Consider the following 57671-nt stretch of genomic DNA (forward strand, 5'->3'; position numbering starts at 1 on the left):
TGATGGAACAGATCAGCCCAAGTCTGTCATACAAAGTCGACAATAAACTGGCCAATGACAATAGCCAGTTTGAAGTGAACCTGAAGTTCAAATCCATGAAGGATTTCCACCCTGAGCACCTGGTTGAAAATATCGACCCGCTAAAACAGTTGGTTGATACTCGTAACCAGCTGAAAGTGCTGCTGAGCAAAGCCGATCGCTCTCGCGATCTAGAGCGACTGCTAAAAGAGCTGCTGCAAAGTGCAGATGCAATTCAGCATCTTGCCGGCGAACTGGGTGTCGAAAAAGGGGAGACAGAATAATGTCGACTGAACAACAAGCTGTAGCTCAGCAAACTGAAGCGGCCGGCGTTGAAGCCGGTTTCCTGGATCGTGCGATTTCGGCTACGACACAAACCCCGGTTGATACCACCAAAGAATTGCTGTCTGTACTGACCTCGCAGGCGCTGGAAGGCACGGTAACCTGGGATAAGAACCTGACACTGACCATTGAGAAAGCGATTGCGGCGCTGGATGTGAAAATTTCAGATCAGCTTTCTACAGTGATGAAAAATGAAGCTTTCCAGAAGCTGGAAGGTACATGGTTGGGTCTGCAGAAACTGGTAAAAAACAGTGAGCTGGGCCCAGACCTTAAAATCAAGCTGGCTGACTACACCAAAGACGAGCTGCTTGAGCAGTTTGAAGATGCGCCTGCCATTGACCGCAGCCGCTTGTTCACCATGATTTACCAAGAAGAATTCGGCACTGCCGGTGGCCAGCCTTACGGTGTGCTACTTGGTGATTACGAATTTGGCTACGGTGACGAAGACGTGGCCCTGCTTCGCTATATGGGTGAAGTAGCTGCCGCTTCGCATGCACCGTTTATTGCTGCTGCCAATGCGACGATGTTTGATTTTGAGTCGTTTGAAACTTTTAACGAAGGCAAACCAGTAGCTGCAGGCTTTGACTCGCCAGCCTATGCTAGCTGGAATGCGTTCCGTGAAAGCGATGATTCACGTTATGTTTCATTGACGCTGCCTAAAACTATCGCTCGCCTGCCTTACGGGCAGGGTACGGTACCGGTGAGCTCTTTCCAGTATGAAGAATTTGCTACCGATGCAAATGGCAAGGCTGTACCTCAGTCTCAGGATGATTTCGTCTGGAGCAATGCCGCGTATGAATTCGGTCTGCTGCTGACCCAAGCTTATACTCAGTACGGTTGGTGTACGGCAATCCGTGGTACGGATAACGGCGGTAAGGTCGAGAATCTACCTAACTTCACCTATTTCTCACCAGCTGGCGACTTGCTCCAGCAGTGCCCGTCAGAAGTGAACCTGACCGATGAGCGTGAGAAAGAGCTAAGTGATTTGGGCTTCCTGCCTTTGGTGCATTACAAGAACACCAACTACGCGGTCTTTATGGGTGCGCAAACTGCCCATAAACCAAAAACGTATGTTGATCCTGATGCAACTGCGAATGCAGCAATTTCTGCACGTCTGCCGTATACAATGGCCAGTAGCCGTATTGCCCAGTACCTGAAAGTGATGGGCCGTGACCGTATCGGTTCGAACATTGATGCGGGTGAGATTGAGAAAGAACTGACCAACTGGATCCAGCAGTACGTTAACCCGAATGCAATTGGTAACGAAGCGAAAGCCAAGTACCCACTTGTCGAAGCTCGGGTTGTTGTCGAGGAGCAGACGGGTCGTCCGGGTAGCTACTCAGCGATTGCCCACCTTCGCCCATGGTTACAAATGGAAGAACTCACGACCTCGCTACGCATGGTCGCGAACATTCCTGGCTAATCAAAATTCTCGGGAGCTTCGGCTCCCGAGCGGAGCATCTATGACAGTAACCAATCCGACATCATCCGCCAATGTCTTACATGACCTAGGGTTGTGGCGAATGTTGTTTGAGCATGCCCGCCAGCACGATGCAAGCCAATTTAAGGCCCTGCTGAGCAGGGTGATCACTCAGCTGGACCAGTTGTTAAGCGAGCAACTTTCTGCCGTTATTCAAGCTGAAGAATTCAAGCGGCTTGAAGCCTCATGGTCAGGGTTGCACAGTTTAGTTCAGCTTCCTGTGTCGAGCCGCCGGATTAAAGTGAAGCTGCTTGATTTTAGCTGGAACATGTTATCGACGGACTTGAACCAGTCGTTTGAAATCAGCCGCAGCGCACTGTTTAAAAAAATCTACGCCAAGGAACTCGATACCGCAGGGGGCCAGCCTTTTGGCTTGCTGGTGGTTGATCATCATGTTCATTCCGATTTGGACGAGAGCTGTGATTTCGATGATCTGTATACGCTGCAATTGCTGGCAGAGCTCGGTGAGCGCTCGCTGTGCCCGGTGGTACTGGGCGTTGACAACTATTTCTTTGGCGATGACCCTGCCAGATTGGCACACGACCACGCCAGAATAAACCGTATTCTGACCAGTCAGGATTTACAGAGCTGGCAGCTGTTACGACAGCACCACTCAAGTCGTTTTTTGCATCTGGTCTTGCCCCAATACCGGATCCGCACCCCGAGACAGCATTACCCGGCAGGCTTTGTGTTTAATGAAGCCAATACCAACAGCAGTGTGTTGTGGGGGAATGCCGCTTATTTATTGGCAGCGAATGTGATCCGTGAGTTTGATCGTATTAGCTGGTTTGGTTTTTTAAGGGCGCATGATGCGACTGGCAACCATGGGGTGCTGATTGATTTAAACGACAGCGTCTGCACGCCACTGAAAGCTCGTATTGATATTTTCAGCGAAAGTGATGGTTTCTGGGCCGATCAGGGATTCGTTCCGGTTTCGAGTATTTATCTTAGTGGACAGCTGGGGCTGTTTAGCAACCAATCGGTATGGAAGCCGGCCAACGAAGCCAGCAAAACCAGCGGGATGCTGCAGACCAATCTGATGGCCTGTCGTTTTGGTCATTACATCAAAGCCCAGATGCGTGATCGTGTCGGTAGCTTTGATAGCGCGGCAACGTGCCAGCGTGACCTGGACAAGTGGTTACAGACTTATATCAGCAATGTGGACTATGGTGACGAGTCGATTATGGCACGTTACCCCCTCAAGCATGCAGAAGTCCGTTTTGTTGCTGATCGCCACGATTCCACTCGCTATCGCTGCGAAATCAAGTTGCAGCCGCAATATCAGTACGAAATGCTCGACACCCATATCACGCTGATGACTGATGTTTCGTCTGACAAGCTGGGAGAAACACCATGAGTTTGATGGCCAAACTGAAAGGTCAATGGCGTGGGGATGTCGATGATATTCGCGATGCCATTATTGAAAACCTGTCGGCTGTGCTGTCGGCACGGGCTCCGATGTGGCAGAACACGGAACTGAGCCCGCAGGTGCGTGACTCGATTGCTGCATTCGGCATGGTGAGCTCGTTGCGTAGCCAGGGTAAAAGCAGCAGTGATGTGATCCTCCATGATGTTAAGCAGCTGATTGTTCAATTTGAGCCGAGGCTGAAAGAGGTTGTTGTCGAGCTGGACGAAAATTCAGTGGCAACCAACAAGCTCAAGTTCCGGATTGAAGGCCTGATCAGCAGCAAGTTTAGTGAAGAAGTGGTGGTGTTCGACTCTAGCCTTGATTTTACCACCAGCAGTTTAGATGTAAGGAAGACGAACCTTGTCTGAGTCATTACTAAGTTATTTCGAGCAAGAGCTGGCATTTATCCGTCAGGAAGCGGGTGAATTTGCCCGTCGTCACCCGGGATCGGCTAAATCCCTGGGGATCAGTGATGACAGTGTCGATGATCCGCAAATCTCTCGTTTGATTGACAGTGTGGCGTTACTCAATGCTCGCCTGCAGCAGCGCCTGGATGACTCGTTTCCACAACTGACAGATAGTTTGTTGCGGTTGTTATTTCCACACTACCTGCGTCCGATCCCGTCATACAGTATCCTCAAGATGCAACCGTCTGAAGAGGTCAGTGCCCGGCATTTTATTCCGCAAGGTACCCATTTGGGGATCACGGATGCTGATATTGAGCCCACGGTGTTCCGTACCTGTCAGGATGTGACCTTGTACCCGATCAAACTTGGTTCGGCCCATGTGGCGATGGCACCGTTTGATGTGGAGAAACCGCCCGGTGCCGAGCATGCCAAGGCGATGCTGGAAATTCAGCTTCGGACCACGGATCCGAGTATTTTGTTTTCCGATCTCGATCTGACATCGCTGGAATTATTCCTGCGAGGTGAGACGCAGTCAGTACTGCGGTTATACGATTATTTGTTAGCCGGGGTTAAGCAGGTGTGCGTCCAGTATGGCGAACAGCGGGTATCGCTGGCTAGTGATGCGTTGCAACCTGTGGGGTTTGAAAGTCAGCATCAGGTGCTGCCTTACAGCTCGCGCAGTTTTGGCGGGTTTAAGTTGCTGACCGAATTCTTCACCTTCCCCGAACGGTTTCATGTGGTTGCGTTGGATCTTGCTCAATCGTTGCGTTACGCCCATACCAATGAGATCAAGATCCAGCTGTTTCTTGATGATATGGCGATTGACTTGTCGCGCAGCCTCGGCGCGGATAATTTCCATCTGTTCTGTACCCCGATAGTGAACTTGCAGTCGTTGACTGCAGAACCGCTCAGTGTTGATTTTGGACATAGTCAGTACCCGATTGTGCTGGATGCCGGGGGGCAGCAACAGCTTCAGCTATTCGCTATTGATCAGGTGCTTGATGTGACCGATCAACAGAGTTGCGCCGTGCCACCGTTATATGGTGAAAAATACAAAGGTGCAGAGACCGGCCTTAGGTGGCAGCTGGTTCAGGATTGGCATAGCGAGACCGCGCTGTACAGTAGTTTGCGGGTGGCTGATATTGAACATCTGAGTGCTAACAGTGAAGCTCGAACCTGGCTGGTTTCGGCAACGTGCTCTGACGGTGCGGTTGCCGGTCAGTTATCGATTTCCAGCGAGGTAAGCTGCCGCGATTCCATTTCGTTGCCTGCTCGGCTGCAATTGTTGCGTCGTCCGACCAAGCAAGTTCGGATCAAAGCAGCGGAGCAAAATGCCTGGCCGTTGCTGGCTCATCTTCATTTTAACTACCACACCCTGCTGGGAGCAGACGATCCTGTTGCGGCTCTCAAGGCGATGCTGAATCTGTATAACCATACCGAAAGTTCGCAAAACATGGCTTATATCGCAGCTATCCAAGGGATTGAGCAGGAGCAGGTGGTCGCCCCGATCCGCATTTCTGGCAAGAGCTGCTTTGCTTACGGTACCCGTATCAGTGTCACCCTTAGCACCAAGGCTCTGGGCGGCGGCGGGATCGAATTGTTATCCCAGTTGCTCGATCGCTTTTTTGCATTTTTTGCCGGCTTTAACAGTTTTACCCAGGTCGTGATCGTGCTCGAAGGCACGGAAGGGGAACACAAGGTCTTTCCGAGGAGGTCTGGATGCAAGAACATGCTCTGATCCGGCTCCTCCAGCAGCCTTATACATTCGATCTTCACCGTGCGATGCAGCTGGTCAAGCATGAAGCCGCTGTTTTGGGCAAAAGGCCGACAGTATCATTTTCGGCTAGTCTGCTACCGGCTTATCAACAGGCAGATATTGTTGAAGTCAGTAACCCGGTAGCTGGTCAGTGGGCGTTTACCTGTGATCTACCCGCATTGTCGGGCAGTCAGGGTGTCATGCCCCGCCATAGCTACAGTGAATCACTCAAAGAATTATTCGAGCAGGGCAACGATGCCCTGATTGATTTCCTGAACGGTTTTAATAACCGCTATTACCGCTTGCACTGTCAGGCGGAGCTAAAGAATGACTTAGTTGCTCAGGCTGAGGAAGAGCATTTTAGCTGGAATCGTCACAGTCTTTCGCTGACAACGATGCTGGCTAATCTCAATGGTGATCTCGGAAACAACAGAACGTTATCTTCGGATCATCTGATCCAGTATTCGGGATTGCTAGGCATGAAACTGTCCTGTCCGCAGACCTTAAAAGATTTGCTGGCCGACTATTTTGAGTATGAATTTGATGTTGAATACGGCGATGTTGATTATGTCCCTTTGTTGCCATGTAGCGTGACTAAGCTGGGGAAAAAAGGACAGAACAATCAATTGGGTTTTGGTGCACTGGTTGGTAAGAGTGCCGTCACCGCATTCCAGCGTCTGGAAATCATGATCAAACCGAATAACAACCGCCAGTTTAACCAAATCCGGAATGACCGCCAGTTGGTCAGTGCGATAGATGCGTTCGTTCGACATTACATGGGGGTCGATCTAAAGCTGAAACTGATGATTAAAGTTGATGGAAAGTTCCTGCCCGGCCTTCGCCTGAGTACGGAAAGCAGCACCGATATCCGTCTGGCGCAATCGACCTGGCTTGCCCCAAAGCAGATAACCCGAGAACACGTGGTAATGCCACTTAAATAACAGCAAGGACACAGCATGATCAATGTTGAATTACAGAGTCTGGTAAAACGGCTCGCCTTACCATTAAAAAGTGCACTTGAAGCCGCCGCAGGCGATTGTATGGCACGTACTCACTTTAGCATTGAACAAGAGCATTGGTTTAATCAGCTATTGAACGAGCCTAAAAGTGGCTGGGTTGAATTATTGCAGCAGGGCAATATTGGTCGCGACCAGATCGTGGATTTGCTCGCTCGCCATTTAAACGGCCTGTCTCGGGGGAATGATAGTTCTCCGGCTTTGTCTCCGACGTTGGTGGAGCTATTGAAAGACGCGTGGCTGCTGGCATCAGTTAACCACAGCCACGGAGAAGTCAACGGCTATCATATCTTGCTGGTCCTGAAACAGCGGACTGCACAGGGCGGTTATAATGGTGATCTTAGCCCTTGGCTCAATACCCTTTCGACGGAATCTCTCAAAGCGAATGCTGCCAGGCAATTGCCAAGCCAGCATGCCGAACCCAGTATCGGCTCGGCCGAAGTACTGGCAGGGGGCGAGGCCAGCACCGTTGCGTTGGACAAGTACACCCACAACCTGACGGCAGCTGCGCGAAACGGGGAACTGGATCCTATTTCTGGTCGGAATACCGAGATCCGCAAATCTATCGATATTCTTTGCCGTCGTCGGCAGAACAGCCCGATCCTGGTTGGTGATCCCGGTGTAGGTAAAACGGCGATTGTAGAAGGTTTGGCCCAGCAGATTGTTGATGGCAATGTTCCGCCGTCGTTAGCCAATGTTGAATTGCGAACTTTGGATCTGGCTTTGCTACAAGCTGGTGCGAGTATAAAAGGTGAGTTTGAGAACCGCCTGAAAGATGTGCTGGCCGAGGTCAAACAGTCTCCTCACCCGATCATTGTCTTTATCGATGAAGCACACACCCTGATCGGTGCGGGTGGTACTGCTGGTCAGAACGATGCGGCCAACCTGTTGAAGCCGGCATTGGCTCGTGGTGAATTCCGCACCATTGCCGCTACGACATGGGCGGAATATAAACAGTACTTTGAAACCGATGCAGCCCTGACCCGCCGCTTCCAGCTGGTCGCTGTTGGCGAGCCGAGTGAAGATGATGCGATCCAGATGCTGCGAGGCGTGACCCGAGGGCTGGAAAAACACCACCGGGTTAAGGTACTAGAAGAAGCAATTGAATCAGCGGTTAAGTTGTCAGTACGCTTTCTTCCCGAGCGCCAATTGCCGGACAAGGCGATCAGCTTACTCGATACCGCCTGCTCACGTATTGGACTTAGCCAGAGTGCGCTGCCTCAACGTCTTGATGGTTTGGGTGAGCAAATTCGTTATGCCAAAAATGAGATTTCGGCAGTAGAACGCGAACATGCCATGTTGGCTAACGGTACAGACAAGTTAGCAGCTGCGGAGAAAAAGCTTGCTTCGCTGGAGGCTGAATATGAAAAGCTGGAACAGCGCTGGGAAGCGGAGAAGGCTCTGGTTACTGAGATCACTGAGCTACAGGGCATCATAGATGAGAGATATTTTGCTGGTGATGATGTAAGCGAGAGTACAGAGCAGCAGCAGCTTTCTGTAAAGCTTGATGCATTGTATGAGCTGCAAGGTGAATCCCCCCTGGTAATGCCGCAGGTGGATACCCAGACCATCGCCCAGGTAATTTCTCTGTGGACCGGGATCCCTGTCGGCAATATGGTCAAGGACGAGGTCGAACGTCTGTTGCAGCTAGAACAACGAATCGGAGAGCGGGTGATCGGACAGATTGCACCGATACAGGAGATCTCTCAAGCGATCCGTATGTCTCGTGCCGGTCTGACGGATCCGCGCAAACCTATTGGCGTGTTCCTGATGTGTGGGCCTAGTGGCGTCGGTAAAACTGAAACAGCTTTGGCCCTTACTGATCTGCTGTATGGTGGCGAGAAAAACATCACCACCATCAACATGACGGAGTTCAAAGAAGAGCACAAGATCTCAATGCTGCTGGGATCGCCTGCCGGTTATGTTGGCTACGGTAAAGGTGGGGTATTGACTGAGGCAGTGCGAAAAAATCCTTATTCAGTGTTATTGCTTGATGAAATGGAAAAGGCCCACCCTGGTGTTCATGATCTTTTCTATCAAATATTCGATAAAGGCTCGATTTCTGATAGTGAAGGTCGCGATATCGATTTTAGAAATACCATTATCATTATGACCTCTAACGCCGCGGATAGTGCGGTGGTTGACGCCTGTGCGCAGGAAAGACCGTGTATACCGACGTTGACCCAGACGATATTCCCGGCATTGCAGCAGTATTTTAAACCGGCCTTTATCGGCCGCTCGACGGTAGTGCCTTATTTCCCGCTCAATGATGACGAAATGGCGAAAATTGCCCGCTTGTCGCTTCGTCGTATCGAAAAACGTGTGCGTAGTCATTATGGGGCAAGTTTCTCGTATGGTGAGGAATTGATCGAGCACTTGATAGCACAGAACCATTCTCCGGAGACCGGAGCGCGTGCCATCGAGCAGATCATTAACCGAACCCTGATGCCAGAGCTTGCGACGCAGTGCATTGTTCGATTGAGTGCCGGCCAGCCAATCAATGCTGTAAGCATCTATTGTCATGCTGGTGAAGTTAGCTTTGATATCGAATAGTTCAGTACTTGTGATAGGCCTTTAATGGCTAATTGAAAATTGTGCTCAAGTAAAGATGTAGGGGGTAACGATATGTTTGGTAGAAAAAAAAGTTACGACTTGGAAAAAGCACGAGACAGAGACAGCATACTGGCTAATGCGGGTATTGCCGGTGTCGGTACTCAAGGAATATACACACCGAAAGGCAAAGCCAGCGGTGCAAAATTAAAACCTCGCCAGAAGAAGCTTCCAAAGCAGGCTGGTTATACGAAACAGCAAGCTTTAGACGATGCAAAGTTACTGGGTCAGGTAACTATGGATATGCGTAGCGATATCGTCGGTTATGTCGGAGATGTGGTTGATGCAACCAAGGACCTAGGTAGCTTAGCTTCCGGCAGCGGCGGAATTTATACGGCTGGCGGTGGACTTGAATTTACTAATGGCAACATTATCGGTGCGGTGAAGCTCGGTCATGATGTTATCTGTAATATCGTTGAGTGGGCGGGCAAAAGAAAACCTAAAGAGCTACCGGCAAACCCGTTACTTACACCGATAGATGCTGCGTTATATGAAAATACTAAAACAGCGGCATATTTTAAGAAAAGAATGGTCAAGAAGATTGCCGGCGATGCGGTTTCGTTTACCGGCGGTGTGCTGAGTAGTGCAACGCATGTGAATGCTCTGGGTGCTGCTCGCCATGCTCGCTCTGATGCCAAGACTATTGCACACCTGGTTCGGTTTAAGGAGCAGCTCAAGCAATATAAAAGCAAAGGGCTGGCGATTGAATATAAGCTCTGCAAATTAATCATTGATTGCAAAAAGCTCAAAATAGAGTCGCAGTCAGCGGCGCTGGCGGCTGATTGTATTCCGGGCAATGTCATTACCAGTAGTGCAACTGCTGCGGCAGGTTTTATTCATGGACAAACCCTGGCTTATCGTTTGTCGAATATGGAAGCTGATATCGAGAAGGCTGCCAAAATACTGCATTACCGTGCTTTTTATGAGATGGATGATGATTACGGTATTGCTGGTTTATTTGGCGAGCAGGCAACGAACGAATATGCAGCCGAAACGCCTGCTCTGGATATGGTTCGGGAGCTTTTTGCCCAGATAGCTCAGATAGAAAAAGAAAGAGTTCTGGTTAATGTCAAAGGGCATAAGTTGAAAGTCGGTGGTGAACATTTCCGTGCAGATAAGCTGATGCGTGAACCTGCTGGCTGGTTAGTTATTGTCGACAAGTTAAATCTTATTTGATTCTGACTTTATAACTGTTTTTAACATGAGTTGAAAACAGTTATTGCTGTATTTTTTTTATTTGAGGATGTTTATTTTATGCATGAGAATTTCGGTAAAGCTTTCGATCTAGGTAAAGGGATCGGCGATTTTGCAGGGAAAGATCCAAGTAAACGCGAGTTGAAAGATGGTGTTGATCTAGCGGGTAATGTAATTGATTTAACGACGAATATTGTCGATTCTACGCCGCTGGGCGAGATCATTAAAAAGCCGATGGCGTTACTTGATGAACACGGTATGGCTAGGCTTGAGCGAACCAAGATTGCTCAGAATGTTAAAGAGAAGTTTTCCAGTAAGATCAGCCGCGTTGTTGCTCAGAAGATGCACGCATCGAGCATGGTAAAAGCATCAACGGCTGATAGTGTGGGCTATTTATTGAATGTCCATTCTGACCAAGAGTTTATGGATCAGAGTAAAGCGGATTTTGACAGGCATCAGGCAAATCGAGGTCATAAAATCAGACGAAAGCTGCATGATAAATTCCGTGTGGCCAAGAAAAACCCAGTTAAAATCCTAATGATCCCACTGGGGCTTATTCCTGATGGTGGTATTACCAAGAAAGTTGTCAGTGGCCTTCAGTATCTCGGAAATAAAGGCCTTGAAACGCGTAAAGCCCGAAAGAAAAAAGGTTATGCAGCAGGCAATATGGCGGTTCTTGAGCAGCAGATGGGCACGCGGGAGGCACAGCGCAAAATTGCAAAATGGAAAGCAAAAGATATTGCCGAGCTTGGACCAAAACTGCAGAGAAATCTGTATAAATTGAAGCAGTCTGTTGCACTGTTGGAAAGCCGTGAAGCGCAAATGAACGCACAGTATGCTCGTGCGCAGGCTGTCCCTGGTGGTCCAGAAGCGGCTGCGGCGTTAGCGCAACTAAGTCGATGTAATATGGATTTAGCAATGAGCTTTCATGAGAGTAAACACTATATTGAGAAAATTACCTCTATGTGCGAAGTCATGGAAGAGACCGCTTTTGAGACCCGTGCGCACATGGTATTTCTTGATGAGTTGTTAGTACAAACAGAATTGGCTATTAGAGCTAATGCCGATGCTCTTTATAAATAATAGTTATCGGCAATACGAAAGTAGATGAAAGGTGGCTGATAAGACAGCCATAGTTAGATTGTTGTAGAAAAAACAACATATCTAATTTCGATATAAAAGTGCATTAAAAAAATAAATGTCGAAATAATTATTAGGATACGGCAGTGAAGAATAGTCCATTTACAACAGAGCAGCTTCAATGGATACGAAGTTCACTAAAAATTGCGGTTGTGCACGGAGGGGAAAAGGCACAATCGGATAGTTATATCTATGAGAATTTGAGCCCGCGTTCGACCAAAACGTATCAGCCGGTTGCTTGCGATATGGCTGATGCACTGAGGGAGTCTGGTTTCCGGCATGTAGAAGTACTGGCTGAAAATCTAGCGCTGCCTCAGGCGCTGAAAACTCTTGGTATAGATCTGGTGATTACTAATAGCGGAGGTCTGCAAGGCTTTGATTCTATGTGCCACCTACCGTCAATGTTGGAAATGCTGGGGGTGCCGTATGTCGGGCACTCACCAATGACCGCAGGGGTATTGGACAATAAGCACCTGTTTAAGCATGAGATCCATGCCGCCGGGATCCCGACAGCGCCGTTCGTTACTGTTGGTCATGGTGAAAGCGTTAATGATGATGCCAAGCGAGTCATGCTTGATCTTATCGAACAGGAGTTTGGTGAGGCATTTATTGTCAAGCCGGTTTCTGGTCGTGCCTCGATTCATGTTCATCCGGTATTCAAGCGTGGCGAATTGGCCGAGATGGTTGAACTGGTGCAAAAAGCGACCAGTAACACTGTGATGATAGAACCATTTTTGTCTGGGCGTGAATTTGTGGTCGCCGTTGCCGGGCCGACTGTCTTCAAGGATGGTGTATTGGTTGAGCGCGATCAGCCGTTCTCATTTTCGATCACTGAGCGGGTACTTGCGGATGACGAAGCCATCTTCACGTCAATGGATGTTAAACCGATCACCAGTGATCGGTTGTTGAAAGTAGAAGATCCTGAGTTACGTAGCGCGCTGGCTGATATCGGCTCTAGGATATTCAATCAGATGGGCTTGCACACCCTTGTGCGGGTGGACTTGAGAATGGACTCGCGCGGTAAGCTCTTTGTGCTTGAGGCGAATCCGAAACCGGACCTCAAGCGCCCTGAAGGCAGTAAGCTAAGCATCGTTTGCCACGATTTGGCGGGCGAAGGCATGGGCTACCACGATCTGATCCAGTCACTGGTGTTCAACCGTCTGGCTTATCTGCATAAGCATCGCTCTACCACACTGGCGCATTGCTTTACTGAAGAGTTCTTCAGTTTGGCAATGGCCTAGGAGTCGCTGTGAGACCGGTAAAAGATCGAATCAGGCTCATGCTCGGACTGACAGTAGTGACCTTGTCGCTGTTGTTGGTTTTCGTCGTAGGTTATGGCCAGGCACTGAAAAGCTATCGTCAGTTGACAACCGATACGGTGATGGCGCAGACCGAAGCTGCGCGCCTTGGCGTTGAGCAGGTGCTTAACTCCGGGGTGTCGCTGGAAGATATTGCTGGGTTAGGTCAGGTCTTGCAGCCGATTGTTGAGGCTGATGTCTCGGTGACTGGCTTGCGCCTGTTATCAGGACAGAAGCAGCTCTACCTGTATGGTGATGTGCCGGAGAACGGCAACCGGATTTCCATTCCGCTCAGCAACAAGTTTACCCAGGTGGGGACACTTGAAGTCGTTCTGAGCGATCAGATGGTTGAAGCCACGGTGGCTGAAAACTTTCAGCCGTTTATCTGGTTGATTGCGGTGCTCCTGGCGGTGTTTATCGGTAGCGTCTTAAATAGCAGCAAGCGGGCGGTTTATCTGACCAGTTTTACGATGGTGTTTCTGGCAATGTCTGTCAGCGTCATGTTTCTGGTCGGTAGCCTGTATCGCGATGGCTTGCAAAGCAAGGCGGTGTCGCTGGCTGATGTGGTCAGTCAGCGCCTGTCACCGATCTTGGTTCATGATGTGGATCGTGATCTGGTGGTCGGTATCGAATTGATGCTTGATAACTTCCGTCAGACCAACCCGGAGCTGTCGAAGATCGCGGTGTTTAAAGAGAACCGTCCGGTGGCGGCTAGCTGGCAGGGAGAGGGGATGGCAGAGGTTATCTCCGATACAGGCATGCTCGATTACGTCATTGGCGGCTCTTCATCAGGACAAGTTCGCCTGACCTATAAGGCCGAAATTGTCCTTGCCCAGCTGGCCCGGACTTTAAAAAACTTTGCGGTACTCTTCTTCGCATGTGGTCTGGTGTGTTTTGCCTTTATCCGCCTGTTGAGCGGTGAAGCCAACCAAAAACGCAGTGATGTGATATTGGAGCGGATCAAGCCCCTGTTTCTCGGGGCGGTGTTAATGGAGGCGTTGATGGCGCCGATCATGCCACAGTATATGACCTCGGTCGCGGAGTCGGCCGGACTAGGGGCTGGGGCATCATCACTCTTCTTTACTCTTTATTTCCTTGGTTTTGCCCTGACCCTCCTGCCTGCGGCGAGACTGGTTGAGATGTACGATATCCGGCGTGTGTTGGTGTTCGGTATATTGCTGTCCAGTCTTGGATGCGGGTTGCTGGCGATGGACATGGGACTGGAAGCTATCTTGTTGGCTCGTTTGGCTTCCGGGGTTGGTCAGGCGTTGATTTTTATTTCTGTTCAGGGTTATATCCTGCGGTTCAGTAATAAAGACAATAAAACTCAGGCTGCCGGGATCATCGTTTTCTGTTTTAACGCAGGCTTTATAGCCGGGGCTGCAATTGGTGCGCTGTTGGCTGATTATCTGGGTGACAAAGGTACCTTTACCCTTGCCGCAAGCATTGGGGTGATCATGAGCCTGTTTAGCTTGATTTTGCCGTCAATGCGGGCAAGGCAGAAGCGACAGGGCTCGGTTGCAGATATGGTATCGGCAATGATGGCGGATTCATGGCGATTGATTAAAATCCCTGCTTTTGTCCGCACTATGCTGCTGGTGGGGATCCCAACTAAAGCGGCACTAACCGGAATTGTGTCATTTGCGGTGCCGTTGCTGCTGGCTGAGCGGGGCGTCAGCAAAGAAAGTATAGGTCAGGTGCTGATGTCATATGCAGCTATCGTACTGCTGGTCAGCCATAAAGTCGGCCCTTGGGTTGACCGACTGGGTAACAGTAAAACAGTATTGAGCCTGGGTAATTTTATTGCCGGGCTTGCTTTGATTTTGCTGGCTATCGGGTTGGCTATGCCGCAAAACTGGCAGACCGTCGTTGTGATGACGCTGGCGATGATGATGATGGGCTTTTCTCATGGTCTGATCAATGCGCCTGTGGTTACCCACGTGGTAGTTAGCATGGCTGAGAGCCAAGAACCGGACTCTGTCATTGCGGCAACCTACCGTTTTCTTGAGCGGTTTGGCCATGTGTCGGGATCGGTTCTTGTTGGCCAGTTGTTGATCTGGTTCGGTGCGGAGCATGCCATGCTGGCGCTGGCTGGTTTTTTTGTTGCTGCTTGCGTGCTGTTTACGATTTGCGGCCAAGGTGCAGCTAAGGCGGTGTCATCATGATGCGGCTTCTATTACTGATGACTTTGACGTGGAGCTCGTTCTTATGGGCTGATACTCAGTGGCCGACCTGGTTGGGGGATGAGCTGAAGCCTGTATCCGGCAGCCACTGGCAGACTAAGAGCAGCCAGGATAGCGTCGAGTTTCTGCCGGTGAAATCCGAGCCGAAAATTTTGGTGATAGTGTCTCGTCAGGCTAAATCCTATGATATTGCACTTGAGACCTTGCTTGGTATCTATAGCCGTGAACTACCATTGGCCCGTATAGTGGTGCGCAAACTGCCTGCTACACAAACCGGTAGCGATGGGCAACAGTTATTATTGCAAATGCTCAAGGAGGCGGAGGGTAACACTCACCTGATTTACACCGTTGGATCGAAAGCGACGGTGGCTGTTCGCAATGTCTACAAAGGTGGGAAGGTTGCTGTTGTTTCTGTTAATGCAAAAGACCCGGTGCTGTTAGGCCTTATCGATAGCGATCAGGGATCGGGCGATAATTTTGCGTTTACATCACTGAATCTGCCTGCCGAGGTGACGCTGGTATTTATGAGGCGTTTTAACCCATCGTTAAAGCAAATTGGTGTGCTCTACGCGAGGAAGAATAAAAGTGCCTACACCACACAATATTTGCCGCTGAAAAAACTCGCCGAGAAGAGTGGGGTGAAGATTGTGCCAATCGTGGTTGATGAAGAGCAGCCGTTGTTTGAGCTAGAGGTTGCGATGACCAAGGCAGTACGCACCATGCGCCTGACCGATCCTACCTTAGATAATAGCTTATTGTGGCTGACTGGCAGTTCAAGCCTGCTGTCCCGAATGACTGAAATTAACCGCTATTCCGGTGGTTTGGCAGTGATTTCTGCCGTGCCCGATGTGGTAAAAAGTGGCCCGGACAGTGCTCTGATGTCGTTTGGGGTGAGTTTTGTCAATAATGCCCACCAGGCTGGCTTATACGGGTTGAAGATTTTGCGTGGCGAAGTTAAGCCTGGCGACTTGCCGGTGGGGCATATTTCTCCACCGGATATCGCGATTAGTTTTGAGCAGGCTCGGCGGATCGAACAACAAATTCCGTTTGTACTTATGGAGATGGCGAGTGATGTATACGGCATGAATGGCAACGTTATTCGTTCGAAAGGTAAATCGATGCAGGAGCAACAATGAGTTTAGCGATGTTTTTTAAAACTCGACGGTTTCAGTTTGCTTTGGCTGTTTTGTGGGCATCTTGCGTCAGCTTTAGTGTCCACAGTGAAGTGCGCCCCGAGCGGTTACTACTTGTTACCCAGGAGTGGCGTCCTTATCAATATCAGCAAGATGGCCAGATGAAAGGACCGGGTATTGAAAAGCTCAAGTGCATTATGAAAGTGATGCAGCAACCGTATCAGATCACGATGACTGATTGGGACCGGGCACAGATCCTGGTTGAAGTGGGTGAGCACCATGGTTTTTTCCTGGCGTCCCAAAATGCGATTCGTGATAAATATGCCGATTATTCACTGCCGGTGCTCAGCCAGGTATGGAGTTGGTTTAGTTTGTCCGATTCGATTGATACAGAAAGCGTAATGTTTAAAGAAGAAGTTGCTGTTACAGCAATCTTCGGTTCGAACAAGTGGTTTTGGCTGCACAAGTCGGGTTACCGGGTGGAGAAAAAACCGCGCCAACCCACCACGCTGATTGAGCTGTTGCTTGCTGGGGAAGTCGGGGCAGTACTCGCCAATGATTTTGTAATGAAAGACGCGATTGAAAGTATGGGGATTAGCCATCGGGCGATCACCCGTAATGTCGTCAAGGAAAAGCCTCTCGGGGTGTATTTTTCAAAGAAATTTACCAAGCAATACCCGTTGTTTGTCGGTGAATTTAATCAAGCAATTGGTCAGTGTAAGGAGAGGTAATATGCCGTTGTCATTAAGAATAATAAGCTCTCCTGATGGAGAACCAATTTCTGAATGGAACAAGAATTTCCCTGAAGAGGGCGGCAGTCTCGGGCGCTCTTACGGTACCACGATGCAATTGTCTGATGCGTCGCGAGCTATCTCGGGCACCCATGCGATTATCAATCGTGGCAGTCGTGGTTACCAGGTAATGGATGTCAGTACCAACGGACTCTTTATCAATGGTAATACTCAGCCGTTGGGCAAAAATAATACGTCAAGCCTCAATGATGGGGATGTACTGGATCTTGGTCAGTACCGCTTGATGGTGTCTTGTTTTGTACCGGAACGGGCTGCGGTCAAACCCTCTTTTGCAACGGAGTCGCCGTCATTGGGGGATTGGGCGGATGATCCTTTCGGCAGTGAACTCCCGGTGCAGGAACTGTCTGTACAACCAGAAGCGGATCGTCGGGAGCCGGAGTTGTCATTCACCGCGTTTGCTGACTCGTCGATGTCGGCGAATGTTGAGCTTGACCCTTTTGCCGATCAGGAGCCGGACGTGTTGCCGACGGTAGCACCGGTTCATATCGATAGATTCAATGATGACAGCTTCGACGATGATCCATTTTCTGGCGAGCAATCTGAGCTGCTGGCTTCTGTGCCGCTTGCTAGTGGGATCCCGCAGGCCCAGAGCCATTCACTGATCCACCGTCCTGCCCATGGCGAACGCACGGCCTTACCGTCAGTCGGGCTGGATCCCCAGCAGATCCTAGTCATGCAGGCCAGACAACAAGAAATTATGACCCAGGCTGCCGAAATGGCACTTGGCAGGCTAATGGAAGAAATGGCTCCAACGCACCTCGAAGCGATGTTTACTGATTTGGTACAGCCAGGTTTGTTCAGTCGCAAGCCGGATTACTGGGAAATGTACAAACGTTATTTCCTACGTCAGCAGGATAACCAAGAGTGGCAGTTAAAATTCAAAGCGTATTTCAGCGAGAGCTTACGCATCAAACAATCTCTAGGAGAAAAGTGATATGGCAAAAAAGCTTTTTACACTCCTTAGCGTTTTCTTGCTCAGCGGATGCAGCTACTTAACGTTTTGGAAAGACGCCTCACCACTACAGGTGATCGTCAATATCGAGGCTGCCAACAATATCAACCCCAATATTGATGGACTGGCTTCACCGCTGGAAGTCCGTATTTATCAGCTTCAGGACAGTGAAGCTTTTAACCAGGCGAGCTTTATTGATCTCTATAGCGATGATCAAGGGGTGCTGAAAGCTGGTTTGTTATCAAAGCGAAATCTCGACAGCGTGCTACCCAGCGAAGAGCGCCAAGTGGCCATTCCATTGATTGCCGAGACGGAATACATCGCTATTGTGGCGGCATTTGCGGATTTTCGCGAAGCCAAGAATAAAGTGATTTTGCAGATTCAGCCTGGGTTGCCAGCCATGGTTGAGGTCAAGGTTGATGGCGTCAATATAAGTATTACCGGTCAAGAGGACTAACCAAAAATGGATAAGAAAAAAGTTGTTTGGTCTGAAGGTATGTTCCTTAGTCCGCAGCACTTCCAGCAGCAGGAGCGCTACCTAGAAGGGTTCGTAAAAAACTACCGTGATCTGATGATTCCCAACCGTTTTGGTCTGGCGGAACTAGAGCTCGACGTGGCGTTGAACAATATCGGGAAAGTGGGAATTAAGCGGGCAAAAGGGCTATTCCCCGACGGAACGCCATTTGATGTACAAAATGGCCTGGCGCTGGAGGTGCCGTCTGGCACCAATGACAAACTGGTCTATCTGGCATTGCCTATTTACCGTACGGGTGTGGTTGATATCGGTAGTCCGCAAGATAAGCACCGCCGTTATCACCGCCTTGATCATAATGTGTTTGATACCAGCCGGGATCATAGCGAAGCCCTCCAGCTTGAACTGGCCGAGCTGAACATTGAGCTAAAGCTGGAAGGGGATGATCTGCAGGATTATACCGTGATCCCTATTGCCCATGTGACTGAGCATAAGGCTGATGGTGAGGTCGTACTGAACAAAGCGTTCATTCCTGTGTGTCTGCATTTTACGGTATCTGATTACCTGCAGGATAACGTCAATGATATTTATGCCCAGATGCAATACCGAGCGCGCAGTATTTCTCAACGCCTGCAGGTTGAATCAGCCAGCAAAAGCCACCAGGCCCTGATCCGCGATTACTTGTGGCTGCAAGCTCTGGGACGCTGGCTGCCAACGGTTAAGACCTGGCTCGACACCGGCACGATTGCCCCGCAGGACATTTACTATGAATGCCTGAAAATTGTTGGTGAAATGCAGGGACTGGAAGGGAAGATGCCGCAGGAGTACGGGCGCTGGGACCATAGCCGCCTTTACTCATTGTTTGCCGGTTTGTTTTCGGATATCCGGATCTTGCTTCGTGAGGTACAGCTCGACAGCCTGACCACACTGGTGTGGGATTCAAGCCTGTTTGAGAAACGCCGCCTGCTGCGTACCCTGGTTCAGGATCGTGCCCTGTTTAATGGTGGACGCTTTGTGTTGGTAGTGTCCTCAGCCCTGGGTTCAGTCAAACTTAGCGAGCAGTTCCCGTTGGCCAGTAAATTGGCTGGCAACAGTACCATTGCCGATCTTGTCCGTAATGCGCTTTCCGGCGTATCGCTACGTACTCTTCCGGTTCCGCCTTCTGAGCTAAAAGCGCGCAGTGATGCTGCGTATTTTGAAGTTGATACCCAGTCTCCGTTATGGCGAGAGCTGATTCAGAAAGATGAACCTATCGCACTGCATATCGACAGCCGTATCGGTGATGTTGATATTGAATTTTTTGTGATTCGCTAGGAATTAAGTCCATGACTTCATTATTCAATGAACAAGAGACGATCGCGATCCGCCGCTCAGAGCCTATTCGAAATGCCAGGCAGGAAGCTCAAGTTGCGACACTTGACTTAAGTGGTACCGAAAAGCTTATTGAACAGTTGGCGATCTATGATAACCCGTTACTTAATGCGGGCAGCGGACTACTTGCATTGCTGGTGAGTTTGCCGCGTCAGGGATCACCGCTTGATATCGATGGTTTCCGCCAGCAGTTGTTAGATGGTATTGCCGATTTTAAACGGCATGGGCTGTTTTTGGATTACCACCCGAGTGTGATCGAAAAAAGTTGCTTTGTGCTATGTGCGGCATTTGACGAAACTATCCTCTATACCAGTTGGGGGGAAAAATCGCGTTGGGAAAACCATTCTCTGCTGAGCAAGGTATTTAACCAGCGTGATGGTGGCGAAGTCTTTTTCAGCCTGCTTGATCAGGCTCGTCGCCAGCCAGCTAAGCTGGTAGATTTTCTTGAGCTGCAATATGTGCTGATTATGCTGGGCTTTCTTGGCAAGTATCGCCATGCAGAACGCCAGAAAATTAATGAGCTTAAGTCTGAGCTGTACACGATTATCCGCTATTACCGCGAAGAGTCAGCACTGCAAGTTCCTAAAACACCGGAGTTGCCGGAGGTGCAAAAGCCATGGTGTTTCCTCAGCTCGACCAAGTTATTGCTTATCACTCTGTCGGTACTTCTTGGCGCGTACTTCTTCTCAGAGTATTGGTATCAAAACCGCAGTGAAGCAACGCTGTTGGCGTTCAGCTCGCTCAAAATGGATGGGTTTGGCCATGCCACCCAAAATCAAGATTTGGTTTATGTCAGCACCGATGAAGATCTGGGGCTGGTCAGTACTGCCAAAGAACAGGTACCGCAGCCTGAAACTACAGTTTCACCTACTGCTGGTTGGGAGATCCTGCTGGCCGGTTTTGCCGAGCGGGCGGATGGCGAGCGGCTTGCAAAAGATCTGAGGGCGGCGGGTTACTCCGTCACGCTTAATGATGTTGACGGTGGCACCGAACTTATCGTGCCGGATCAGGCTGATATGACCAAAGCCAAATTACTGAAAAATGAGCTTAATGTTCGCTTTGGCCTGAATGCATCCGTACGTCGGAATAGACAACAATAATGAAAATGATGAAATTAAATAAACCATTACTTTTGCTGTCGATAGTTCTGCTTGCTTGCTTTGGAGCAGCGTGGCTATGGATACCTGTTGACCCGGAATCAGATTCTCTGCTTAAGCCGATTACTTTGGTGGGAATTTTGGTTGCGGCGTTACTGGCGCTGTTCTTTTGTTACCGCCCGGAGCGTTCTAAGGAGAAAGATCAACAGCACGAGCAGTCCATCCTGTTTAGGCAGGATGTCAGAATCATTCGCCAGCTATTTAAAGCTGCGGTTAAACAACTGCGTGGCGTTCGTGGCAATAAGCTGAAAAGCTTATATGATCTGCCATGGTATGTGCTTATTGGCGGTGAAAATGACGCCAAAAGCAGCCTGCTGCAGCAAAATAACCTAGAACCGGTTCTACACCGTGCTATCGATGAAAGTGATACCGACCAATATATCCGGTTCTGGAGTAACGACAATGCCGTTGTTATTGAAGTCGGCCATCGCCTGTTCGACAGTGAAGGCATTGATGAAGGTTTGTGGCGAGAACTGACCAAGCAGCTGCTGAAGTACCGTCCGCGCCAAGCGATAAACGGAGTGATCTCCGCTATTGGTTGTGAGCAGTTTTTACAGTGCGATAAGAAAGCCCGCCATATTCTGAGTACGAATCTTCAGGAGGCGATCCTTCAGTTGGGTGAACAGACAGGGCTGACATTGCCTGTCTACCCCGTCTTCACCAAAGCCGATACGATTTCTGACTTTGTGAATTTCTTTGCCAGTTATTCCGGTTGTGATGTCGACAACCCGTTTGGTGTGACTTTCACCATTGATGAGAAACATCACTTTGAGCCCCGTAAACTTGATAGATCCTGTCAGGATATCCTGAAGAACCTAGTGCAGCAGCAATTCCAGCTAATGCGTGAAGCGCGTAAGGACGAGATGGACTCTGTTATTGCGCTGCCGTACCAGTTGTCGGTGTTCTTTGAGCGTGCCAATGAGCTGCTGACCAATCTCGGACGGGAAAACCGGGTTCGCCAGGCTGTCTGGATACGGGGCATGTATCTCGTGACCACAGGGCAGAAGGGAACCAGTTATGATCTTCTCACCCAGTTGGTAGCGGAAAAGGCGGCATTTAATGCTGACATTACTCAATCTCAGCCTCAGGGGCGCAAAAACCTGTTTTCGAGCCGGATCTTCAGCCATGTAATCTTGCCTGAAGCCGACATCGTCGGGGTTAATACCCAACGCCATTATGGCTACCTCGCGGCCCGCAGTGCTTTTGTTTGTGGCTTAGTGGGCATCGTTGCCGCCTTTGGTCTGCAGTTACAGGATAACTGGAACTATGACGAAGCGTTCAGGAGCAAAGCCATTACCGAGCTGAGCTTATACCGCAAGGATGTTAACAGGTTACAGGAAGATCATTCGGGCTTGGCAGAACTGATCCCGGTTTTGAATGAATTGCGAGAAGTGGATCAGCAAGGGGCCCAACCTTTGCCTTGGTATCAGAAAGTCAGCATTAAGCAAGAAGATACTGCCGAGCAGATCCAGCATGTGTACCAGCAGCAGTTGCAGCTGTTCCTGTTGCCGCAAATTGCCGACCTGCTGAGCAGTGAATTGTATGTCTACGTTAACCTGGGCAATCCGAGCAAGGTGTTTGAGCTACTACGTTATTATCAGATGCTGTTTGATGCCAAGCGCCTGGATCAGGACGAGATGATAGGCTATCTGGTTGATACCTTAAACGATCAGGGTGATATTTCGGCTGATAGCATTAATCAGCTCAGCTTCTTGATGACAGACTTGTTCAGCAGTGACTATAGCCGTGCTCTGGATCCTAATGAAGAGCTGATTTCTGTCGCGGTACAGAATCTGGAAGGCTTATCTCCGGAGCGTCTGATCTATGCCCGGGTTAAATCATTACCTGAATACCGCAACCGAGTGGATGTGCGCCGTCAGCTAGGAGATAAGTTCTCTTCGATGTTCCGCTTCAAGTCCGGTTTCCATGGTTATCTGCTTCCAGAGCTTTATACCCGGCAGGGCCATGCAAAAATCGATTTATCCGTTAAGTCGTCGCTCTTGAAAAAGCAGCTTGAAGAGTTCAAGTCAATTCAGGGAGATATGTCCGGCGCATCGGTTGCCGAGCTGACGAAACTAAGCAAGAAAGTGCAGCGGCTCTATTATTCTGATTATGTTTATCAGTGGAAAGAACTGATCAAACACATTGAGATTAAAGACTTCGACAGCATGGCGGATCTGGCTTATGCGGTACAAACTGTCCGGGACCCTGCCAACAGCCCGCTGATTGATGTGCTTGATGCAGTGGTGATTAACACCACACTGGCAACGGAAAATGATGCTGATACCAAGGGTAATACCAAGGCAGCCAGACAGCTGGGTCTGAAGAAGACGGCGAAAGTCCTTAAAAAGATCGATAAAGTTAACCGTATTGCGGGTGATAAACTGGTTCGATTGCAGCCGTCTTTTGTCGTTAACGATGCATTCAACAGTTACGCTACGTTTATGGCGACCCAAGGCCAGAGTGCCCCAGTTGATGAACTGTTAGTAGAACTTGATAACCTCAATACCTACCTTGATTCTGCTTTGACCAGCAGCGATCCCGGTAAAGCTTTATATGGTTATGCCAAGGCACATGCTGCAGGTAGCCAGGATCCTCTAGTGACACTGCGCCGTCAATCCAGCCGTGCTCCTCGCCAGATTTCGTCCTGGGTGACTGAACTGAGTAAGCAAACCTGGAAGCGGGTTGTTACTGGTGGTGTAGGTTACCTCAATACCCAGTGGCAGGAGCAGGTGTATGTGTTCTACCGTCGGGCTATTGAAGGGCGTTTCCCTTTTGCTTTACAAGGCCGTGGCGAGGTGGCGATTGATGATTTTGCGACCATGTTTAAGCCGCAGGGACGGATTGACAAGTTTATCACTACAGAGCTTCAGCCATTTGCTTACTGGGACAATGGCACCCTTAAGCTGGCAGAAGTTGATGGTGAAAAGTTACCGCTACGCGCATTGACCTTAAAGCAAATCAAGCGAGCTAAAGAGATCCGGGAGCTGTTCTTTGGCCCGACCGGGGAGGAACTGGCATTGCAACTGCGCCTGAAAGCCAGTTCGATGAGTACGACGACAACTAAATTTGATATTCGGGAAACGGAAGGCGTGTTCTCTTACCGTCATGGTCCGAGATTGTGGCAGGACATCGTGTGGCCTTCTGCCGGGAGAGACGGCTATATATCTGCCAATTTCTACAAGGGCGAAAACCGTATTGCCAGCCAGTCCTACTCCGGACAGTGGGCGCTATTTAGGATGCTGTTTGACGGCCGTTCCAGTGCAACGGGCGACCGGAGAGTTCGTAACCTGCTCTACAAACTTGGCGATGAAGAGGTGGTCTTGAAGTACTCGCTGAAAGACAGCAACTTGCCGTTAACCAAAGGGTTATTAACTAGCTTTAACCTGCCTTCAGCGCTATAGCGCTGGGGGCGGAACCTACGTTTGTTTTCCGTTTAACACAGGAATGAATACAGTTTAATATAGTCGGTATAAGAGGTAATAATAATGACTGATGTTTCTACTACGACGTCGTCAGGTAGTGTGACGAATTTTGCCGAGGTCACATCCTGTTGGGATCTGTCGCAAATGAGTTTGCAGGGCCGGGCACAATATGAGGCCCGGGTCGGGATTATCAATTATTTAGCAACGCTGGACTTTCAAAAGACGCCCTCGTTATCGAGCAGTGTTCTGGATAACTTTGTTAATGATTCAACCATTACCAATGATATTGCCGGACTGGCGAAGAAAGGTTGTTCGGCGGTGCTGAGGCAGACCGGTCCTGGCCGCTCTGTATTGGGCGCTGTTGAAACGGTTGGTCAGAAATGGGAACAGGTTAAAAAGAAAATCATCGCCAAGCTGGAGTCTTTTTTCAGCCGCCTGATCAACAACCTTAAAAAGAAATACGCTGAGGTAACTTGGGTTGTTTCTTATCTGTCCGAGATGGCTGGTTGGCTAGTTGGTACATTGGTGCGCGATATTACCCATGCAATTCCGGGCTGGGGGTATGTGCAGGATGCTGCCGACTTGTATAAAGGCGTGAAGAAAGCGGTCGTCAGTGCTTCTCGTTATTTTGAGCTTAAAAGTGCCGGTAAAGGTGTGATGCTGCTTGATGGCCACCCGGATGATATCGCCTACTGGCTTAAGAACCATATTGGTTGCGATGCCATGCTGGGGATTAAAGATGTATTGGTGACCTCTGGTAAGTTTGCGGTCAAAATGGCCGGTGATGCGGCTGGTGGGCTGGGAACCATCATTGGTCTGTTGGTTGGGGCTTTGACCCGTATCGGTGCCTTGGTAGACTACATTGTTCAGCGGGCGAGTGTTGATAAGACCTTGAAAAAGGCACGTAAAGAAAAGGATCGGGTATTAAACAAGAATGGTCTGGTGAATGATTGTGACGCGTTCAACAAATGGTTCAGTCGTACGTTGAAAGTGACGCCTATTTTTGCCTCGCTGGTACTTCATGCTGGCGTTGCCGCGCATCCGTATAACTTCCTGGAGCTGATTAACTTCCGTGGTCATGAAATTTCAGCGCAGCGCTACGCACGAGGGGCGAAGTATATCCAGAAGCTAAAAGAGGCTGGCGGACAGCATATCCGTGACTATTCTGAAGGCTACGGCCTGAGTATTACCAGCTCTTCGGCGTGGCAGAATGCATTGCTCAAGCAGCAGCTAGAGGGGGGCGCGGTGATTGAATCGGATCTGGTATTGCCAAGCCCTGACCAATGGCGCAGAAATGCGATTCGTCGCAAGGGCACTCCGCCGAGTCGTGATCAGTGGCATCGCCAGCCGATTCGCAGGAAAGCGACTGTATAATCAATGGTTAACGGCGTAAATTGCGCCTGAACTGGTTGCCGTGTTGGCCGAGAGACTCGGTCAGCACGGTGAATCGGTATTTTCTCTTCAGTAGCTCTCCGAACGTGTGATAAATATCAATGGTAAAGGATTCTGAGTTGTCTACTGGTACCGTGTTGATAGGGCGCTTTACTCTCGTTGAGCCGCTGACTTCGTGTGTTTTTGTTGCGGTCGACGGTCATTCCGGCCAGAAAGTGATTGCTAAACACGCACCAAAATCACAGGTCGAAAGGGAGTCGCGCTGTATGATCCAGTGCCGCTCGCCTTATATTAATCAACCCATTGAAACGTTGCCCGAATGGTTGGTCTTGCCTTATATTCGCGGGACAAGTGTTTTAACTTTTAGCCTCGAGCAGCGTCACCTGTTTATGGGCTGCATCCCCTATATTGTCCGCGCCATTGAGCATGTCCATCAGGCTGGTTGGGTTCACGGCGACATCAAACCTTCCAATATCCTCTATCTGCCGCAGTTCGGCTCAATCAAGCTGATTGACTTTGGTGCGGCGTGGCCTGCCGGTACGTCATTGAGCCAGCTTAATGAATGGCAGCTGACCTTAGGCTTTTCGCGGAGATCAAAACAGCAAGGAGTCGGGAACGTCGAACCGTCAGATGATTGGTATGCGCTGGCAAAGTGGCTGGAACAAATTGATGTCAACTCTTTATCAACCAAAGAACGATCTCAGCTGGAGCGTTGGAAAGCTTGGTTGAGTAAGAGGCTGGTTGAGTGAGAGGTTGGCAGTCCAGTCTCCTGATCGTTTGCAATGAGATCAAGAGACTGGTGTGAGTGTTACTAACTGGTGGAAAAATTACACTTCACTGGCAATAAAACCGCCAGTCTGGTGCTCCCAGAGCTGGGCATAAATCCCGTTGTGTTTGATCAGATCCTGATGCGATCCTTGCTCGACTACCTTGCCCTGATCAAGCACGATCAAACGGTCCATGGCCGCAATCGTGGACAATCGGTGCGCGATTGCGATCACTGTCTTCCCTTCCATCAGCTGATACAGACTTTCCTGTATTGCGGCTTCAACCTCGGAGTCGAGCGCGGATGTTGCTTCATCGAGAATAAGGATCGGCGCGTCTTTTAGTAGTACCCGAGAAATTGCCACTCGCTGGCGCTGGCCGCCGGAGAGTTTCACCCCGCGCTCACCTACCTGGGCATCGTAGCCTGTGTTACCGTGCGGATCGGTTAGGGTGGCGATAAACTCATGCGCATGGGCCTTTCGGGTTGCAGCCAATACGTCAGCTTCTGTGGCATCAGGATTGCTGTACAGAATGTTGTCACGGATAGAACGATGCAGCAGAGATGTATCTTGGGTGACCATGCCAATCTGCGCGCGCAGTGAATTTTGGGTTACGTCCGCAATATTTTGGCCATCGATACGGATAGCGCCGGATTCGATATCGTAGAACCGCATCAACAGGTTTACCATGGTAGATTTACCGGCACCGGAACGGCCGACAAGCCCGACTTTCTCACCCGGCTTGATGTTCAGATTGAGCTTTTCTATTACACCTTTGTCTTCGCCGTAGTGGAAACAGACATCGTCAAACTGGATACCGCCTTGGCTGACGTCTAGCTTAGGCGCGTTGGGCTTGTCTTCGATGGCTACCGGTTGTGCCAGCGTTTTCATGCCGTCGACAACAGTACCGATGTTTTCGAACAAGCCACCGACTTCCCACATGATCCACTTTGACATCCCATTGATACGCAGCGCCAGGCTGACAGCAATGGCGATTGCCCCAATGGTGATAGCGGCGTCCATCCAAAGCCAAATCGACAGGCCGGCAATGGCGAATACCAACAGGTAGTTAATGGCCTCTACCGAGATGTTGAAACCGGTTACCAGACGCATCTGGCGATAAACTGTATCCATAAAGCCGCTCATACCCTGTTCGGCATATTCGGTCTCGCGGTTGGTGTGGGAGAATAACTTGACGGTAGAAATATTGGTATAGCTGTCTACGATGCGTCCGGTCATCATTGAGCGGGCATCTGCCTGCTCGGTAGCAATATGCTTGAGTTTCGGTACATAGCGTAATTGGATACCGATATAAGCAGCCAGCCAAATCAGCATTGGCAGCATCAGGCGTAAATCGGACTGGCCAATCATCACCACCATCGAGGTGAAGTACACGGAAATATAGACCAATACATCCAGCAGCTTCATCACTGTTTCTCGTACCGAAAGTGCCGTCTGCATTACCTTGGTCGCAATGCGACCGGCAAACTCATCCTGATAGAACGAAATACTTTGGCGTAGCAGATAGCGGTGTGCCATCCAGCGGATAGACATCGGATAGTTACCGAGCAACGTTTGGTGGACGATCAGCGAGTGCAGAGTAACAAGCAGGGGAACGACGATCAGGACTAACAGCCCCATTCCCATCAGCTTGCCGCCTTCTTCGGCCCAGAATGTGTCCGGGTTGTGAGTTGCCAGCCAGTCAACCAGTTGGCCCATAAAGCCAAATAGAGACACTTCGACAATAGCGATGAGCGCACTCAGAACGGACATGGCGATGAGCGGGCGTTCAAATCCTCGGGTGTAGTAGCGGCAGAAGGCGAATAAGCCGTTAGGCGGCTGTTCGGGTTCGCGTGGTGGAAATGCTGATGACAGTTTTTCAAAACGTTTGTACATAGAGTGCTGTTTCCAGTCGAGCTTTTCAGTAATGGTTAAAGCCGGTCAACACGGTTGTTGGTCTTTGTTGGGGAGGCGATTTTTCGGCTAACCGTGGCTTACAAAAGGCTATAAATGGTTAAAATAGATACAGGGTTACTTTATCAGAACTTGCAGTTCAATAAACGCTCATTGTAAGGGGGGATGGTACCTTTTGATAAGGTTGGGATTAAGCCCTGATCCTATCTAAAACTTGCCGATTCGCCATCGGGTACTCTGCCAACAGTGCTATCTGATGGCAGTTATATTTCTATCCCTCTAGCACCAGTTGGTTTCGTCCGGCAGATTTGGCTTGATATAAACATTTATCGGCACGGCGGATTAGTTCATGAATGTTGGCATCGGCATTTACGACACCCAAGCTGATGGTGTATTGGATGGCTTGATTCAGGATGTTGAGCTCCGTGTCTGCGATATCTTGAATCAATGCTTCAAGGCGTTGATGGAAAACCAGTGATGAGTTGCCGTATAAAATACAGAATTCCTCGCCACCAAAGCGGGCAACCAATGCATCCGGGAAGTAAATTTGTAACGTATTTGCTAGTTCTATCAATACCATATCACCAATATGATGACCGTAGGTGTCATTGAGTTTCTTGAAGAAATCAATATCTAGCAGCGCTAGACAACGAGGCCCTTTATGACGTTTGGCAAGTGAATGCTCAAAGAAGTAGCGACGGTTCCAAGTCTGGGTCAGGTAATCTTTGTTGGCGTGATGATATAGCCTTCGCTCAGAATCCAGAATGTTAAGGGTGCTGTGTAAACGGCAGTAAAACTCTTCTTGGTTGAACGGCTTTTTCAGAAAGTCATTTGCGCCGGCTTTAAGAAACTTTGCCGTTAATGCAGCTTCATCGCTGGCAGACAGGCCAATGATGGCGAGTTGGCCTTGTTGGTTCGTTCTACGAAGTTCTTTGATCAGGCTAACGCCATCTCGTTCTGGCATCGAATAGTCAGTGATCACCAGAGTGATATCTTTTTCTTTTTTTATTACTTCTAATGCATGATCGCCGTTTCTGGCTTCGACTACTGCAATATACTGACGTTCTAGAAGGCTGCGGACATATCGCCGGGCGGTCACTGAATCATCAACGACAAGTGCTTTGTGGTTGCGGTTGTTTTCAAGGCGTTTAAGAATAGGAATAATTGAGGATATACAGGTTGGGTTGTCTTTGGGGATATAGTCGATTACTGTTTTAGCCAGTACTCTTTCTCGGGTCATTTCATCCATTAATGCGGTCAGGACGATAACTTTAATATCGACTGACAGGCACACATCTATTATCTCACCGTCTTGTCCGTCTGGTAGGCAATAGTCAAGAATCGCACACAGAAAGTCGGTGCTTTCGTCGAGCACTTTTTCAGCTTCGGCAATACTTTCAGTCAGTACCGGAGTAAAGCCAGCTTTTCTCAATTCAACTTCGATAATTCGTCGAAAAGGGCGGCTATCTTCTACGACTAATATTCTATGTTCCATTTACCATAACCTTTGGGTGTACAGCTTATTGTTGAGCCGACTAGGCGGCACATTATGGTTCATTTTACAAACAGATACAAATATCAATAGCTATGTAGCGGTTTTGCTTCTTTAATAGTTGGGTTAATAATAATTTAATAATGAGGTTACTTGGTTATATGTTATGACTTTTACTTATAAGCAAGTGGAATTTAAAGGAAAAACTTAGTCTTTAATTGATGGGTATGAGAGTTATGTTTTATTTTTAAATAAGTTAGTTAATAGATTATGAATAATCGTTAGTCGCATCATTGCATATGAGGTTGTGTTTGAAAACGAATAGTACTGGTTAAAATTGAATACAGTTATTATTTTTAGTGTGATTATTTTTCCCTCTACCGATTAATGTTCAGTCGTTGGATTCTTTTTACTATTTGTTAAGCTGACCTTTTAAATAAAGATGATCTTTCTTTGTAAAAAGTGACTTTTGATGAGAGTAATATGATAACCCTCAGTCACTGAGGGCTATCTGTATTAGGGCTTGATATTAAGGGCTGTGGTTTACGAGCAGTTTTTTGCTGTTGGCTTTTATAACGCGGTGCGTTTGTACTTTAGGTATTCCGGTTCCCAGAAGGTCGCGTTGATCTTTTCAAGTAATTGCTCATCACTGCGTTTGGGCGCTTTGTTTTGTTCTACCGCTTTTTTGGCTACCGCCAGTGCAATATGGTGTGATACCTGTTGGATTGCTTCCAATGGCGGTAGTAGGGCTCCGTGCCCATCTTGAGCAAGAGGTGAGCATTCTGCCAGTGCACGGCTGCTTTCCATCAGCATTTCGTCCGTTACTCGGGTCGCGCCGCTGGCCAGAACACCAAGACCAATACCCGGGAAAATATAGCTATTGTTGCACTGGGCAATAGGATAGCTTTTATCGTTAAATAACACCGGATCGAATGGGCTGCCGGTTGCAATTAGTGCATCGCCTTCTGTCCAACGAATAATGTCAGCCGGTGTCGCTTCAACACGGCTGGTTGGGTTGGAAAGTGGCAGCACAATAGGGCGCTTGCAATGAGCATGCATCTCAGTGATCACCTCTTGACTGAACAGGCCGGGCACACCGGAAACACCGATCAGAACCGTTGGTTTGGCATTACTGATAACATCTATCAGGGAGATGCTATCGGTATTATTCCATTGATCAACGGTTGCACTTTTCTGGGCTAGCTTCTGTTGGAAACTGAGTAGATTCTGCATGTTGTCGGTTAGTAGGCCCCAGCGATCAACCATGAAGATTTGTTCGCGAGCCTTGCTGTCGCTCAGCCCTTCCGCGACCATCTGGGCCACAATCGCCTCGGCAATTCCGCATCCGGCAGAGCCTGCACCGACAAACGTTACCCGCTGCTCGGAGAGTTTCGAACCAGCCGCTTTGCAGGCGGCAAGCAGGCTACCAACGGTAACCGCAGCAGTCCCCTGAATATCGTCGTTAAAACAGCATACTTTATCTTTATAGCGGTTAAGCAGTGGCATGGCGTTTTTCTGGGCAAAGTCCTCGAACTGGATCAGCGCATTTGGCCAGCGGCTTCTCACGGCTTGGATCACTTCCTCGACAAAGTCGTCATATTCCTGGCCGGTGACACGCGGATGGCGCCAGCCCATATACATAGGATCAGACAGGCGCTGGGTATTGTTGGTGCCGACATCCAGAACAATCGGCAACGTGTTGGCTGGGTTGATCCCTCCGCAGGCAGTGTATAGTGCCAGCTTGCCGATAGGGATGCCCATGCCGCCAATCCCCTGATCGCCTAGGCCTAGGATCCGTTCACCGTCAGTGATCACGATAATTTTTACATCCTGACGGGCTGCATTATTTAAAATATCCACCATGCTGCCGCGCTCAGGGTAAGCAAGGAACAGGCCACGGCCTCGACGGTAAATGTTCGAGAATTTTTCGCAGGCTGCACCGACTGTCGGGGTGTAGATGATCGGCATCATTTCTTCGATATGGTTGACGATCAGCCGGTAGTAGAGCGTCTCGTTGGTATCTTGGATGTTGCGAAGGAAGATGTGTTTATCAAGATCATTTTTGAACGTTTGATATTGGCTATATGCGCGTTCTTCCTGTTCGGTAATGGATTCAATGGTTGCTGGCAGCAGCCCCATCAGGCTGAAGTTCTGCCTTTCCTCTGGGGAGAATGCGCTGCCCTTGTTTAGAAGGGCATTTTCTAGCAGGGTCGGCCCAGCATAAGGAAGGTATAGTGTTTTGTTGTTTTCGTACATGTCGCAGTGAATCCTAGAGTTCTTAAAAAAAGAGCGGTTCTTTAAAAAGAGCTGTCCGAGAACAGCTCTTATAGTGATAACCAGTAGTAATGTAATGCTGAGTTAGATAGCTTCCTCGATAGGTACTAATCCTTCCTCTGTTTCTTCCGGTGCGTCGGAAACTTTGTCTATCAACAAAGCAATTACACCATCACCAGTGACATTACAGGCGGTGCCGAAGCTATCTTGGGCTAAGTGGAGTACGATTTGCAGTGCGATCATTTCTTCGGTAAAACCCAGCATTGAACCGAGTAGACCGACAGAAGCCATTACGGCTCCTCCCGGTGCGCCCGGTGCTGCCACCATTGTGACACCCAGCATGGCAATAAACGGTAGAGCTTCGAGCAGGCTAGGTACCGGGCCCGCTCCGGTCATGATGATCACAGCGACAGCTACACTGGCGATACTGATCACCGATCCTGACATGTGGATGTTGGCACATAGTGGTACAACGAAATTGGCGATAGAGTTCGATACACCATTGCGCTTGGTTTGCTGCAAAGTAACAGGCACTGTTGCTGCAGAAGACATGGTGCCGACAGCAGTAAAATAGGCTGGCATCATGGTACGAAGGATTTTCAGAGGCGATTTTTTCAGGGCTACACCCGTGGTGACAAACTGGAAGCTAAGCCAGAACCAGTGCATAGCGATAACGGCAAGCAGTACCAGGCTGAAGGTTTGTAATGTCGCAAATACCGTGCCTTTGACTGTCATATCGGCAAAGACACCGGCTATATAGAACGGCAGAGCAGGGATCATCACCTTATTTAGGAAAAGTTCAATGATATCGCGGCCCTGATCACTGACCTTTCTCAGCTGTTCGGCACTGGTACTAGAGATACCCAGGCCAAAAATAAAGGCGACGGTTAACGCTGTCATGATGTTCATGATTGGCGGGATCTGAAGTGATAGAAATGGGGTAAGAACAGTTTCAGCTTCTGGTAATTCTCCGGCGCCACTTAGTAATACCGGGAAAAGGCTCTTTGCCACTAAAAAAGCGATAATACCGGCACCTAGTGTTGATAAATATGCTAGGCCAACAGTTTTTCCGAGTAATTTTCCAGAGTTTTTTGGCAGGCTAGCAATACCGCTAGTCACATAGAAGAGAATTAATAATGGAATGGTGAACTTTATTAACTGGCTAACTAAAAATTTAGCGGTTATCAGACCTCGAACAATTATTTCTGGTGCAAACATACCCATCAGTATGCCTATTAATATTCCACACAATAACTTAATGATTAAGTTCATTTTATTGACCTTTAATTTATTAGGGTACGGGTTTCTTATAATGATTTGATAATTTGTAATAATTCTAATTAAGCGATAAATATACTTGTATTTATCATTTTTATTATTTTATTAACGCTATGGATGAATAGTTATTAATGATGTTGCATCTTGATGGTATGATTATTCATCTATCATGTGAAATGCTGAAAAAAATGGCTTGGTTATTAAAATGCATCATGTTAGTTTTAATCTTTGTGATCAACTTAATAGACATATGTTAATTACTGATTGATCCTTACAGCCATCTGCGGATGGCCTATAATAATCTATGTAACAGCTGGTTTTTTGTACTGAGTTATTTAGGGATGATGACTACCGTGGGACCATTACTACTGAGAATGTCGAATGAAAAACATAGAAACAAAATGGCTGCAAGATTTTCTTACCCTTGCTGAATTACAAAATTTTTCTCATGCCGCAGCTGTTCGTAATGTTACTCAACCAGCATTTAGCCGACGAATAAAGTCGCTTGAAGCCGAGTTAGGTTTAGTATTAATTGATCGCAGTAAATCGCCTATCGAGTTGACGTTATGCGGAAAACAGTTCAAAACGACCGCACAATCCATTCTTCATCAAATAGATGAAGAAATTAACCGGCTGGCGGGTAGCTCATTTCATGGTCGGCATACGGTTCGTTTAAGCGCAGCGCACTCTATCGCTATCAGCTTGCTGCCAAAGTTGCATTCAAGTTTGTTTGATTCGAACTTGAATACAAGTTTGTCTGTTGATGCCAATGAAGTTGATGACGCTGTTGAATTATTGATAGATGGAAAGTGTGACTTTCTATTTTCTTTTTATGAAGACCGACTGCAAATTGCACCATACCGTTCGATATATTTAGGGCGAAGCTATTTGTATTGTGTATCAGCGGTGGATGAAAGTGGAATTCCGCTTTTCGACTTGTCAGAAAATGATGATGTTCCATGTCTGGATTATACGCCAGAGAGTTATATGGGAAGAGCGCTACACAGAGCCAATGGCAAGTTAACACCTAATACGGTATGTTCATCTTCAATGACGGACTTTATAAAAGCATTGGTATTACAAGGTAAGGGAATTAGTTGGTTACCAGATTATGCAATCAAAGAAGAGCTAGCATCCGGGCAATTGAAAATTTTAACTGAACGTGAACCTGTTCCGCTGGATTTGTATGTCTATCGTTATTATTCCAAGTTGCACTCATCTTGCGAAGCAATGTGGAACGAATTAAGTAAAGTGAGTCCGATGAAAGAGCTGAGCGGTAAGTCACCGCATGCGAATTAATTTCAACAATCAAAAACATAATACAAGATAAACATAATAAAAGGGCTAGTTACTAGCCCTTTTGTTTATTCTGGCTTACGGCATAGCTAATTAGCTATATAGTTTTGCTTTGTATTCAGGGTGCATAAGGTTTTGCGCCGAGAATATTTCATCAAGCTGCTCTTCAGCCAGTAACTTGCGCTCTAGCGTCACATCTCTAACACTGCGGCCTGTTTCGGCACAAATCTTACCGACGATATCGCCTTCATGGTGACCAATGAATGGGTTGAGATAGGTTACGATGCCAATTGAGTTGAAGACAAAGTCTTCACATACATTCTTGTTCACAGTGATACCACTGATACACTTGTCGGCAAGGTTAATACAGGCATTGTTTAGTAGTCCAATCGACTCAAAAATTGCCTGGCCAATCACAGGTTCCATTACATTGAGCTGTAGCTGACCGGCTTCTGCTGCGAAAGTAACGGTTGTATCGTTACCGATTACCTTGAAGCAAACCTGGTTGACCACTTCAGGGATCACTGGGTTAACTTTAGCTGGCATAATTGAGGAGCCTGCCTGCATTTCAGGTAGGTTTAACTCGTTAAGGCCAGCTCGAGGACCAGAAGAAAGCAGGCGAAGGTCGTTAGACACTTTAGATAGCTTAACCGCCAGACGTTTTAGCGCAGCGTGTACGGTAACATAGGCGCCACAGTCAGATGTTGCTTCAATCAAATCCTCTGAAGGTACACATGCTAGACCTGTTGCTTCGGCGAGGTATTTTACTGCCAGCTCTTGATAACCTGCTGGTGCGTTAAGGCCGGTACCAATTGCTGTTGCGCCAAGGTTTACTTCCAGAAGTAATGAAGCGGCATACTTCAGGTTTTTGATTTCTTCTTTAATCAGGATACTGAAAGCATGAAATTCCTGACCTACCGTCATTGGCACGGCATCTTGTAGCTGAGTTCGGCCCATTTTCAGAATGTCCTGGAACTCTTCACTCTTGGCATCGAAGGCTGCTTGCAGGTGCTCGATAGAACCAATCATTTGTATGATGCTGTTATAGACAGCAACACGGAATCCCGTTGGGTAGGCACAGTTGGTTGACTGGCTCTTGTTCACATGATCGTTAGGGTTGATGACGTGATACTCGCCTTTCTCATGACCTTTTAGCTCAAGTGCTACGTTGGCGATGACCTCGTTGGCATTCATGTTAACAGAAGTGCCAGCGCCGCCTTGGTATACATCAGAAATGAACTGATCCATGCACTTTCCAGTTTCAAGGATAAGATCACATGCATCGACGATGTACTTACCCACATCGCTAGGGATTGTGCCTAGCTCGGCGTTAGCCATTGCGGCAGCTTTTTTGGCAAACACCATACCGCGAACTAATTCAGGCACATCTGAAATCTTCATCGACGAGATATTGAAGTTCTCATAGGCGCGCAGTGAATGGATCCCGTAATAAGCTGTTGCCGGAATTTCGAGTTCACCAAGAAGATCTTCTTCAATACGTACCTTTGTTGAATTGTCGAGCATAGCCGTTACCTTTATTGATAATGAAATGACACCGACACAATGTTCTTTTTGCTATCTAAAGTGAAATGCCTAAAAGTAAGCAACAATGCATTTATTGCATAGTGGCTTTTATTTAATCAACCACAGATTAACTGTTTAATAAATCATGAATAAAGTTGAATTTTAATTCAATAGAAATATGCAATATAGATCACTGAATTAATTGTGTGACTTAGGTAGGGATTTTATGTACTACAAATTCATATGCTGTAGGTATAGAAGAAGAAATATCAAGTTTAGCAATATTAAATAAATTATATTTATATTTCCATTGTGTTAACCATGGGTTTTGTATGGATGGTTTTGCGCCTCCGTTGCGGCTGGTTTGTGAACGTTTTGATGCGTTTCAGTTATCACTTGTGGTTTTGCTGAATATTCAGTGATCTAAGTGGTGTTTTTGTGATGCTGATTACGCATGATGGAATTACTTTCAGCATTTCAAACCCAATTGAAAGCTAAGTACTGTTTACATAAGCCAAGCGAGAGAATATTCATTGATAGAGAAATGTTTGTATTTTAAGTTACTGATATTATTATTTTTATATCTAATTATTGTTTCTTGGTAAATCAATGGACGTGTTCCCTTAAAATAGACACTGTTATGTGTTGTGAATTAGGGGCTCTGCATTTTTTATTATCCACCGCCTATATTTTTGATTATTAACTTTCACTAAAGCCTGACAGACAAAAAACATATTGCGTTGTTATCAATCAGTTTACTTTTAATAAGATGGTGATTTTTGATCTTAATCGCTTTACGGGCTTTGATAGGTGGTAGGAAACGGATATCTGTTATTGCTTATATCTCTTTTATAAGTGGTGATGAAATAAAATATAAAACAAGAAAGAGGATTTAGTATGCTGTTATTGGAAATTATTCTATTGTTAGGATGTATTATACTTGCCGCTAGGCTGGGGGGAATCGGTGTTGGATTGGCCGGTGGCGTCGGAATGGTGATCGCTGTTTATATAATGGGGCTGTCACCGGGTTCTATCCCTGTTTCTGTTATTTTGATTATCATGTCGGTTATTTTGGCCTTGTCTGTTATGCAGCAAGCAGGCGGCATGGGATATATGGTGAAATGTGCAGAAAAGATGCTGCGCAACAACCCTAAATACATCAACATTCTCGCTCCAGCAACAACCTTTACGCTAACAACCCTTGCTGGAACGGGCTACACTGCGATGTCAGTGCTCAACGTTATTCAACAGGTGGCTAAGGATAACGGAGTGCGTCCAAGCCAACCGTTGAGCTCGGCCGTTGTAGCATCGCAAATTGCGATCACAGCTTCGCCAATCTCAGGTGCGACGGCTGCGATGTATGTTGTGGTAGAGAAGATGGGGGTTAACTTCTTTGATGCTATCTGTGTGATCTTACCAGCAGCCCTGGTTGGTTCTGCAGTCGCGGCCTTTGTTGCCAGTAAGCAGGGGGTAGAACTAGCTGAAGATCCTATCTACCAAGAGCGTGTGAAAAAAGGCTTGGTTAACTTCAGTTCTGAAGAAGATAAAGATGCCGAGACAACCCCGGAAGCCAAGCGTTCAGTGATGCTGTTTTTGGGCGGTGTTATCTTTATTGTCGGCATGCTGATGTTCAAATCGGTGATTGGTCATACATTAGGATCTAAAGATATTATCGTGATTACCATGTTGTTCACGTCTTTCTTGATGGCGATGACATGCAAGGTGCAACTTACGGATATCAAGCATGCGCCAATCTTCAGGGATGGTGCTGAATCGTTGATTGTTATTCTTGGTATTGTATGGCTTAGCTCTACTATTATCGGTGCCCATATTGGCGAAATCAAAGATGTGGCAGGTAGTGTGTTGAATCAATACCCGGCACTACTGTCGGTCGTCTTCTTCGGCACCAGCGCCTTGTTGTTTAGTCAAGGTGCAACCAGTGCGCTACTGGTTCCGATTGCTGCAGCTCTGGGTGTTGATGCGGGAACTATTCTGGCAAGTTTTGTTGCAGTCAGTGCGCTGTATATGACGAACATTTACCCGACGACTGCGTTTGCGATTGCAACGGATGATACCGGCTCGTTCTTGAGCAGTCGGTGGAATGGTTCGCTAATTGTCAACCACCCATTCTTCCTGCCGGGCATGCTGGGTATCATTAGCGCCGTGCCTGTCGGTTTCTTTCTGTCAGGTATTATCATCTAACCGCTAGGCATTTAGGTGTAGAGATAGAAAAAGGCCAGGAGTTATGCTCCTGGCCTTTGTTCATCTTGTGTGATTATCAAGATGTGCTTTTATGCAGCTTCTTCACTAGTGTGGTTATAGACTTCACCTGTGTTGTTATATACGTCTGTGTCTAGCTCGTTTTCGCTACGACCAATTAAGATAGATACCATCAGATCGCCACATACGTTCACACTGGTACGTGCCATATCGAGGATACGGTCGATACCGGCAATAATGGCGAGTCCTTCCATTGGCAAACCAACGGTTGTTAGTACCAGCGATAGCATGATCAAACCGGCCCCCGGAACACCTGCCGTACCGATAGAGGCCAGCGTCGCGGTCATAATGATGGTTAGGTAGTCGGCAAAGGCAAGATCAATCCCGAATGCCTGGGCAACGAATAGTGCGGCTACCCCCTGATAGAGTGCAGTACCATCCATATTGATGGTTGCGCCAAGTGGCAGTACGAAACTGGAAATCCCTTTCGAAACCCCCATTTCTTCACGGGCACACTTGATCGTAGCAGGAAGAGTGCCTGAGCTGCTTGTGGTAGTGAAAGCGACGGCTGCTGGGTTTACGAGGCCTTTAACATAAGGGATCGGATTCAGGCGACCAAATACCTTGATGACACCCGAGTAGAACACCAGCACATGAAGTAGGCTACCGATGTAGGCAACGGCAATAACTTTGAATAGCGGCAGCAGAATATCGAGACCATACTTACCGGCTACCCAGGCCATCAGGCCGAAGATACCGTAAGGTGCAAGCTTCATGACGAGCTCGGTCAGCTTGTACATTGCCTCGGCTAGGCTGTCGAATACCGCAATTGCAGGTTTGGCTTTCTCGCCACACAAGTTAAGGGCAACACCCAGGCCGAGAGCGAAGACGATGATTTGCAGAATGTTACCGGCTGCCAGTGCGCTGATAGGGTTTTTAGGGATCAGATTAAGAATGGTTTGCACTAGGGTCGGCGCTTCTTTGCCTTCTGTTGCTGCAGCGGTTGCAGCCATATTCAGGCCTTCTCCCGGAGTCAGCAACGTTGCCAGGCCAAGGCCGATACTGATGGCAACGGCTGTGGTGCCAAGATAGATGGCAACAGCCTTAACGCCGATGCGGCCCATCTTGCGGGTATCCTGCATCGAAGTGACCCCCACGACCAGCGAGCAGAAAACCAGAGGGACGATCAACATTTTGATAGCGTTGATGAACAGGGTGCCGATAGGTTTGAGTATTTCTGCATCAGGTCCGAGTATGCTTCCTGCAATTACCCCCAGAATCATACCGACGAGAATTTTTTTCCACAGGGCTAGGTTGCCCCAAAAGCCGCGTTGGCTTTGCTTAACTTGTGCTTGTTCCATGTTAGTTCCTTGTCCGTTGCTTATTGTATGTAATATGTTTAATAAGCGGCTAAATGGGGTTAATCCCACTGTACCTGGGATTTATTAGAGCAAGCTTGGTGCCAGTATTTGGGGGTGTGTTTATGTTGTTGTTTTAAAATAAAAAAGTGATATTTTTGTAGGGGGGGGAATCATTGAAGGGGTATAACCAAAAGAATAAGTTACTGATGTGATGTTCGTGTTACTTATTTGTGATCAGTAACTTATCCTATAAGAGATAGGTTATAACTTTTCTTTTGGTTATAGGGGTTTAGCGGCTTCGTTATTGAGATTGGGCCTTTTTAATTCGCTTGCTCAAGGCGGGTTGCGAGATCCCAAGCAGTTTGGAAGCCAGCGACTGGTTTCCCTGAGCCCGGAGCATTGCCTCGTTGACCAATAGATCCCCGACTTCCTGTAAGGTTGGCAGGGGACGCTCCGGATTAAATAGCATCTGATCGGTATGCGTCTCCGGCTCTGGAGCCGCTATATCCTGATCAAGTACCTGGCGAAAAACGTCCATCGACAGCATGCGAGAGCGATGCAGGCTCATGGCATCAAAAGCCAGTGCCCGTAATTCACGCACATTGCCGGGGAACGCATAGTTGGCCAGTAATACCGGAAGTTCCTTGGGGATTGTCGGCTTGTTTTTACCGAGCTCATTAGCCGCTTCTTGAAGAAAGTGTTCTAGCAGCAGCGGAATATCGCTGTTGCGTTGGCGGAGCGGCGGAATATCAACCCGGTGGGTTTTAAGGCGGTAGAAGAGATCTTTGCGAAATTCACCATTTTTCTGTTTTTGTGTCAGATCCTGGTGAGTGGCGACGACGACTCGTGCCCGAAGACGCTTTGGTCTGTCGCTGCCCAGCGGGTAGTATTCGCCTTCTTGCAACAGGCGCAGCAGTTTAACTTGTGATGCTTGGCTTAAATCGCCGATCTCATCGAGAAACAGGGTGCCGCCTGCAGCCTGTTCGATGAGTCCGGCCCGGGCTTTGTCTGCACCTGTAAACGCGCCGCGGTGATGGCCAAACAGGGTATCGGCAAAGACGTTGTCATCTAGCCCGGCGACATTAACGCTGATCAACGATCCTGTGCGGTTGCTCAGGGTGTGGATGGCCTGCGCAATCAGCTCCTTGCCGACACCGCTTTCACCGCAGATCATCACAGGCTGACTGCTGGGGGCGACCGATTCTAGATATTGAAATACTGAGCGCATGCCTTTGTCTTCGGTAATGATCGACGAAAAAGCTTCTGGTCGCTCTAGCGTATCGGTCAGAAAGCGTCGGCGAAGTTCTTGGTTTTCAAGGCGCATCTCCTGCATCAGGATGGCACGCTTGATCCCCTCGATAAGCCGGTCTTCTTCGGTTGTTTTGACGAAGTAATCGTAGGCACCAAGACGGATACAGTTTACTGCTGTTTCCAGCTGGTTCAGGCCACTAATGATGATGACCCCGATTTCGGGGTACTCCTCGACGATTTGTTGAAGCAGGACTTCGCCAGAGACGTTGGGCATTGTTAGATCCAGCAGCACCAGGCCGATATTTTCCTGGGCGATAGTATCCATTACATTTCGGCTGTCCTGGCATTGGAAAATATGGTTGATGCCGCCCCGTCGTTCCAGAACGATACTGAGGCTGCGCAGAAAAGCGGCTTCGTCATCGACCAGCAATACGCCAAAAGTAGGATAGCGATTAATATTCATTAAGATGTAGTTCCTTTAATGGCTGGTAGCGAGAGTGTCACACAAGTCCCTTGGGTGAGTTTGGAGTTGTAAGTTAAGGTGCCGCCATGTTCCTGGACAATGCTAAAAGAGACGGATAACCCGAGGCCTGTTCCGTCTTGTTCCCGCTTGGTTGTGAAGAAGGGATCGCTCAGGTGGGGCAGGTGCTCGGGATCTATGCCTCGACCTTGGTCGCAGATCTCGAACTTCAGCATATTTTCTTGAGCAAGATAGAACGTCCGAACTGAAATACTATTGTCGGTACTCTCCAGTGCCTGACAGGCATTGATGATTAAATTGATCACGACCTGCTCGATGCGCTGGGCATTGCCCTCAAAGCATGGCAGTTTATCGGTGTACTCTACCTTAAAATGCTGTGTCGACTTGGAAATAGTGTTGTCGACCAGACGGATGGCGGTCGCGACAACATCGTTGAGATCAACCGTTTCACTGAGGTCGGTCGGTTCCTGACGGGCAAAATCCCTGAGATCATCAACAATTCTGCGGATCCTGTGAGTTCCGGTCAGCATATCGTCAAGCATCGGCGGGATCTCATCACGCATACGGCTGTATTCCAGTCCGCCAATGAGAAAATCGCCATGTTCGTGATAATGGGCCTCAAGAATGTCCTCGGCGTCTTGGTAGACGTCTTTGAGAATAGGCAGGTTCAGCAGCAACAGGCTACTTGGGTTGTTGATCTCGTGGGCAACGCCAGAAACCAGGATCCCCAAAGATGTCATTTTGTCGGCCTGAATTAACTGCTGCTGTTGCAGTTGCTGTTCTTGAGTGCGTCGTGTGACCTCTCGGCTTAGAGCCCGATTCCAGAACATGATGATGCTAAGGATTAGTAGCAGAAGAGTAGAGATAAAAGCTGCTGCCATCCCGAGTTTTTTCCAGCTTACACCCTGGTCTTCCAAAGGCCCCAGCCACTTGTCATACAGCGCCTGTTGACGTCCGGTATTTTTGAGGATAGCCAGCCCTTCGCTAAATTGGGCCAGCAGATCTTGTTTGCCTTTTAACACGGAATAGCCGTAAAACTGGGCACTGAAGGGTTTGCCTGCCGGAATGATGTTTGAAAGCTCAAGTACCTTGCCTGTATAGAGGCCGGGAAGGTTGGCAACAAGGGCATAATCATGTTGTCCAGATGCCAGCAGCCTTAGGGCGTCGGCATGAGTATCAACCAGTATGAGATTGGCACCGACATTATTTTGCAATAGGTAGTCATGCATGATGCCGCCGTTTTGTACGATGACTTCTTTGTCTTTTAATTCATTGAGCTCAGAGATGGTCGGCGAGCCCTTACGGGCGAAAACCGATTGGTGTACAACGGCATGAGCCGGCGAAAAGTCATAGTCCCTCGCCCTTGCCTTGGAGAACACCATTCCCTGCAGGGCATCAATTTCACCGGTTTCAAGTTTATGGCGCATTTCGTCCCAGCCGCCGAGCTGAATGTCGACTTTGATCCCCATGACTTCGGCAATTGCCAGGGTCAGCTCGGTATTGTAGCCGTCTGGTTCACCGTTCTCGTTGAGAAACTCATAGGGTGGGTAGTTGTGATCGCCTCCGACCCGAATTGTATCGCCGTGTCCCGAGGCTTCGGCCGGAGGTGTGCCGACAGTTGCCAAGCAGACAAATACCAAGGAGGCAAGCGCCAACAGGAGGGGGCTGAGCAGGGCTCTCTTTGAAGTGGATGGCGCGAATATCATACTGTTTCCCTTAGTGTCGAACGCTTAACTGATGAAAGATGCCGTCAGCGTTGATCTAAGTCGCTAGTCTGTCGGTGGCTTTGTTATTGATAGTTTATATATTTGTAGCAAATAGCCAAGAAGTATAACAAGGGGAGGGGTAGTAATAGCGCCCTCAAGCTGGCTTGAGGGCGTAATGCAGACTTCTATGTAAAGTAAACGGCGAAGTAAGGTGTGAAGTAGATGCGGGACCGTACTTCTATTGAGTGTTTCAGGGCTGCTGGGGAGAACTGTAGTGGCTAACTATTGTAGTTACTTCATCAATACGGCGACTAAAACTGCGTTTGGATGCACGTTCAAACTCGGTATGGTCGCCGTCGCCATAGGGGCCGAAACCATCGAGAGTAGGTAGCCCTGCACCTGATGTCACATTGGCATCACTGACGCCACCACGTTGCTCGGTTTTGAGCGGATAACCCAATAACTGAGAGAGCTTATCGAGGAGTTGTTGCTGCTCTTGCGACGGTATCATGACATCCCGCTGAAGACCGCCGTTTAGCGAGGCTTCGACACCGTCGACGCCATGCTGGTGGAGCAGCCGGGGGATAGCTTCAAGTATTCGTTGTTGTTCTGTTGTCTGAGTAAAGCGAGCTTCGACCATTAGCTGGGCATGAGGTGAGATAGTGTTGGCACTGATCCCCCCTTTGATCTTCCCTACATTGATGGTGCTTCCTTTTTTGATATTGGTAAGCTCGGTTAGCGAAATTAGTAGTTTGGCCGCTGCAAGGTTGGCATTTTTTCCGTAGCTATATTGGTTACCGGCATGAGCCGCAACCCCGTTGAGCTCAACGCTATAGGTGGCGACCCCTTTGCGCCCATTGACGACTTCGTGATTTTCGCCTGCGGCTTCGAAATCCAAACAGGCATCATAGTTGGCTGCAAGTTCACGGGTGAGTGCTTTGCTGTCATCACTGCCGGTCTCTTCATCACTGACTAAGAGAAAATCGACATTGTAAAGCTGCCCGTGCTCGGCATATACATTGCGCAGAGCAGAGAGAGCAACAAAATTCCCTCCTTTCATATCGCAACTGCCCGGGCCATAGATCCATTCATCATTTTCCCTGTAGCCCTCGAAGGAATGCGGCGGAAAAACAGTATCCAAATGCCCCATAAGCAGCAGCTTCGGCTTTCCTTCTATCTTTGAGCTGCTAAATAGGCGATGATCGCCGATGTGTTCACGATGAAATACTGTCGTGCACATTCCCAAATCTTCCAGCCAGCCCTGCATCAGCCTGCCATTTGTATCGACCCCTTCCTTGTTTTGTGTCCATGAGTTTTCTTCTATCAATGCTTTGAGATCAGCGAAATTGATACTTTTCACAACTTGATTCCTTCCTAAGATTTTGTGAACAGTTAAATTCTCGGAGAGAATTCCCACCTGGCTCACTGTTATCCACTATACGCAACATTATGATATGAAACCATATTACTACCTTGTTGTTTTGTTTGTGTGCTTTAGCGGCATTTTTTGAGGCTCGAGTGATTAAGGAGTGAATCATGATCCCCCATTGTGTTGGTTTGTGGATGTACCAAAATTCAGGTGGAACAGAGATAGAGCGCAAGATTGTTACTCAGTTAAAAGACAGAAATATTGAAGCGGTTACCGGGCTGGACTTAGGTCAGGCATCGGCTCATAACGGCAGTATTTTTTGCAACGGCTATATGATGGATGAGTTAGACCTGTTTTTTTCCTATAACGCCGGTCAGCAGAGTCCGTTTCAAGTCTATTTGTACCAGACTTTGAGCAGTATGATCCCTACCATCAACAACTACACGGCGTTTGAACTGACTGAAGACAAGTTTCGGACAGCACATCTGCTAAAGAAACACGGTATTCCTAGCTCGGATTATATTGTTTGTAACAAAAATAATATCGAACAGCTTAAGGAACACTTGCGTTTTTGGCAGGGCAAGGCTATTTGCAAGCCGGTAAACGGCTGGGGCGGCAATGGGATCATTAAACTTGAAAGCGAGCGTGATCTTGATTTGATTCACCCGTATATCACCAAACAAAACTCGCCTCAGTTCTACATCGAGCGGGTGATCGAAAATGATTTTACCGACTACCGAATTGATATTGTCGATAATAAGTTTGTTGCTTGCTATGGCCGCAAAGCAGCGTCGGGAAGCTGGAAAACGAATGTTACCAGCGGAGGCAGTGTGATCTGCCGTGAACCCTCTTCAGAGGTGATAGAGCTGGCACTGAAGGCTGCCAAAATAACCGGATTGGAAGTGGCAGGTGTCGATATTATCTACGACATCGAACATCAGCAATATGTGGTACTGGAAGTTAACGGGATCCCGGCTTTTGCTACTCCGGATCAAGAACAAGCCGGACTTAACTTCAACGATACAAAAATTTCGTATTTGGTCGATCTTATTGAGCGTACCGTCTGCAAAGAAAAGGCCAGCAAAGAAAAGACCAATGGATTAGAAGCCTCTATTGTTGATCTTGCTGCAATAGATCTCGCCTCAGCCTCTCATGTTAAGGAAGAAACACTATGACCTCGCCAAAGCAGTCTTTGCCAACGATCGGTATGCTTTATCTCGACCATGTTCTGCGTTTTTTCGACAAATCCAACTTCAAGGGGTGGCCGGAGAAGATTGAGCAGGTGGTTTATCATTGGGGAAATGACAAGCAACGTTTTATTGATGAGGTCAAACGAAAGAAAATTGATGTGCTAATCGGTAATGTGCCGGCTACGGCCTATGAAACGTTTCGTGAGATAGCCCGTGCGTTACCCAAGGTGAGGTTTATACCGACTCTGGATAGTCAGTTCAGCAATAAATCCAAGGAAAATGTCACTCACTTTTGTCACAAATACCAGCTGCCGATCCCGAAAACCGAGATTTTTTATCAGGTTGATGAAGCATTGGCTTATATCAACAACACCCAATACCCTAAAATTGTGAAACGCTCTTATGGCCCGTCGAATTATGGTGGCTACTTTGTTCATAAGATCGATAGCGCAGAAGAGGCGGTGCGTTTGTTTTCTGAAAAACGTTACTATCCTGCCTATATTCAGGACTTTGTTCCTATGAAGGCAGATATTCGGGTCATGTTGGTGGGTCACCAGCCTGTGTGTGCGTTTTGGCGTCGCCCTCCAGAAGGGGAGTGGCTAACCAATACCAGCCAGGGTGGCAGTATGGATTATCAGGACGTACCGCAAGAGGTGCTGGATCTGTCAGTAAGGGCATCCAAAGCCGCCAATGCCGAGTATTGGGCCTGTGATATCGCTGTCAGTACCAAGGATGAATACACCATCTTGGAGTGTGCGACGGCATTTGCGGCATTTCCATATATTCGTGACTGGATTGGACAATATCTAATGTGGCTGTTGGCACCTCAGTATTTCGGCAAGCCGCACTTTGTACATAAGAACTGGGAAGAACTCGGCAAGATAGATGCATCATTATTGCGCACGATGCGTCACATCACTTTCGGCCAAGCCAGCAGCTCGACAGATACCGGTGAGTATGCACCAGCTGATGAGCAGTACTCGGTGCTAAAAACGCATCACATGCCAGGTGAAGAGTGGCCGAGTGAAGCTTGGAATTTCCAGGATATGCATCACCAAGGGCAAGGAAACCCTTATATGGCTCAGGAGCCTGTGGCGGATTGTCATCACGAGGATCAGAATCAGGCTGAACACCTTCTCGATAGTGGGATAGAAGATTGTTCGAATGTCACTGTGATGGGTAAAACCGATACCGAGCGTCAAACAGATGTCGCGTGCGAAACGGATACCGAGATCGAGACTGCTCCCGAATCCAAAACGGAGTCCGTTCAGGTATATGAGCCCGAGCAGCTTGTGGCGTTCTTTAAAGGTGTGAAGGGTATTGGTCAAACTTTGGCGCAGGAGATTGTAGAAACACTTGGAGTTACCGGTGTCTTATATGCATTGGAGCACGAGCCGCAGCAGTTAATGACGTTCAGAAATCTGAAGCAGAAAAAACTGGAGGCGATCCTCCGTTGCTGGAAAGAAAACGAGCGGGTTAGCTAGGGGGCTGTTATGAAGAAACAATACCTGTCTTATCAGGAGACGGTCGATTTTCTGGCTCAGGCAATGGAAAAGTATCCCCATTTGATACGGCTGGAAAGTATTGGTGATACTCATGAAGGTCGCCCGATCATGATGGTGACAGTGTCACAGGATGTCGCCTATGCCAATCTCAAACCGGCGCTGTTATATACCGGGACTATTCATGCCCGAGAGTGGATCGGTATAGAACTTGCGGTGAACTTTATCCAGTATCTGTTGGATAATTATCCCAGTAATCCGGATGTTGTCGAGGCGTTGACGCGTAATACGCTCTATATGGTGCCCTGCCTTAACCCTGATGGCTTCGAGTATTCACGTAAGCACTTCTCTTTTTGGCGCAAGAATCGTCGAGATAATGGTGACGGTACATTCGGGGTGGATTTGAACCGCAACTTTGGTATCAACTTCCGTCGATCGGGTGATACCCAGTCGAATATCTATGGTGGGCCAGAGCCGTTCTCGGAGCCAGAAACCCAGGCAATTAAAGGGTTTGTCGAAGCTCACGATAATATTCGTTTAGCCTTGGATTACCATTCGCAGGGTAACGTGTTCTTTCCCGCGCATAAATTCAACCATGAGGCTGAAATAGAAGGCACTGATCTTAATGTTTTGTGCGCCAATATGGCGCAGGAAATCTATAAGGTAACTCAGCGCCAATACGGTATTCATCGCGGCAAGCCGCCTGCTAACCTGATCCACGGTAGCGGGCGTGAGTATTACTATGATCGTGGAATCTTATCGGCCGTGGTTGAGGTGGGTAGCCGGAATATTCCAGATTACCTGATTAATATGTCGCAGAGCGTAGATGAAAATATTCCGGCTTTATTGTACGCACTGAGTAGTGCGATTAATTACTCTGATTTAGCTCCTATGCGCCCGGAAAACTTTACGGTTATGGATGTGTCGGCCAATCAGGCAGTACTCGCTTGGGATCACTCACCAGACGATGAAGGTTGCTATTATCAGGTATATCGCAGCGAGTCGCCTAAGTATCATTGCACCAGGGAGAACTTAATAGCGATCACCTCGCAGAGTGAATATACCGATAAGCAGTTAAAGTCGGGATATCGTTATTACTATAATTTGCGCAAAGTGAATCGGGTGAGCCGGATCAAGTCACCATTTGCACCTGAAGTGAAGATCAAGACCTGTCTCGAAAAAGACGAGTTCTCATTCACCCTGTTCCCCAAACCAGAACAAATTGGCTATGTTGGCGAGCTGACTTCGGGGCAAAACACTGATCATTTTGGCTATAACTCCCTGTTTATCGGAGTTAATAAAACCAAGGGAGTGTGTTACGGCGTTATTGCATTCGATATGGACCGGATCCCATCGGATGCCATCATCAAAAATGCGATGTTCTCTCTTTATCCGATGAATCGAGTCGGGGCCAAGATTGAAAACTATGGTGAATGGTCGGTATCGATCCTAAACCCGGACGATATCAATGAGTTGTTTCATTTTGATGATATTCATGATGCGACACCATTGCAGACACTGGGAGATGCGATTGACTCTGATCAGCTGACTCAGGGAATATGGAAGAGCTGGCGTTTCAGCGCGATGGAAAGACTGCTAATACAGGATCAGCTCGAAAAAGGCCAGTTGTTGCTTCGCTTGCAGGGGCCAGATAGCCTGCCGCTGAGCAACGACTCCCAAATGATGCAATTTGATATTGGCTATGGTCGTTTTGGTGGTGGTATCCACTACCGACCCTGCCTGGATCTTATCTATACTCGTCGTCCCTATCAGCTAGCACTTGCGGCAACGGATAGTCATACCATCAGCCAGGACAAGCCGCAGCAAAGTGTATTGCAATGTGGCTTTGATGCTGAAGGCGAAACGGTATTCGGTCAGGTTGCGTTTTCAATGTCTTGCATCAGTGATGAGTCAGATATCGTGATCACTCAGGCCTACTTTACGATCGAGAGTGAATCATTAAGTGGGGTATCGCACCCGATGCGGATTACGGTGGAAATTGCCGAACTGGATAACCTTGATTTTGATAGCGTTAAACATCGGGAAAAAATCGAGTTTCTTGGTTACGAGATAAGCAGCCAGGATCTGGCCAAATCACCACGACAGAGCTTTATGTTCGATAGCTCGGCAAGACAGCATCTTGAGTTGTTCCACAGTGAAAAGAGAACCGTCAATTTGATCATTCGTGCCACTTCGGCATCACGTCAGAAAGAGGCGATGGTGAACTGGCAGTCAATAGATAGTGAACAGCGCCCACAGTTGGTGATCGAATATATCGAGCGTCGCAAACAAGCTCTGGATGCTCCTCAAGAGTTAACCGCTACATTGGATAACGGTTTGGTGAAGTTGACCTGGACTAACCCGGCTCATCCGGATTTTGTCGGATCATACGTGGTTCGTAATAGCTTTCATCCACCGCGTTCGCCTTTTGATGGTGTGAAGCTGTACGCTGGAAAAGACAACTATACGTTCGACCGGTTTGGTAATGCCAACATGCCTAAATATTACTCGGTCTTTAGCTATGACAATGTACCTAACTACTCGGTGCCCGTGTCGTTAAAGTTCAGTGCCGATGAGGTTACACCGGTTGAGTATGATGAGTTCGAACCACAGGACGAGGTGGAAAAACGCTACCGTGACGGTGATTAAGGCTTTTAAGGGGACGCTGAACAAGGCTGCAGCAGCTAAACTGTAGTGATATCAATGAAGGATTTGTCTATAGATCTCTTTGACTCGGACGCTGATTGTCGGCGACAAGCTCTGAGGAGGAATGATGAGTAACTTACATGGCATCTCGATGGATGTTGAGCGGGTAGATGAGATGGTTTTCATGGAATTCAAGGCTATTGGCACCCTGACTCATGCCGACTACGAGAAGATTACACCAATGATTGAGGATGCATTGGTTGATATTGAAAAGCCGATTGTGAATGTTTACGTGGATGGAACTGAATTTCAAGGGTGGCAATTACAAGCTGCCTGGGATGATCTTAAACTGGGTTTAAAGCATGGCAAGAAGTTCAATAAAGTCGCTTTTTACGGGAATAGCCGGTGGCAGGAAGTGATGTCCAAGGTGGGTAGCTGGTTTGTATCTGGTGAAGTGAAGTATTTTGACGAACCTCTGGATGCGCTAAGTTGGTTGAGGGGGTGATATTTATAACTAGTTTCACATTCGCAGCTATAGTTTTGAAATTACTATTGAATTAAAATGTGCGACCTGTCTCATAGCAAGCATTGAATATGGTGGGTTAACAACCCTGCCATGTTCTGTAACCGAGCTTGGTACGCTAGCACTAATTTACAGGTTGAATATGGATATTAATAAAACGGCGGCGGTTTTACTGTTTGCATTATTACCGATCACGGCTATCGCTGAGGACACGGAGCAGCTTGAATCGCCAATGAGGTATTTCGCAAGCCTGAAGGGCGGTGCAAGCCAACTCAGTAATTCAGATCGAGTTGTGCTTAGTAATGGTAATAAGCTTGAAGCGGAAACAACAACGAATGAGGGGTTTGCTGGCTTGGATATCGGAGTGTATACACCCGGCGGTCGGAGTCGTGTGTATTACAGTTTTGAACAGCATAAATCAGAAACGATGTTCAAAGATACGTCAGCCTATGAAACCAAAGCCAATATGCATCTGCTAAGTGCCGACTATTTGTTTCGCCATGAGAACTCTGTAAGTCCTTTTGTTGGTTTGCATATCGGTTATTCATCCGTTGAATCTGACTCCCGCTTCCCGGATGGATTTGATGCAAGTGGAATTGTGTTTGGTTTGCAGGCCGGTGTGAATTGGAAGGTGGTTGAACAGTTTGGGTTAGAGCTCGGACTCCGTCATTCGCTACTTCCTACGGATATTCAAACCTGGAATGGAGCAGATAGCACTGGAAATGCCGTGAAATTCGAATCACAACAAAACGGCGTATCGTCTATTTATGTCGGTGCTTCCTATATATTTTAACCGGTATATATTGCTCTGAGTGCCAGATCTGGTTGGTAGTGGTTTCATGCTTCGGTTTACTACCGGGTTCAGCTGCGTATAATGCCCTGCTAGTTTAACGACAACCATTATCAGTAAGGACTTCAGTTTGAAGCTATTTGTCAGAGATCTTACCGTCATCGATGCCTCTTACCTTTGCGCGCAGCGAGGTATGGTCGGAGAAAGTTGGATCCTCGATGTGGTGATGTCGGGTGAGCTGAATGAAATGAGCATGGTGCTTGACTTCAGCCGAGTCAAAAAACAAATCAAGCAACTGGTGGATGAGTATGTCGATCACCGTCTGATTGTGCCAGCTCAGAATGCCCGTATTCATGTGGCCGAAAGCCAACCTGGTTACACGACAGTAGATCTGCTGCGTGACGAGAAAAGTATTCACTTGAACTGCCCGGATCAGGCCTATTGCTTTATTGACGATGATGCAGTCACGATTGAATCGGTTACCCAGCATTTGTACCAGGTTCTTGAGGGTAAATTACCGGCCAATGTCCAGGGGTTGGAGCTGACGTTACGCCATGAGAATATTGACGGTTCTTTTTATCATTACAGCCATGGCCTTAAAAAGCATGATGGAAATTGCCAGCGTATTGCCCATGGTCACCGGTCTCCGATAGAGCTGTATGTCAACGGTCAACGTGACGCTGAGCTTGAGCAACTGTGGGCGCAGCGCTGGCAGGATATTTATCTGGGTAGCAGCGAAGATGAAGTGGCACTTTCAGTCCTGAACCTGAGCAAGCATGCAGCCACTGTTACTGAGTCAACCCACTACGGTTTTCGTTATCACGCCCCTCAGGGTAAGTTTGAGCTGGCTATTGCCCGTTCGGAAACCGAAGTACTCAGTACTGATACCACAGTGGAGTTGTTGGCACAGTACATTGCCGAGCAGGTAAGCCCTATGGTTGCGGCTAAGCCTCTCGAAGTTGTGGCCTACGAAGGGGTTGGCAAAGGCGCAATGGCTTCCTAGTTACCTCGAAGTCACTGCCGATAGTTTATTAAAGCCCTTATCCTCTAAGGGCTTTGCGAATTTTACTATTGTCCTTCAGTTATTGCTTCCGCAACGTTTTTCTTGCCCAATCGAGGATAAGCTGTTTTTCGTAAACAAGGATTCTGTCCCTGCTCATACCAGATACGCTAGCCTGATAGTTCAGGTTGGTTAGCCTTACCGTATCTGATTTCACCGCCGCCTCGCCTTGCTGCACCTGATAGCTAAAGTTGATTGATGGAGCCGAAATGCTGGTAAGGACCCGCAGTTTCTGACCGGTTTCTGAGCCGTAGCGAATATCGCCCGCCAAGTCTAAATTGTTGACCTTGACTGTCAGTGTCTGCTCCGGTGCTAGATAAATTTTTGCCATATCACTGAAGTGCTCGCTGAGGATCTCGAACACACGTTGCTGGAAGCGTGTCTGGCTGCCACCGGACGATCTTATATCACGGTAGTTTTCAGGGCTTGTCCAAGTCACAGATGCTGGTGGAATATCGATAGTTTCATCGGCATTGGCATAAAAACTGAGTAAGAGAAGGCTGGCAGTAAGCCAGATAGGACGTTTCATGTGTTAGAGCCTCCGCATAGCTTGCACTCAAGCTGGTGACACGGTTTGGCCTGTATAACAGGTCGTCAATTTTATATTTTTATTACTCTTAAGTTTATCAAACACTGTGGTTTGTGTGCATGGATGCAAGGAGTGTTTCTGTCTCAACGTTTAAGGCTACTGCTGATGATCTCTGCTGACAGGCGAATATAGCTTGCACGATGATGTTTCAGTTTGTCTGACTCGTCACCGGCCTTGATATTGATAGAGCCGTGTTGCGGCAATACCTGTTGGTAGTATTCGTGAAAATGGTTGCGCATTGTTATTTGTTAGTTAGATTCTCATAAATATCGCTTTCTTGTTGGGAAGCAACAAACAACCTTGAACTATACTGACAAGATTGTTTTTTAATTAGCAACTTAAAGATATCGGAAATAATAATTAGCTTTATTTATCTGGCTTTTCGACCGAGAAACAGGAGGTGGTTGTTCTATGTCGTGGCACTTTATCCCCCTCCTGTTGTTGTCTGCTTTTATTGCCGTTAGCCCGGTCTTCGGAGACGAAAGTGAAACGGTTTTTTCCTTGTCACCTTCCGTCTTATCTTCCGCATCATCGTATAGCAACTCGAGCTGGGAAGATCAGTCTAGGCCTGACAATGTATATGACTCCCCTTATTCGGTGGCACTTTTCTCGGCTCCAAGTGGTGAGGATGCCGATCGGCTGTGGTCTCAGACCAAATCAGTTGCTTGGTATGGGGTGGGGGTCGCTGGTGTCATTGCTTTGCTACCGGAAGACATTTCGAACTGGGACAACAGTAGTGAACGTTTGCTGGAAAAATGGTGGAACAATGTTAAAGACGGCCCGGTCTGGGATCGGGATATTTGGTATATCAACTATATCGGGCACCCTTACTTTGGTGGTGTTTATTACCAGGTTGCCCGAAAGTCCGGCTTTCGTCAGTGGGATGCATTTGTATACTCTTTTTTGATGTCGACGTTTTACTGGGAATATGGCTTGGAGGCTTTTGCGGAAATACCCGCCATACAGGATTTGGTATCAACGCCCGTGCTGGGTTGGGTGTACGGTGAGTGGGCCTTCAACAAGGAGCGCGAAATCATTCAGGGCGGCGGTAAGGTATGGGGCTCTTCGACGGTCGGGGATACAGCACTGTTTTTCCTGGATCCGGTAGATAGCATCGGTCGCGGTATCAATAACCTTATTGGTCGGGATGTCATCAAGGCAGGCACTGGCTATATCGGCTTTCAGGATGTTCAGCTGCCGAGCGGAGAGGTGGATACGCAGTTTAGGCTCAATATGAATTACAGCATTGGTGAGGGGGAGACAAGTCCAGCGCTTAAGCGGCGTAGGGAGTATGCAACGTCCTCTGCCTCAAATGATCCGATTGACTATGGCGTCGTGGGTATCTCGATAGGAGGACGATACCTGGACTTGGATGATATCTGGCAACTAGAGAATAGTTGGGCTCCGACAATCAGCCTTGGGGTCTATTTTACTCCGCAGTTTTCTTCCCGCTTGAACTATACGCGAGTAGAGACACAAGATGCGATTACCAATGCCGATGTGAGTTATGAGAACTATAGCTTTGATGTTCAATATTATTTGAATAGTGAGGAAAAAATAAGGCCGTATCTGAATGTTGGAATAGGAGAAACATTGCTGGAAAAAAATGTTGATCTTAAGACATTTCAGCTCAACGGCGGGGCTGGTTTGCATTATCAGTTTCATGCAAATTGGGCGGTACTCGTTGACTGGTCTCATTACCATAGTACCAGTACTTCAACAAACGATGACCTTTTTTCTGGTCAGCTGATATATCGGTTTGGGCGGGGAGAACGATAACTTAAAGGTGGGTATTGACTAATGGCTATTTGACGTTAGGATATGACGCAATTCTTTTCTTTATCAGGAGTGTATATGCCAGTTTGCAAAATCTGTCCAACAGAATGCACTTCTGTTGTCAAAATAGCTTACCTTAAGCAGCCTCAGATCGCTTAGCTAAGGCAGTGAATAGATAGAAAATATTCACTGCCGCAAAATCATTAACATCATGCGGCAAATAATAACTCTGAATATGAGGGTTTTATACTGCCTGAGATTAAGAGATTTCGTTATAACAGTACTATCACGTTGATGGTTAAGTGTTCAATTGCCATAGGATATTTCTGGTTTTGTAGTTGGGTATATCTCTACTTTTCGATTCCTTGGCAATTATTATAGATAAAATTTGTTGAATCGCTTGCTTGTCGTTAGAAACCTATCGAGCGAGAGATGAAATTTTTTCGATATCTAGAGGTTGGAAATGGAAAATATTAAACACTGGTCTCGAATGGAAATGCTCCATGAAACCGTAAAAAATAAAAATATTACCGTAAAGGGTACACATAGCTATTACAGCGGTGCCTATGATGATGGTTTCGAAAAATCGGCTGTACGTTATTTGCATGGTGATGAAGTCAGTAGTCAGTGGGAACCGCGCTGGGAAGTAGATAAGCTGTATATCGGAGATTATGTTTGCATTGGTGCAGAGGCTGTTATTCTGATGGGGGGAAACCATACCCATCGTTATGATTGGTTTTCCCTGTATCCGTTCATGGACAAAATTGAAGAAAGCTATCAATCGAAAGGCGATACCAGATTGGAAGATGGATGCTGGATCGGGATGCGGGCAATGATTATGCCGGGTGTTACTGTCGGAGAGGGTGCTATTGTCGCAGCCAACAGTGTAGTGTCAAAGGATGTACTACCTTACACTATTGTCGGGGGAACACCGGCGAAGCCAATTCGATTGCGCTTTTCGCAACAAACGGTAGACCGATTGTTGACCCTAGGTATTTATAACTGGTCCGAAGATAAATTCAACGCACTCAAAGATCTGATTTGTAGTTCTGACATTGATGCGTTGGAGAAAGCTCATTTGGAATTCGACAACGCATAGCCATAGTGAAGTTGAAACATGGAGCTCCATTTATTTAAGGTAAATGGAGTTCTAATTCAGTGAGTTATAAATAACTTAATTAGCAGGTTGTCCAGTGTTAGGCTGGCTCGCGAACGGCGTCTGAACGGTTTTTGGGATCAATCACCGTGGTCTTTTGAGTCACTTTCTGACAGATGTATTCACCGATTGGTAGTGCCGAGGTAGCGGCTGGAGATGGTGCATTGCACACATGCAGGCTACGCGGACTTTCGGCAAACAAGAAGTCGTGAACCAGGGTACCGTCTTTCAGTACCGCCTGAGCCCGGATCCCGGCAGGATAGGGTTCAAGATCGCAGGCTTTGATCTGCGGGCAGTATTTATTGACCAGCTTCAGGTAGCCGGGTTTCCACCATGAATTCTTGGTTTCTATTAGACCTGTTTTCAAGTGCTTGGCCGAGACTTTCCAGAACCCGCTGAATTGGACCATGTCTAAAATGTCCTTCAGACTAATGTTGATCCGGCCATATCCTTCCCGCTTCCAGCCTTGTACCGCATTGGGGCCGACAGTTACCGTACCGTCGATCATTCGGGTGAGATGCACGCCTAGAAAAGGCAGCTCAGGATCGGGGATAGGGTAGATCAGATGATTGACAATGTTGTTGAACTTCGGAGCCAGGCGGTAATATTCACCACGGTATGGAATGATCTGAAAATTGGTCTCTATATCTAGCATTTGCGTCAGGCGATCTGCCATCAGGCCGGAGCAGGAAATTAAGAAACGGCAATCAAGCTGGAAAGGCTGACCGTCGCTTTTGCAACCTACGGTAATTTGCTTTGTCGATTCAGATAATGCTATCACTTCGGTTCGTCGCGAAATTTCGCCACCCAGTTGAATAAACTCGTCCGCCATTTTTTCGGTGATCAGACGATAGTTTACGATACTGGTTGATTCAACGAAGATCGCTCCCAAACCGGTAATATTTGGCTCTCTTTCTGTAAGTGTATCTTGGTCGAGTAACTCAACATCAATGCCATTTTTCTGGCAGCGCTCGTAGAGTGCATGCATGCGTTCAAGCTCTAACTCGTTTGTTGCAACCAGCAATTTACCGCAGTTTTCAACCGGAATATTGTGCTTTTGACAGAACGCGAGTGTGCGTTCGACACCTGCTTTGCAGAAATCTGCTTTCAAGCTGCCCGGAGCATAATAGACTCCGGCATGAATAACGCCGCTGTTGTGTCCCGTTTGGTGTTGAGAAAGCGCATTTTCTTTTTCGACAACCAGAATGGACTTCTCCGGGTATTGCAGCTGAAGCTGCCAGGCTGTCGAGATACCAACAATGCCACCGCCGACAATAACGTAATCGTATATTTTGTTCACAGCTAGAACTCCCTCTTTTTACCCAGAATGGATCGCTCTGGGTGGCGTGATTCCTATACCTTATTATGACTGGGATGACGGAGTAGCGGCCAGCTTACAAGACCATGAATACGACAGTGGCAGCAATACGGGCAGCGAGCGGGATCTCAGGCCATACCAAGACTAATACCAATCTATATAAGTATTTGATCATACTTGCTGGTTAAAATCGCTTATAACTGCGTTATGAATTTTGTAATTAGAATAACTAGTTAGCTTCAATTCATGCCTTGTTCTAAGTGATTTTTCCTGCGCAACTATCTGAACAACTATTTATCCAGATTGGTATAACCCTAGTGTGCCAAGTAAGTCTCGAAGGAACAAATTAATTCTGCCTTCTAGATAGCCTTCGATCGCCCCGAACTGGGTATCGGTGCGAACAGCAAAGGCCTGTTATGCGGCCTGACAAAAAGTGTGAATTCTATAGCAGAACGATAAGATCCGGAAAATTAGGAGAAATATTTTCTATCAACAGATACTTTTGTAGCAATAATGGCGAAGGATTTCCCCCGCTTAAGTCGTATATTATTTTCACAGTCTAAGCGGCGATAAGAGATCGCTGTTTTATTAATGACACTATATTGAAAGTAGGACACCATGGTAG

Annotated in this window: 43 protein-coding genes (2 of these 43 cut by a window edge); 31 read left to right on the top strand and 12 right to left on the bottom strand. The window is 47.8% G+C overall.

All coding sequences use genetic code 11. From position 1 onward, the window contains the following. The 20 genes from tssB to EDI28_RS08500 form a co-directional block, all read left to right on the top strand. Positions 1–302, top strand: partial view of a type VI secretion system contractile sheath small subunit gene (gene tssB / locus EDI28_RS08405; protein ID WP_128783396.1) — the 3' portion only. 208 nt of this gene lie to the left of the window's left edge; the window shows 302 of its 510 coding nt (coding positions 209–510); the start codon falls outside the window, past its left edge; its stop codon occupies positions 300–302. Next, the gene (gene tssC, locus EDI28_RS08410) at positions 302–1783 is read left to right on the top strand and encodes a type VI secretion system contractile sheath large subunit (RefSeq protein ID WP_128783397.1); all 1482 of its coding nucleotides are present in this window, start codon (positions 302–304) and stop codon (positions 1781–1783) included. Before tssB ends, tssC begins: the two co-directional genes overlap by 1 nt. Positions 1784–1823: 40 nt before the next feature. After that, entirely contained in the window at positions 1824–3197 is a 1374-nt protein-coding gene (locus EDI28_RS08415) for a type VI secretion system contractile sheath domain-containing protein (RefSeq protein WP_128783398.1), read from the top strand. After that, a complete protein-coding gene (gene tssE, locus EDI28_RS08420) occupies positions 3194–3616 on the top strand; it encodes a type VI secretion system baseplate subunit TssE (protein WP_128783399.1) in 423 nt (140 codons plus the stop codon). Before EDI28_RS08415 ends, tssE begins: the two co-directional genes overlap by 4 nt. After that, positions 3609–5393 (top strand): type VI secretion system baseplate subunit TssF, encoded by a 1785-nt coding sequence (gene tssF, locus EDI28_RS08425; protein ID WP_128783400.1) that lies wholly within the window; start codon positions 3609–3611, stop codon positions 5391–5393. The genes tssE and tssF overlap by 8 nt, the downstream gene beginning before the upstream one ends. Next, entirely contained in the window at positions 5375–6352 is a 978-nt protein-coding gene (locus EDI28_RS08430) for a type VI secretion system baseplate subunit TssG (protein WP_128783401.1), read from the top strand. The genes tssF and EDI28_RS08430 overlap by 19 nt, the downstream gene beginning before the upstream one ends. 15 nt (positions 6353–6367) lie before the next feature. After that, the gene (gene tssH, locus EDI28_RS08435) at positions 6368–8980 is read left to right on the top strand and encodes a type VI secretion system ATPase TssH (RefSeq protein ID WP_128783402.1); all 2613 of its coding nucleotides are present in this window, start codon (positions 6368–6370) and stop codon (positions 8978–8980) included. Positions 8981–9052: 72 nt separating this feature from the next. Then, positions 9053–10213 (top strand): hypothetical protein, encoded by a 1161-nt coding sequence (locus EDI28_RS08440; protein WP_128783403.1) that lies wholly within the window; start codon positions 9053–9055, stop codon positions 10211–10213. Between the two features lie 30 nt (positions 10214–10243). Beyond that, the gene (locus EDI28_RS08445) at positions 10244–11314 is read left to right on the top strand and encodes a hypothetical protein (protein WP_128783404.1); all 1071 of its coding nucleotides are present in this window, start codon (positions 10244–10246) and stop codon (positions 11312–11314) included. 143 nt (positions 11315–11457) lie between these two features. Then, positions 11458–12612: a D-alanine--D-alanine ligase family protein gene (locus EDI28_RS08450; RefSeq protein WP_128783405.1), complete on the top strand. Its 1155-nt coding sequence runs from the start codon at positions 11458–11460 to the stop codon at positions 12610–12612. Positions 12613–12620: 8 nt separating this feature from the next. After that, positions 12621–14834: an MFS transporter gene (locus tag EDI28_RS08455; protein ID WP_233353317.1), complete on the top strand. Its 2214-nt coding sequence runs from the start codon at positions 12621–12623 to the stop codon at positions 14832–14834. Continuing rightward, positions 14831–15988 carry an ABC transporter substrate binding protein gene (locus EDI28_RS08460; protein WP_128783406.1) on the top strand — a complete coding sequence of 386 codons (1158 nt, stop codon included), beginning with the start codon at positions 14831–14833 and terminating at the stop codon, positions 15986–15988. Before EDI28_RS08455 ends, EDI28_RS08460 begins: the two co-directional genes overlap by 4 nt. Next, the gene (locus EDI28_RS08465) at positions 15985–16716 is read left to right on the top strand and encodes a transporter substrate-binding domain-containing protein (protein ID WP_233353318.1); all 732 of its coding nucleotides are present in this window, start codon (positions 15985–15987) and stop codon (positions 16714–16716) included. The genes EDI28_RS08460 and EDI28_RS08465 overlap by 4 nt, the downstream gene beginning before the upstream one ends. Before the next feature lies 1 nt (position 16717). Next, positions 16718–17731, top strand: a complete 1014-nt coding sequence (locus EDI28_RS08470) for a type VI secretion system-associated FHA domain protein (RefSeq protein ID WP_128783407.1) — start codon at positions 16718–16720, stop codon at positions 17729–17731. Position 17732: 1 nt separating this feature from the next. Then, a complete protein-coding gene (gene tssJ / locus EDI28_RS08475; protein ID WP_128783408.1) occupies positions 17733–18206 on the top strand; it encodes a type VI secretion system lipoprotein TssJ in 474 nt (157 codons plus the stop codon). Between the two features lie 6 nt (positions 18207–18212). Then, positions 18213–19535, top strand: a complete 1323-nt coding sequence (gene tssK / locus EDI28_RS08480) for a type VI secretion system baseplate subunit TssK (RefSeq protein ID WP_128783409.1) — start codon at positions 18213–18215, stop codon at positions 19533–19535. Positions 19536–19546: 11 nt separating this feature from the next. After that, a complete protein-coding gene (gene icmH, locus EDI28_RS08485; RefSeq protein WP_128783410.1) occupies positions 19547–20692 on the top strand; it encodes a type IVB secretion system protein IcmH/DotU in 1146 nt (381 codons plus the stop codon). A gap of 5 nt (positions 20693–20697) precedes the next feature. Next, complete coding sequence (tssM, locus tag EDI28_RS08490; protein WP_199287394.1) at positions 20698–24153, top strand: type VI secretion system membrane subunit TssM; 3456 nt, start codon at positions 20698–20700, stop codon at positions 24151–24153. An 84-nt stretch (positions 24154–24237) separates the two neighbouring features. Continuing rightward, positions 24238–25548 carry a hypothetical protein gene (locus EDI28_RS08495; RefSeq protein ID WP_128783411.1) on the top strand — a complete coding sequence of 437 codons (1311 nt, stop codon included), beginning with the start codon at positions 24238–24240 and terminating at the stop codon, positions 25546–25548. 137 nt (positions 25549–25685) lie between these two features. Beyond that, positions 25686–26315 (top strand): protein kinase domain-containing protein, encoded by a 630-nt coding sequence (locus EDI28_RS08500; RefSeq protein ID WP_164918506.1) that lies wholly within the window; start codon positions 25686–25688, stop codon positions 26313–26315. 78 nt (positions 26316–26393) lie between these two features. Here EDI28_RS08500 and EDI28_RS08505 read toward each other — a convergent pair whose 3' ends face one another. The 4 genes from EDI28_RS08505 to EDI28_RS08520 form a co-directional block, all read right to left on the bottom strand. Next, entirely contained in the window at positions 26394–28226 is a 1833-nt protein-coding gene (locus EDI28_RS08505; RefSeq protein WP_128783413.1) for an ABC transporter ATP-binding protein, read from the bottom strand. Positions 28227–28515: 289 nt separating this feature from the next. After that, positions 28516–29739, bottom strand: coding sequence for a response regulator (locus EDI28_RS08510; protein WP_128783414.1), 1224 nt, complete (start codon positions 29737–29739; stop codon positions 28516–28518). A 567-nt stretch (positions 29740–30306) separates the two neighbouring features. After that, positions 30307–31992 carry an NAD-dependent malic enzyme gene (locus EDI28_RS08515; protein ID WP_128783415.1) on the bottom strand — a complete coding sequence of 562 codons (1686 nt, stop codon included), beginning with the start codon at positions 31990–31992 and terminating at the stop codon, positions 30307–30309. Positions 31993–32094: 102 nt separating this feature from the next. Next, positions 32095–33282 carry a dicarboxylate/amino acid:cation symporter gene (locus EDI28_RS08520; RefSeq protein ID WP_128783416.1) on the bottom strand — a complete coding sequence of 396 codons (1188 nt, stop codon included), beginning with the start codon at positions 33280–33282 and terminating at the stop codon, positions 32095–32097. Between the two features lie 387 nt (positions 33283–33669). Between EDI28_RS08520 and EDI28_RS08525 the strand changes: the two genes are divergently transcribed. Continuing rightward, positions 33670–34587: a LysR substrate-binding domain-containing protein gene (locus EDI28_RS08525; RefSeq protein WP_128783417.1), complete on the top strand. Its 918-nt coding sequence runs from the start codon at positions 33670–33672 to the stop codon at positions 34585–34587. A gap of 90 nt (positions 34588–34677) precedes the next feature. Here the strand turns inward: EDI28_RS08525 and aspA are convergent, their stop codons facing one another. Continuing rightward, entirely contained in the window at positions 34678–36108 is a 1431-nt protein-coding gene (gene aspA, locus EDI28_RS08530) for an aspartate ammonia-lyase (RefSeq protein ID WP_128783418.1), read from the bottom strand. Positions 36109–37005: 897 nt separating this feature from the next. Here aspA and EDI28_RS08535 point away from each other — a divergent pair. After that, entirely contained in the window at positions 37006–38310 is a 1305-nt protein-coding gene (locus EDI28_RS08535) for an anaerobic C4-dicarboxylate transporter (RefSeq protein WP_128783419.1), read from the top strand. Positions 38311–38399: 89 nt separating this feature from the next. Here the strand turns inward: EDI28_RS08535 and EDI28_RS08540 are convergent, their stop codons facing one another. The 4 genes from EDI28_RS08540 to EDI28_RS08555 form a co-directional block, all read right to left on the bottom strand. After that, complete coding sequence (locus tag EDI28_RS08540; protein ID WP_128783420.1) at positions 38400–39689, bottom strand: dicarboxylate/amino acid:cation symporter; 1290 nt, start codon at positions 39687–39689, stop codon at positions 38400–38402. Between the two features lie 301 nt (positions 39690–39990). After that, a complete protein-coding gene (locus EDI28_RS08545; protein WP_128783421.1) occupies positions 39991–41403 on the bottom strand; it encodes a sigma-54-dependent transcriptional regulator in 1413 nt (470 codons plus the stop codon). Continuing rightward, positions 41403–43127 (bottom strand): transporter substrate-binding domain-containing protein, encoded by a 1725-nt coding sequence (locus EDI28_RS08550; RefSeq protein WP_128783422.1) that lies wholly within the window; start codon positions 43125–43127, stop codon positions 41403–41405. The genes EDI28_RS08545 and EDI28_RS08550 overlap by 1 nt, the downstream gene beginning before the upstream one ends. A 250-nt stretch (positions 43128–43377) precedes the next feature. Then, a complete protein-coding gene (locus EDI28_RS08555) occupies positions 43378–44487 on the bottom strand; it encodes a M20 family metallopeptidase (RefSeq protein ID WP_128783423.1) in 1110 nt (369 codons plus the stop codon). A gap of 176 nt (positions 44488–44663) precedes the next feature. On the opposite strand from EDI28_RS08555, the gene EDI28_RS08560 reads away from it, so the two are divergent. The 6 genes from EDI28_RS08560 to EDI28_RS08585 all read left to right on the top strand — a co-directional run bounded on the left by EDI28_RS08560 (position 44664) and on the right by EDI28_RS08585 (position 52150). Further along, a complete protein-coding gene (locus tag EDI28_RS08560; RefSeq protein WP_128783424.1) occupies positions 44664–45671 on the top strand; it encodes an ATP-grasp domain-containing protein in 1008 nt (335 codons plus the stop codon). Then, complete coding sequence (locus EDI28_RS08565) at positions 45668–47170, top strand: ATP-grasp domain-containing protein (RefSeq protein WP_128783425.1); 1503 nt, start codon at positions 45668–45670, stop codon at positions 47168–47170. Before EDI28_RS08560 ends, EDI28_RS08565 begins: the two co-directional genes overlap by 4 nt. A 9-nt stretch (positions 47171–47179) precedes the next feature. Next, a complete protein-coding gene (locus EDI28_RS08570) occupies positions 47180–49837 on the top strand; it encodes a M14 family zinc carboxypeptidase (protein ID WP_128783426.1) in 2658 nt (885 codons plus the stop codon). Positions 49838–49961: 124 nt separating this feature from the next. Beyond that, the gene (locus EDI28_RS08575; protein WP_128783427.1) at positions 49962–50339 is read left to right on the top strand and encodes a SpoIIAA family protein; all 378 of its coding nucleotides are present in this window, start codon (positions 49962–49964) and stop codon (positions 50337–50339) included. A 160-nt stretch (positions 50340–50499) separates the two neighbouring features. Further along, complete coding sequence (locus EDI28_RS08580; protein ID WP_128783428.1) at positions 50500–51150, top strand: outer membrane beta-barrel protein; 651 nt, start codon at positions 50500–50502, stop codon at positions 51148–51150. Between the two features lie 127 nt (positions 51151–51277). Then, the gene (locus EDI28_RS08585) at positions 51278–52150 is read left to right on the top strand and encodes a 6-carboxytetrahydropterin synthase (RefSeq protein ID WP_128783429.1); all 873 of its coding nucleotides are present in this window, start codon (positions 51278–51280) and stop codon (positions 52148–52150) included. Between the two features lie 79 nt (positions 52151–52229). Here EDI28_RS08585 and EDI28_RS08590 read toward each other — a convergent pair whose 3' ends face one another. Both EDI28_RS08590 and EDI28_RS26895 read right to left on the bottom strand, forming a co-directional pair. Beyond that, positions 52230–52736 carry a DUF3016 domain-containing protein gene (locus EDI28_RS08590; protein ID WP_128783430.1) on the bottom strand — a complete coding sequence of 169 codons (507 nt, stop codon included), beginning with the start codon at positions 52734–52736 and terminating at the stop codon, positions 52230–52232. A 143-nt stretch (positions 52737–52879) separates the two neighbouring features. Continuing rightward, positions 52880–53035 (bottom strand): hypothetical protein, encoded by a 156-nt coding sequence (locus EDI28_RS26895; RefSeq protein ID WP_164918507.1) that lies wholly within the window; start codon positions 53033–53035, stop codon positions 52880–52882. A 172-nt stretch (positions 53036–53207) separates the two neighbouring features. Between EDI28_RS26895 and EDI28_RS08595 the strand changes: the two genes are divergently transcribed. Further along, the gene (locus EDI28_RS08595) at positions 53208–54575 is read left to right on the top strand and encodes a DUF3943 domain-containing protein (protein WP_128783431.1); all 1368 of its coding nucleotides are present in this window, start codon (positions 53208–53210) and stop codon (positions 54573–54575) included. 460 nt (positions 54576–55035) lie between these two features. Then, positions 55036–55671 (top strand): CatB-related O-acetyltransferase, encoded by a 636-nt coding sequence (locus EDI28_RS08600; RefSeq protein ID WP_128783432.1) that lies wholly within the window; start codon positions 55036–55038, stop codon positions 55669–55671. A gap of 97 nt (positions 55672–55768) precedes the next feature. Here the strand turns inward: EDI28_RS08600 and lhgD are convergent, their stop codons facing one another. Then, positions 55769–57028, bottom strand: a complete 1260-nt coding sequence (gene lhgD / locus EDI28_RS08605; RefSeq protein WP_128783433.1) for an L-2-hydroxyglutarate dehydrogenase — start codon at positions 57026–57028, stop codon at positions 55769–55771. 636 nt (positions 57029–57664) lie between these two features. On the opposite strand from lhgD, the gene EDI28_RS08610 reads away from it, so the two are divergent. Beyond that, on the top strand, positions 57665–57671 hold the beginning of the coding sequence (locus EDI28_RS08610; protein ID WP_128783434.1) for a RidA family protein. 371 nt of this gene lie beyond the right edge of the window; 7 of the gene's 378 nt are visible here — the first part of the coding sequence; it begins with the start codon at positions 57665–57667; the stop codon falls past the right edge of the window.

The organism is Photobacterium chitinilyticum, assembly GCF_004104355.1.
Classification (GTDB): domain Bacteria; phylum Pseudomonadota; class Gammaproteobacteria; order Enterobacterales; family Vibrionaceae; genus Photobacterium; species Photobacterium chitinilyticum.

Excerpts from the sequence above, each read along its gene's own strand:
- EDI28_RS08495 (WP_128783411.1), top strand. The coding sequence starts at position 24,238 with ATGACTGATGTTTCTACTACGACGTCGTCAGGTAGTGTGACGAATTTT.
- EDI28_RS08595 (WP_128783431.1), top strand. The coding sequence starts at position 53,208 with ATGTCGTGGCACTTTATCCCCCTCCTGTTGTTGTCTGCTTTTATTGCC.
- EDI28_RS08470 (WP_128783407.1), top strand. The coding sequence starts at position 16,718 with ATGCCGTTGTCATTAAGAATAATAAGCTCTCCTGATGGAGAACCAATT.
- EDI28_RS08440 (WP_128783403.1), top strand. The coding sequence starts at position 9,053 with ATGTTTGGTAGAAAAAAAAGTTACGACTTGGAAAAAGCACGAGACAGA.
- EDI28_RS08465 (WP_233353318.1), top strand. The coding sequence starts at position 15,985 with ATGAGTTTAGCGATGTTTTTTAAAACTCGACGGTTTCAGTTTGCTTTG.
- EDI28_RS26895 (WP_164918507.1), bottom strand. The coding sequence starts at position 53,035 with ATGCGCAACCATTTTCACGAATACTACCAACAGGTATTGCCGCAACAC.
- EDI28_RS08430 (WP_128783401.1), top strand. The coding sequence starts at position 5,375 with ATGCAAGAACATGCTCTGATCCGGCTCCTCCAGCAGCCTTATACATTC.
- EDI28_RS08505 (WP_128783413.1), bottom strand. The coding sequence starts at position 28,226 with ATGTACAAACGTTTTGAAAAACTGTCATCAGCATTTCCACCACGCGAA.
- EDI28_RS08550 (WP_128783422.1), bottom strand. The coding sequence starts at position 43,127 with ATGATATTCGCGCCATCCACTTCAAAGAGAGCCCTGCTCAGCCCCCTC.
- EDI28_RS08515 (WP_128783415.1), bottom strand. The coding sequence starts at position 31,992 with ATGTACGAAAACAACAAAACACTATACCTTCCTTATGCTGGGCCGACC.
- EDI28_RS08510 (WP_128783414.1), bottom strand. The coding sequence starts at position 29,739 with ATGGAACATAGAATATTAGTCGTAGAAGATAGCCGCCCTTTTCGACGA.
- tssK (WP_128783409.1), top strand. The coding sequence starts at position 18,213 with ATGGATAAGAAAAAAGTTGTTTGGTCTGAAGGTATGTTCCTTAGTCCG.
- EDI28_RS08565 (WP_128783425.1), top strand. The coding sequence starts at position 45,668 with ATGACCTCGCCAAAGCAGTCTTTGCCAACGATCGGTATGCTTTATCTC.
- EDI28_RS08415 (WP_128783398.1), top strand. The coding sequence starts at position 1,824 with ATGACAGTAACCAATCCGACATCATCCGCCAATGTCTTACATGACCTA.
- EDI28_RS08545 (WP_128783421.1), bottom strand. The coding sequence starts at position 41,403 with ATGAATATTAATCGCTATCCTACTTTTGGCGTATTGCTGGTCGATGAC.
- EDI28_RS08460 (WP_128783406.1), top strand. The coding sequence starts at position 14,831 with ATGATGCGGCTTCTATTACTGATGACTTTGACGTGGAGCTCGTTCTTA.
- aspA (WP_128783418.1), bottom strand. The coding sequence starts at position 36,108 with ATGCTCGACAATTCAACAAAGGTACGTATTGAAGAAGATCTTCTTGGT.
- EDI28_RS08535 (WP_128783419.1), top strand. The coding sequence starts at position 37,006 with ATGCTGTTATTGGAAATTATTCTATTGTTAGGATGTATTATACTTGCC.
- EDI28_RS08520 (WP_128783416.1), bottom strand. The coding sequence starts at position 33,282 with ATGAACTTAATCATTAAGTTATTGTGTGGAATATTAATAGGCATACTG.
- EDI28_RS08560 (WP_128783424.1), top strand. The coding sequence starts at position 44,664 with ATGATCCCCCATTGTGTTGGTTTGTGGATGTACCAAAATTCAGGTGGA.
- tssJ (WP_128783408.1), top strand. The coding sequence starts at position 17,733 with ATGGCAAAAAAGCTTTTTACACTCCTTAGCGTTTTCTTGCTCAGCGGA.
- EDI28_RS08590 (WP_128783430.1), bottom strand. The coding sequence starts at position 52,736 with ATGAAACGTCCTATCTGGCTTACTGCCAGCCTTCTCTTACTCAGTTTT.
- tssM (WP_199287394.1), top strand. The coding sequence starts at position 20,698 with ATGATGAAATTAAATAAACCATTACTTTTGCTGTCGATAGTTCTGCTT.
- EDI28_RS08540 (WP_128783420.1), bottom strand. The coding sequence starts at position 39,689 with ATGGAACAAGCACAAGTTAAGCAAAGCCAACGCGGCTTTTGGGGCAAC.
- icmH (WP_128783410.1), top strand. The coding sequence starts at position 19,547 with ATGACTTCATTATTCAATGAACAAGAGACGATCGCGATCCGCCGCTCA.
- EDI28_RS08575 (WP_128783427.1), top strand. The coding sequence starts at position 49,962 with ATGAGTAACTTACATGGCATCTCGATGGATGTTGAGCGGGTAGATGAG.
- tssE (WP_128783399.1), top strand. The coding sequence starts at position 3,194 with ATGAGTTTGATGGCCAAACTGAAAGGTCAATGGCGTGGGGATGTCGAT.
- EDI28_RS08600 (WP_128783432.1), top strand. The coding sequence starts at position 55,036 with ATGGAAAATATTAAACACTGGTCTCGAATGGAAATGCTCCATGAAACC.
- EDI28_RS08570 (WP_128783426.1), top strand. The coding sequence starts at position 47,180 with ATGAAGAAACAATACCTGTCTTATCAGGAGACGGTCGATTTTCTGGCT.
- tssH (WP_128783402.1), top strand. The coding sequence starts at position 6,368 with ATGATCAATGTTGAATTACAGAGTCTGGTAAAACGGCTCGCCTTACCA.
- EDI28_RS08525 (WP_128783417.1), top strand. The coding sequence starts at position 33,670 with ATGAAAAACATAGAAACAAAATGGCTGCAAGATTTTCTTACCCTTGCT.
- tssC (WP_128783397.1), top strand. The coding sequence starts at position 302 with ATGTCGACTGAACAACAAGCTGTAGCTCAGCAAACTGAAGCGGCCGGC.
- EDI28_RS08580 (WP_128783428.1), top strand. The coding sequence starts at position 50,500 with ATGGATATTAATAAAACGGCGGCGGTTTTACTGTTTGCATTATTACCG.